This is a genomic window from Stenotrophomonas maltophilia group sp. msm1, from assembly GCF_032025805.1.
Classification (GTDB): domain Bacteria; phylum Pseudomonadota; class Gammaproteobacteria; order Xanthomonadales; family Xanthomonadaceae; genus Stenotrophomonas; species Stenotrophomonas hibiscicola.
This window is the reverse complement of the sequence record NZ_JAVSKH010000006.1, coordinates 173,015-227,334: the sequence shown is the minus strand read 5'-3', so window position 1 is coordinate 227,334 and position 54,320 is coordinate 173,015. Positions and strand designations below refer to the sequence as shown.

Sequence of the window (54,320 nt, the reverse complement as noted above, 5' to 3'; positions counted from 1 at the left end):
CGAGCAGGGCGCGCTGCTGTAGTGAATTGCGCTCGGCCGTGGACAGTGTCGGTGCCGAGAACACCTCGCTGGCCAGTACCAGATCGCGCAGCGTCGACAGGCCGAGGCGGGTCACGGCGGTGCGCAGGTCGGCGATGGTGCGGCCCTGGCTGAAGAACGCCGAGTTCGACAGCTGCAGCACCTTGGCCGCGATCGCCGGATCAGCGGCCACCAGCTTGGCGACGTCGGCGCTGTCGGCGTCGTCGTCATGTTCCAGTGCCTGGGTCAGGCTCAGGTACAGGTGCGGCGGCGAGGGCAGCTTCTCGATACGGCCGATGGCGTCGCGCAGGCGCGGGCTGTCCAGCACTTCACGCAGCTCTTCCAGGCTGGTCAGCGCTTCCAGCAACACTTCCGGTGCCAGCGGCAACGGCAGGAAGCGGTGGGCCACGCCGATCAGGCGTGCCGGCGGCGGCCGGTTGCCGTGCTGGGCGTCCACCAGCGCAATGCGGATGGTTTCCGGGCGCAAGGTCCGGATCTGGCCCAGCAGCGTGGTGGCATTGAGATCCGGCAGCTGCGGGCAGACGATCACCGCATCCACGCCCTGCGTGGCCACCGCGGTCATCGCGGTGTGGCCATCGGTGGCGGTCAGCGGCTGCCAGTCTTCCCCAAGATCGGCAATGAACTCGGTCAGCTCAGCCGGCAGGCTGGCTGCATCCCCAACAAGCAGAATACGCACGACACATTCCCCTGGCTGTCTCGACGATGGATGTCGACGACGTGTGAAGTGACGCAATTTACCTAATACGGCGGCAAGAGTGATGTGCCGTCGTCATGAAACGTGACCCGCATCGCTCCGGCGGGGTGCCGCCGGAGCGATGCGGTTCAGGCTCAGGCCTTGCTGTCGAGATGGCGCTGGTGCGCCTCGATCAGGATCTGCTTGGCCTCAGCGGCGCCGCCCCAACCGTCGAGCTTGACCCACTTGCCCTTCTCCAGGTCCTTGTAGTGCTCGAAGAAGTGGCCGATGCGCTCCAGCCAGTGGCTGGACACCTGGGCGATGTCTTCCACGTGGGCGTAGCCACTGAAGATCTTCGACACCGGCACGGCCAGGATCTTCTCGTCGCTGCCCGCCTCATCGCTCATCTTCAGCACGCCGACCGGACGGCAGCGCACGACCGAACCCGGCACCAGCGGCAGCGGCAGCACCACCAGCACGTCGGCCGGATCGCCGTCGCCGCACAGGGTGCTCGGCACGTAGCCGTAGTTGCAGGGGTAGCGCATCGGGGTGGACAGGATGCGGTCGACGAAGATCGCGCCGGTTTCCTTGTCCACTTCGTACTTCACCGGCTCCGAGTCCTTCGGGATCTCGATGATGACGTTGATTTCTTCCGGCGGGTTCTTGCCGGGCGAGACGAGTTCCAGACCCATGGTCGTGCTCCAGGTGGGGGATATAGACGGATAGCCCCCCATTTTATGCCTTTGCCGGGCGCTGTGCAGGGGGAGGGGGCTGACGGCAGGGCGAGGAAGGCGCCGACCCGGCGGGCCGGGGTTGACCGATGGGTCCGGGTGGCGTGGGCGCGCAGGCTGGATGTACCTACCCGAGGAGTTCCCGCATGAAACCATCCGCCCTGTCACTCGGCCTGTTCTGCGCGCTGCTGATCGCGCCCGCCGCCCAGGCCTTTCCCTACGTGGACCTGATCGACTATCCGCACCAGGAAGCCAACTGGGACCGCTTCTTTGCCCTGGAAGGGCGTCTGCAGCACGGGTTCGACGCGATCTGCGGCGACACCTTCTGCGAGGGTGAGTACAGCGACATCCGGGCGCTGCGCCTGCGCTGTTCGGTGGACGCGGTGCGCGGCACGGTGCATGAGTGCCTGTGGGCATTTGCCGCCAGTGACCTGGCCGTGTCGCGGAACGACGGTGCGATCGTGGCCCGGCAACCGACCTGGCTATGCCGGCTGCCGCTGGTGCCTGGCACCCCGGTTGAGGACTTCCATGCGGCGCTGGCGGCCCGTAATCCGCTGCATGATCCGTTGCCCGGCACGTCGGAGAGCGTCTATGACGGGCTGACCGGCTGCATCCACTGATGCGAACGTGACTGATTCTCATTAACGGAGTAGCATGCGCGGCGCCTTCCGTCTGTCGTCCCGGTTCCGCGCATGTCCTCCAATGCCGCCTCCCTTACCGAACTGCTGATCCGTGAGCGGCCGGCACTGCTGCGTCGGGTGCAGCGCATCCTTGGCGGCGACAATGGCGCCGAGGATGTGATCCAGGCGGTGTGGTTCAAGGCCCGTGGGGTCGACGACAGCCAGGCCATCGACAACCCGCGGGCCTATCTGTACCGGCTGGCCGCCAACCTGGCCACCGACCACGGCCGCGAATCGACCCGGCGCAACCGCCTGCTGGCCGAGTACTACCTGTGGGGGCCGGACGAGGTCATCTCGACCGAGGAACAGGCCATGGCACAGGACGAACTGCAGCGGGTGCTCGATGCGGCGGGGCACCTGCCGGAGCCGACCCGCACCATCTTCCGGCTCAACCGCCTGCAGGGCCTGACCCAGGCCGGGATCGCCCGCCGCCTCGGGGTGTCGGTGACGACCGTCGAGAACCATGTGCGCACCGCCCTGCAGCGCCTGGCCTGGGCACGCAGCGGCCGATGATGGCCCCGGCTTGGGGCTGGCCCTCGCTGAAACGTCTTGATCACTGGACCGTGGATGCGGTCTAGTTCCTCCGCCCGCGCTTGAATGCGCCTGTCCGCCAGCCGATGAGCCCGCCGAACACGCTGCCCGCCGCCAATGACGATGCCCTGGCCGAACAGGCCCGGGGCTGGATCGCGTGGCTGGCCTCGGGTGACATCGGCGAAGGGCGCATGCACGAGTTCGAGCGCTGGCTGGCACAACCGGGGCACCGACGCGCCTTCGAACACGAGCGCGCGCTGTGGCGCAGTGTCGGGCCACGCCCGCAGGTCCGGCCCGCCGAACGCCCGCGGCCGCATCGAATGCGCTGGGCAATGGCCGCTGCAGCCGCGCTGGCGATGCTGGTGGCATGGCCGGAGGCCTGGTTGCGGCTGCAGGCCGACCATCGCAGCACGCACGTCGTGCAGAACGTGCAATTGCCCGATGGCAGCCGCGCAGTGCTGGATGCGGACAGTGCGATTGCCGTGCGCTTCAATGCACATGCACGCGAGATCGAGCTGCTGCGTGGGCGTGCCTGGTTCGAGGTCAGCCCGGATGCGCAGCGACGTTTCAGCGTGCGTGCGGGCAACGGCGTGATCGAGGACATCTCGACCGCGTTCACCGTCGCGCGCGGCGATGACCAGGTTGAAACCCAGGTCGGGCAGGGCAGGGTGCGCGTGGCCAGCCCGGCCGACGGTGGCTGGACTTATCTGCAGGTGGGCCAGCGTGCGGTCTATGGCGAGCACAGCGGCGTGACGCGCCTGCGGGATGTGGCTGCCGACAGCGTCGGCGCGTGGCGGCAGGGCGAGCTGCTGCTGGAGCAGGCCAGCGTCGCCGACGCCGTGCAATGGGTGGGGCGTTATCGCGCCGGCCCGACCTTCGTGCGCGGCGATCTGTCGCGACTACCCGCAGTGAGTGCCGCATTGCGCATCGATCGCCCGGAGCAGGCGCTGGATGCACTGGCCGCAACAGCAGGTCTGCAGGTCACCCGCCTGCCGCTCGGCGTCGCCATCGTTCACCAGTAGATCCACGCCATGCGTGGATGAAGGTCCCAGTGTGCCGACCAACGGTCGGCACCCACCACGATCACCGGCCGGTCGGCACCTGCCGCGACCGCAAATCGCTCTTGGGGTTGCCGCGCGCCCAACCGTCTTACCCCGCGAACGTACCCGCCGCCGCCACGTACGTCGCCGTGTCCGCCCGTGTTGCGGATGACGCCGCGTTCGCGGCACCGATTACCTGACAGGTTCCCCATGTTCTACTCCCACCGCCCGGGCCACGCGCTGCGCCCGTCCCGCCTGTGCATCGCCCTGCTGGCCGCCGGCCTGGCCAGCGCCGCACCGTCCGTGCTGGCACAGAGCGCCACCGGCAACCACGCTGCCGTGCAGCGCTTCGACATTCCAGCGCAGCCGCTGGATGAAGCGCTGCGCAGCTATATGCGCCAGTCCGGCGTGCAGGTCGTGTATCCGGCCACCCTGGCCCAGGGCGTAACCTCGCGTGCGGTCAATGGCAGCCTGCCGGCCAGCGAGGCGCTGCAGCAGCTGCTGCAGGGCAGTGGCCTGGCAGTGCGCCGGGTCGGTTCCGATGCAGTGACCCTGGAAGCGGCGATGCCGGTGCAGGCCGACAGCGGCGTGATCGTCACCGACACGCTCAGCGTGGCCGGCGACCGCGTCGACAGTGGCGCGGGCAGCGACGAGGCACGCCTGCTCGACAGCTATCGCGGCGTCGGTTCCATCACCACGCTCAACCGCACGCACTTGGAGCGCTTCCGTGGCACCTCCAACGGCGACATCGTCAAGGGCGTGGCCGGTGTCACCGCCGGCGATCCGCGCGTTGGCAACGGCTTCGACGTCAACATCCGCGGCATCCAGGGCCAGGGCCGCGCGCCGGTGATCATCGACGGCGGCCAGTCCAGCATGGATACCTACCGTGGCTATGCCGGCCAATCGCAGCGCACCTACCTCGACCCGGACCTGATTTCCAGCCTGACCATCACCAAGGGCCCGAGCCTGCAGGCCAATGCCTCCGGTGGCATCGGCGGCGTGGTAGAGATGGAGACGCTGAAAATCGATGACGTGCTGCGCGAGGGGCGCGACTTCGGCGTACGCGTGCGTGGCGGCCTGGCCAACGCCAGCGCCAACAACCTGCCGTCCTACAGCGCCGCGCCACGTTCCGACCGCAGCGCCACCGGCAGCCAGTTCTTCAACGTCGCTGCAGCCGGTCACTGGGACCGCTTCGATCTGGTGGCCGCCTATGCGTACCGCGACAACGGCAACTATTTCTCCGGCAAGCACGGCTACGACGATTTCCCGCAGACCCGTCGCACGCTGGCGCCGCTGAATCCGGCGCGTACCGAAGTGTTCAACACCTCGGCGCGCTCGAAGTCGGCGCTGCTCAAGGGCACCTGGCGCATCGACGATGCGCAGACGCTGGAAGCGGGCTACCGCCGCTACGAAGGCACCGCCGGCGAGATCATGGCCTCGCAGATCATCCGTGTGGATCGTGACCGCATTCCGCAGTGGGATCCGGGCCATGTCGACATGGACAGCTACAGCCTGCGCTACCGCTTCAATCCGGACAGCGAGCTGATCGATCTACGCGTCAATGCCGCATACACCGACACCGACAGCGTGATGTACAACAGCCTGACCGGCATCACCCCCTGGTACTTCGATCGCCGCACCGAGTGGTACGACGCGCCCAGCTTCAGCGGCGACCCCGGCTACAAGGATGCCTACCGCAATCCGCTGCGGCAGAAGCGCTTCGGACTGGATGCCAGCAACACCTCGATGTTCGATACCCGCGCCGGTGCGTTCACCCTCGACTACGGCCTGTCCTACAGTGACGAAGACATCGCACCGGGCAGCTCGGGCCCGGTCATGCACGATGACCTGGTCAACAACCGTTTCCTGCGCAATGCCGAGCGCAAGGAATACAGTGCCGTGGCCTCGCTGAAGTGGCAGCCCGATGAGCACTGGGAACTGCTGGCCGGCGGCCGCTGGAACCGCGTGGACGTGCACGACCGCAACCGCCTGGCCACGCCCGATGCCTATGAGGTGCAGGGCCAGTACCGCTACACCGAACTGCTCAATGGCAACCCGGCGCTGCCGTCGTGGCGGGCCAAGCGCATCGCGCTGCTGAACTGGTATCCGGATGCCAACGGCAACTTCACCCAGGAATCGCTGCTGGCCTCACCGTACAAGAAGGGCACGGTGGCCGACATCGGTGGCTGGAACTTCTACGACGCCGGCAAGGCGCAGGACCTGGAAGTGCCGGTCAGCTGGACGTGGTCGCAGCCGATCCGCCGCCGTGACACCGCGTTCTCGCCGACCGCCAGCGTGGCCTACCGCTTCAGCGAAGACACCATGGTCTACGTGAAGTACGCCGAAGGCACCAAGCTGCCGAGCCTGTTCGAGACCACGCTGGGCCTGTTCACCGCCGCCAAGCCAGTGGGCGAGTTGAAGCCGGAGCGCGCGCGCAGCTGGGAAATCGGCGCCAGCACCATCCGCTACGACCTGTTCGCCGCCGGCGACCGCCTGGCGCTGAAGCTGGCGTACTTCGATACCCGCATCGACGACCTGATCACCCGTGACTACCGCACGCTGTCGGCGGGCCTGATCCGAAACGTCGACCAGTTCAAGGTCTCGGGCATGGAGTTCCAGTCCAGCTATGACAGCGGCAAGGTATTTGCCGATCTGTCCGCGCACTACTACTTCAAGGCCAAGACCTGCGCGCCGGACATCGCCGCCGAGCGCCGTGCCTACGGGGCGCAACGCAGGAACGGCGAGCTGGCCAACACGCCCGACTACGTGGACGGCGGCTTCGAGGGCTCGTACACCAATACCCAGAACCCGCCGCGCTACATGGTCAACCTGACCCTGGGCTCGCGCCTGTTCGAGGAGCGCCTGACCTTCGGCACCCGCGTGGTCCACAACGCCGGCCCGATCAGCACGCTGGACAAGGACTGGAACGTAGGGCTGTCGGCGATCCAGCAGCTGTACCGGCCAACCACGCTGGTGGACCTGTTCGCCAGCTGGAGCTTCAACGACCAGCTGTCGGTCGACGCCGGCGTGGACAACCTGACCGACCGCTACTACCTGGATCCGCTGGCGTTGGGCGTGATGCCGGCCCCGGGCCGCACTGCGCGGCTGGCGCTGACCTGGAAGTACTGATCGGTCGCGTATGAGCGGTGGGGTCGGACCGCCCTCGGTGGGTGCGGACCTTGGTCCGCACCGCTTCCGCCGTGCAATCGCCAGCGCCCCGCCGCGCCCGGCGTCTACTTACAGCCCGGTCGCGGCCTTCACCGCATCTTCGTGCAGCGACTCGTTCAGCTCGTCCACCACGGTGGTCCATGCCGCATCGGCCTGCAGCGACTCGGACAGGAACTGGCGCTGCGCATCGTTCCAGTACGGCGCCTCGACCACTTCCACATCGGTGGCCAGCTGATGCTCGCGGATGAAGCGGGCGATGCCCTCGGCGCTGGCGTCCAGGCCCAGCTGCAGGAACAGGTTGGTCATGCGCGGTTCGGTGGTGATCATCGTCGGTTCCTGCGGTAAGAAGGGATGCGCCATTATCGGCGCACATAGCCTTGGGGAAAGCCCCGTGGCAAACGTCTACAGCAGGACGACCCCCTTGGCATCCCCCATGAACGCACACATCGCCCCTGAAGAAAGCCGCAGCCTGCGGCTCACGGCCGCCACCCGCGACAGCCACGGTGCCCTGGACAAGCGCATCATGGCCGGCGACATCTTCGCCGACCGCAGCAATTTCGCCCGTTTCCTGCGCGTGCAGTATCGCTTCCACCGCAGCATCGATGCGCTGTATGCCAACCCTGCGCTGGACGCACTGCTGCCGGACCTGGGCGAGCGCCGCCGCCTGACCCAGGTCGCGCGCGACCTGCAGGACCTGGAGCAGACCCTGCCGGGGGCTGACATCGCGGCGTTGCCGTCCGATCTGGAACTGCCCGCCGCGTTGGGGTGGCTGTACGTGGCTGAAGGCTCCAACCTGGGCGGCACCATTCTGTACAAGATGGCCGCCAGGCTCGGCCTGGACCGTGATTTTGGCGCCCGCCACCTGGCCGCGCATCCGGATGGCGCGGCGCGCCACTGGCGTGAGTTCACCGCTGCGCTGGACGCGGTACCGCTGAGTGTCGAGCAGGAGCAGCAGGTGATCGATGCCGCCGACGCCGCGTTCCGCAGCGTGCACGGCCACGTCGAAGTGGAATTCGCCTGATGCGCGGCGCGCGCCCACAGGTGCAGCGCTGATGCGCTGGCTCTGGTTCGCGCTGGGCTGGCTGATGGTCGGGCTCGGGGTGATCGGCGCGTTGCTGCCGGTGATGCCGACCACCATCTTCCTGATCCTGGCCGTGGGCTGCTTCGCGCGCAGCTCGCCGAAGTTCGAGCAGCGCCTGTTGGCGCATCCGCGCTACGGCCCGTCGCTGCGGTTGTGGCGCGAGCAGGGCGCGGTATCGCGCAAGGGCAAGGCGTTTGCCAGTGCCGGCATGGCGCTGGGCTTTGCCCTGTTCTGCTGGGGCGCGCATCCGTCCTGGCGCCTGCTGTTGGGCGTGGGCCTGTTCTTCGCGGTCAGCGCCGGCTACGTGCTGAGCCGACCGGCCCCCCGGCTGGAGCCCCATCCGGTCGTGGAAGTGGACGACGCCAATGATCCGCGCGCGGCCCGTAGTCGCGCAGCGACCCCTGATGCTGATGGAAGCCGAGATGATGCTGCCTGCTGACCTGGCCCCCGTGGCCGCCCCCGCATTGACCCCGTGGGGCATGTACCTGGCCGCCGACGTGGTGGTGAAGGCCGTGATGATCGCGCTGGCACTGGCGTCGCTGTCCACTTGGACCGTGCTGTTGGCCAAGGGCTGGGAGCTGACCCGCCAGGCCCGGCAGCTGCGCGCGGCGCGCGCGCTGTTGCTGCAGTCCGCACAGCTGCCGCCGCAGAGTGGAGAGGCAAGTCTGCAGCAGGGCACCGCACTCGCCATGCTGGACGCCGCCCGCACCGAACTGCGCCTGTCGCAGGATCTGGATAGTCGCGACGGCATCAAGGAACGCATCCCCTCGCGCCTGGACCGCATCGAACTGGAGACCGCGCGCGTGCAGCGGCGCGGCATCGGTGTGCTCGCCAGCATCGGCGCGGTGGCGCCCTTCGTCGGCCTGTTCGGCACGGTGTGGGGCATCATGAACAGTTTCATCGGCATCGCACACAGCAACACCACCAACCTGGCGGTGGTTGCGCCCGGCATCGCCGAGGCCTTGCTGGCGACCGCACTCGGCCTGGTCGCGGCGATTCCCGCGGTACTGGTCTACAACCATTTCAGCCGCGTGTTGGCCGGCCTGCGGGGCCTGCTCGGCGATCTGTCGGCGGCCGTGCAGCAGCTGGTTTCGCGCGATCTTGATCGTGCCGTGCCGCGTGCCGCAGCGGCACCGCTGCGCGCGGTGCACTGAGGCGCGACGATGGCGATCAGGACCGGGTCCGACCGCGACGACGCACCGGAAGAAGCACACGAGATCAACGTCACGCCCTTCATCGACGTAATGCTGGTGCTGCTGATCATCTTCATGGTAGCCGCACCGCTGGCCACCGTATCAGTGCCGGTGCAGCTGCCGGCCAGCAGCGCCAGTGCCACGCCGCCCGAACAGGCGCCGGTGTATGTGACCGTGCAGGCCGATCTGTCGCTGCGCGTGGGCGAGCAGGCGGTGGCGCGTGACGGGCTGGCCGCTGCATTGCAGGTAGCCACCCACGGTGACACCTCGCAACGCCTGTTCCTGCGTGCCGATACCCGCGTGCCTTACGGTGAACTGATGGCAACGCTGGATGCGCTGCGTGCGGCGGGCTACCTGAAGGTGGCACTGGTTGGACTGGAGCAGGGCGCGCGATGAGCGGACTGCGGCGCTGGGCGACCAGCCTGGCGATCGTGCTGCTGGTGCATGCGTTGCTGGTCAGCGTGGCCTGCTGGTGGGCGGCGCGCGCACCGGCGGTGGCCGCCGCAGCGCCGCCCGCTGCATTGATGCTGGAGCTGGCGCCGATGGCACAGGCGCCTCCGGTGCCGCCGCGCGAGGTGGCAACTGGGCCGCTGCAACAGCAACAGCAGCGACAGGCGCCGAAACCGGCCCTGCGTGAGCAACCCAAGGCACCGGTGCAGCCGCAGGGTGACCTGCCACCGCCGCGTACGCCGGAGCCGACGCCCTCGCCGGACACCGCCGAGGCCAATGTCGCGCAGACCAGCGCACCGCCGCAGGTGGCGGCCGACGCGGCCGCACGGTACACCGCACCGCAGACCACCGCCGGCGAGCGCAGTCGCGCCGAGGCCACCTGGGAGGGGCGACTGCTCGGGCATCTGCAGAAGCATCGGCGCTATCCACGCCAGGCCGAGCGGCTGCGCCAGCAGGGCGTGGTCTACGTGCGTTTTGCCGTGGCCCGGGATGGCGCGGTCTCGGGGCTGACACTGGGCCGCGGCAGTGGCTTCGCGTTGCTCGACCAGGAGACGCTGGACACCGTGCGACGTGCCAGCCCGGTACCGGCGCCGCCGGCCGAGGTAGCCGGCGACCCGGTGGACGTGATGGTGCCGGTGTCCTTCTTCCTGCGCGGGCGGTGATTGACGATGGGGTCGGCTCCCTTTCCGCAGGAAAGGGCGCTGACCCCATTCGGCGCCGCCATCCACGCATGGCGTGGATCTACAACAGCGGTACCAGCAGCAGCGCGACGATGTTGATGATCTTGATCAGCGGGTTGATTGCCGGGCCGGCGGTGTCCTTGTACGGGTCACCGACGGTATCACCGGTCACCGCGGCCTTGTGCGCTTCGCTGCCCTTGCCACCGAAGTGGCCGTCCTCGATGTACTTCTTGGCGTTGTCCCAGGCGCCGCCGCCGGTGGTCATCGAGATGGCCACGAACAGGCCGGTCACGATCGTGCCGATGAGTAGACCGCCGAGTGCGCGCGGCCCCAGCAGCAGGCCGACCACCACCGGCACCACCACCGGCAGCAGCGAGGGCACGATCATTTCGCGGATCGCCGAGCGGGTCAGCATGTCCACCGCCTTGTCGTACTGCGGCTTGCCGGTGCCCTGCATGATGCCGGGGATCTCGCGGAACTGGCGCCGCACCTCTTCCACCACTGCCCCCGCCGCACGACCGACCGCTTCCATCGCCATCGCACCGAACAGGTAGGGAATCAGGCCGCCGATCAGCAGGCCGATGATCACCGTGTGGTCGCTGAGGTCGAAGCGGAATTCCTGGCCGGGGTTGGCGGCCTGCAGGTTGTGGGTGTAGTCGGCGAACAGCACCAGTGCGGCCAGTGCAGCCGAGCCGATCGCATAGCCCTTGGTCACTGCCTTGGTGGTATTGCCCACCGCATCCAGCGGATCGGTGATGTCGCGGATCTCCGAGGGCAGCTCGGCCATTTCGGCGATGCCGCCGGCGTTGTCGGTGATCGGTCCGTAGGCATCGAGCGCGACGATCATGCCAGCCATCGACAGCATCGCGGTGGCGGCGATGGCGATGCCATACAGGCCACCCAGCGCGAACGCACCCCAGATCGCAGCACACACCGCCACCACCGGCAGTGCAGTGGACTTCATCGAGATGCCGAGGCCGGCGATGATGTTGGTGCCGTGCCCGGTGGTCGAGGCCTGCGCCACGTGTTGCACCGGCTTGTACTGGGTGCCGGTGTAGTACTCGGTGATCCACACGATCAGCCCGGTCAGGACCAGGCCGATCAACGCGCAGCCGTACAGTGGCATCGGTCCATGTACGTTGTCACTCATCAGCCCGGTGGTGATCGGGTAGAACGCGATCGCGGCCAGCACGCCGGAGACGATCACGCCCTTGTACAGCGCGCCCATGATCGAGCCGCCAGGCTTCACCTTGACGAACAGCGCACCGATGATCGAGGCGATGATCGACACACCGCCCAGCACCAGCGGATACAGCACGGCATTGGCGCCCGCCTCGGCCAGCATCAGGCTGCCCAGCAGCATCGTTGCGATGACGGTGACTGCATAGGTCTCGAACAGGTCGGCGGCCATGCCGGCGCAGTCGCCGACGTTGTCACCGACGTTGTCGGCGATCACCGCCGGGTTGCGCGGGTCATCCTCGGGAATGCCGGCTTCCACCTTGCCGACCAGATCGGCGCCGACGTCGGCGCCCTTGGTGAAGATGCCGCCGCCCAGACGCGCGAAGATCGAGATCAGCGACGAACCGAACGCCAGACCGACCAGCGCGTGCAGCGCCTGTTCCATCGGCAGGCCCATCCGCAGCAGCAGTGCGTAATAGCCGGCCACACCCAGCAGGCCCAGGCCGACCACCAGCATGCCGGTGATCGCACCGCCGCGGAAGGCGACGTCCATCGCCGCACTGATGCCATGGCGTGCGGCCTCGGCGGTGCGCACGTTGGCGCGCACCGACACGTTCATGCCGATGTAGCCGGCGGCGCCGGACAGCACCGCGCCGACCGCGAATCCAATCGCGGTATACCAGCTGAGGAACACCCCGACCAGCACGAACAGCACCACGCCGGCGATGCCGATGGTCAGGTACTGGCGGTTGAGGTAGGCACGCGCACCTTCCTGGATCGCGGTGGCGATCGCGACCATGCGCTCATTGCCGGTGGGTTGGCGCAGGATCCAGCGCGCCGAGACGATTCCGAACAGGATCGCGAGAATGGCGCAGCCCAGCGCCAATGAAAGCCCGTGACGTTCCAGCATTAGACCCCTCCGCAGAATGGATGTAGGCATCCAGTGGCGATGAACGGCACCACGAGGGGGACGACGGGCTGCAGCCTGGAACCAACCCGTACCGACCTTGGCGGTCGTCCGACGTATGGCGGTGTTCAGCATTCCCTGGTGCCCGCAGTATGCGTGCCGCCACTTGTAGAGTCGAGCCATGCTCGACTGGCCTCTACGAGCCGCACCTCGTGATCCTGTGGGCGCCCTCAAGACGGAACGCATCGCCATGCGCGCGGGCCCTGCCGCCGGGCCATGGACACCATTCGAGAGCCATCAGGCCTTTGCGCCCCGTTAAGCCAGTCTCTGCAAGCCTGCGCACAGTCCCGTAGGAGATCCCACATGCGCCTGTCCCTGTTGATGCTTGCCGCCCTGGTCCCGGCCGTGCCGGCATTCGCCGCGGAAACCCCGGAACTGCAGCGTGCCGTGGGCGTGCCCCAGGCGGTGGGTGCGGTGCATACGTTGCGCCAGATCCCCGAGGCCTGTGCGCGGCTGGAAGGTGCGTTCACCGGCGACGCCGCCGCGCCCTACCGCTTCTCGGCCGTGCGTACCAGCGAGCAGTGCCAGCCACGCGCGCGCTTCGTCGATTACACCAAGGCACAGCCGAGTGCCGACAAGGGCTGGAAGCTCAACGATGTGATCCGCGTGCCGAGCGCGGCGTGCCCGGCCCAACAGGCAGTGGTGCGGGTGTGGCGCCTGCCGTCGAGCAACAAGGTCGAGCTGGATGGGCAGGGCCAGTCGCGCATCTATCTGGAAGAGGCGAAGAAGCAGGCGGCTGCCGGCCAGATTCCGCAGGTGACGATGTTTGCCGCGCAGCTGCAGATGGAAGGCAAGGCCTGTAATTGATACAGGTGGGTGCCGACCGTTGGTCGGCACCGATGCCGCATCCACGCATGGCGTGGATCTACTGCGGCGCGCCATCATTCTCCGGCCAGCGTCGCCCCGCGCGCCACCAGCAGCTCGCGAAGCGCCTTGCGGTGGCAGTGCGCCTCATCCTCGCAGTAGCACCCCACGCTGAGGTCGCTGTGCTGCGACATCGCAGCCAGCAGGTCCAGCGCGTGGGCCGCATCCGGGGACTTCATCTCAGCCTTGTAGTGGCGGAAGAACGCGTTCCAGTCGGCGGCCGTTTTCGCCTCGTGCGCCTGCTTCACCAGTGCCGCGCTGGGTGACAGGGTCGGGAACCAGACGTCGTACCAGTCCTGCCGGGCGAACTCGCTGCGCGGCACGCCGCGCGGCGGGCGCCGCACGGTACCGATACGCAGCCCCTCGCCGGGTTGGCGTGGCGTTCCCAGTCGAACAACGCGCAAGGCCATGATGATCTCCAGGCGGGGCGTCCATCATCCTGCGATGCTCGTGCGCCAGGCGTGAACCGCTGTGGAAAGGAAAATGCCCGGGCGCCTGCGCACCCGGGCATTTTCCCCATGCCTGCAGCAATCAGTTGCCGCGGCAGTCCTTCAGCCACAACACACGTCCCACCTGGTCATAGCTGTCGACCACGCCGGTCAGCGTCACTTTCTCGCGCGGGCGCAGGGCCAGCGCATACGCGGCCTGGTTGGCTGCGAACGAGCAGGAAATGGCCACGCGCTCAAAGTCGATGCTGCCATCGCTGGGCAGGTCGAAGCTGGTGTTGTAGGTGCCGCCACTGCGCAGCACGGTGGTGATGCGACCGGTGATGGCGTAGGTCTTGCCCTTGTAGCGCGGCTCGATCGCGGCCGGGTTGTCCTTGTTCTGGTTGCGCAGCTGGAAGCCAAAGCGGTCGGCGGCGATCGTTACCACCGACGCCTGCGGAGTGGCCTTGGCCGCCTGTTCGCCAGCCTTGCCCGGCTTGACCTGGTTGAGCAGCTTGCACATTTCTTCGCGCACGCCATCGGCCGAGGCAATGGCGCCCTTGTTGACCTTCACCACCATGCCGACGGTACCCTGGCCGCCTTCGGAGGTGGCACTGATGATCATCGGGATCGGCTTGTGGGCCAACGATTCCGGCTCTTCGATCAGCATCGAGCCGCCTTCCACGTCCTCGCTGAGGACGTCCATGTTGGCGTTCTTGGCGATCACCCGCATCTGGCCGATGGCACTGGCCACGGTCAGGTCCGGATGGGTGACCGATGAAGTGAAGGTCGTGCCGACGAAGGGGTTGCCCTTCTTCTGGAAGTTGCTTTCGCAGGTCGCAGCGAAGGCGGGTGCGGCGGCACCGCACAGCAGCGCGGCGATCAGGATCGGGTGCTTCATGGTTACAGTCCTTGTGAAATGGCAGCACAGGCCCGGGCCACGTGGCCGGGCAGCGTCGAATCTGGCTTGCGGCGGCCCCTTTGCCCCGGGCCGGAGCCCGATTGTGGGGCGCTTCGGTGGTCTCCGCAATGCGCCCTGTGCTCCGCACAGGGCGCAGGTGCACCTCAGCCTTCGAAGGCCGGCAGCTTCTGCTTCACCGCCACGTTCTTCAGGGTGACGTACTTCGGCAGGCCATCGGTGCCATACGGAAGCGGCGCTTCGCCCTTGATCAGCGGTGACAGGTAGGCGCGCGCCTTGGCGGTGATGCCGAAGCCGTCGCGGCGGATGAAGCCGGCGGGCATCTTCTTTTCATGGTTGGCAATCTTCGACAGCGGCGCCGCTTCGATCTTCCAGCGGTAGGGCGCGTCGCCGCTGCGCACGATCACCGGCATCACGCCGTTCTGGCCCTTGAGCGCCAGCTGCACCGCAGCCCTGCCGACCGCCTGCGCCTGCTCCCAGTCGGTCCTGCTGGCCAGATGGCGGGCCGAGCGCTGCAGGTAATCGGGCAGGGCCCAATGCACCTTCATGCCCAGCTGGTCCTTGACCCGGCCGGCCAGGTGCGCGGCCACGCCGCCCAGCTGCGCGTGCCCGAATGAATCCTTGCCGCCGCCGGCGTCGGCAACGAAGCGGCCATCGGCGGTGGCGATGCCTTCCGATGCCACCACCACGCAGTAGCCGACGCGCTCGACCACGGCCTTGACCTTGGCCAGGAACGCCGCCTCGTCATAGGCGCGTTCGGGCAGCAGGATGATGTGCGGCGCCTCGTCATCGCCGTTGCCGGCCAAGCCTGCGGCCGCGGCCAGCCAGCCGGCGTGGCGGCCCATGGCCTCGTAGATGAAAACGCGGGTGGAGGTCTCGGCCATCGCCGCCACGTCCAGCGCCGCTTCGCGCACCGAGACGGCGGTGTACTTGGCCGCCGAGCCGAAACCGGGGCAGGTGTCGGTCACTGCCAGGTCGTTGTCGATGGTCTTGGGCACGCCGATGCAGGTCAGGTCGTAGCCGGAGGCCTTGGCCAGCTGCGAAACCTTCAGCGCGGTGTCGGCCGAGTCGTTGCCACCGTTGTAGAGGAACCAGCGCACGTCATGCGCGCGCAGCACCTCCAGCAGCCGGTCGTAGCGGGCGCGGTCGGCGTCCAGCGATTTCAGCTTGACCCGGCACGAGCCGAAGGCGCCGCCCGGGGTATGGGCCAGCGAGCGGATCGCGGCCGCGCTCTCCCTGCTGGTGTCGATCAGTTCCTCGCGCAGGGCACCGAGGATGCCGTTGCGGGCGGCCAGGACCTTGATGCCCTTGGCCCGGGCCTGCTCGATCACCGCCGCCGCCGTGGCGTTGATGACCGCAGTAACACCGCCGGACTGGGCGTAGAGGAGGGTACCGTTGCGCATGCGTCTACCTGCTCGGGGGAAAGGACATTGCAGGGACATTACCCGGATGCGGTAAAGTGGCGCTATTGCGGTGCAGCGATACCGGCCCGTCCGGGACGCGAACCTTCTTTGTTTTCAACACGTTGGAGTCAGGTCAATGCGATTGGTTCTGTTGGGACCGCCCGGTTCGGGCAAGGGGACACAGGCGACGCGCCTGAAGGAAAAGCTGGGGATCGCCCACATTTCGACCGGTGACATGCTGCGCGCGGAAATCGCCGCGGGCACGGAACTGGGCAAGCAGGCCAAGACGGTGATGGATGCCGGCAACCTGGTGTCGGACGACATCCTGCTGGGCATGCTGGAGTCGCGCCTGACCCAGGCCGATGTCGCCAAGGGCTTCATCCTCGATGGCTACCCGCGCAATGTGGCCCAGGCCAATGCGATGGACGGCCTGCTGGCCAAGATCGGCCAGCCGCTGGACGCGGTGGTGCAGCTGGACGTGCCCACCGAACTGCTGGTGGACCGCATCGCCGGCCGCGCCAAGGAGCAGGGCCGCGCCGATGACAACCCGGAAGCGGTGCGCCAGCGCCTGCAGGTCTACAACGAGCAGACCGCCCCGGTGGTGGACTTCTACGCTGGCCGTGGCACCCTGGCCCGGGTTGACGGCGTCGGTGAGCTGGACGAGATCGAAGCCCGCATCCTGGCGGCGATCAACGCCTGACCCGGCGGGGCCGGCGTGCTGCCGGCCGCACGGGCGCAGAAAAAACACAGGCCTGGTCCGTGAGGATCAGGCCTGTGTCGTTTGATAGGCGCCAGCAGAGGGCTTGCTCAGGGCCCCGCAGCATGAGCTCCCTTGGGGATGGCCTCTTGGGGAGTAGGACCGGTTCGGGTACTGCGGCTGGCAGTTCGAATTGTGTCCGGGTTCACAGAACATCGCTATCGGGATTTCCCTGGCAGATGATTGGAGTTTCCTCACATCCTGTGTAGGACTTGTCTTACCCAAGAGCGGACATTGGCCCTATACAGCCGTCATCGGTCACAATCCTCGGTCATGAGCAGCGTACATATCCTTGCAATTGCCGGCACCTTCATGGGCGGCGTGGCCGCCCTGGCGCGGGAACTGGGCCATACGGTCAGCGGCAGTGACCAGGCCATCTATCCGCCGATGTCCACCCAGCTCGAGCAGCTGGGTATCACCCTGGACCAGGGCTACCGCGCCGACAGCGTGCCACCGGGCACCGACGACGTGGTGATCGGCAACGCACTCTCGCGCGGCAATGCCGCGGTTGAGGCCGTGCTCGACGCCGGCCAGCGCTATATCTCCGGTGCGCAGTGGCTGTCCGAGCAGGTGCTGCCGGGCCGCGACACGCTGGCCGTGGCCGGTACCCATGGCAAGACCACCACCACCACCATCCTCACCTGGCTGCTGGAAAGCGCCGGTCGTTCTCCCGGTTTCCTGATCGGCGGCGTCGCCGAGGATTTCGGCGTCTCCGCCCGCCTGGGCCAGGGCCGCGAGTTCGTGGTCGAGGCCGACGAGTACGACACCGCCTTCTTCGACAAGCGCAGCAAGTTCGTGCACTACCGGCCGCTGGTGGCCATCCTCAACAACCTTGAATACGACCACGCCGACATCTTCCCGGACGTGGCCGCGATCCAGCGCCAGTTCCATCACCTGGTGCGCACGGTGCCGGCGCGTGGCCGACTGATCGTCAATGGCGAGGACCCGCATCTGGCCGAAGTGCTGGCGATGGGCTGCTGGACCCCGGTTGAGCGCTTCGGCTTCGATCCATCGCTGGAGTGGCATGCGGAACTGCTGGCTGCCGATGGCAGCGCGTTCCGCGTGCATCACCGAGGGCAGGCACTGGGTGATGTGCAGTGGTCGTTGCTGGGCCGCCACAACGTGCTCAACGGCCTGGCGGCGCTGGCAGCCGCACATGCGGTGGGTGTTGCGCCGGCCGAGGTGATCCCGGCGCTGGCGCGCTTCCGCAGCGTCAAGCGCCGCATGGAAGTGATCGGCAGCCATGAGGGCATCACCGTCTACGACGATTTCGCCCACCACCCGACTGCAATCGCCACCACGCTGGAAGGGCTGCGCGCCAAGGTGGGCGATGCGCGCATCGTGGTCGCGATGGAGCCGCGCAGCAATTCGATGCGGCTGGGCGCACACGCGCAGGCGCTGGCACCCTCGCTGGCGCTGGCCGATGAAGTGGTGTTCCTGCATCGCCCGGAACTGGCCTGGGATGCCGCTGCGGTGATCGCCGCAGTGCGCGGCCAAGCGCACGCGGTGCCCGATACCGACGCGCTGCTGGCGCAATTGCAGGCCAGCGCGCGCAGGGGTGACCACGTGGTGTTCATGTCCAACGGTGGCTTCGACGGCGCACCGCGCCGCTTCCTTGCCGCGCTGCAGGCCCGATGAGCGTCGACGGTTCACTGCCGCTGTTTCCGCTGCACACCACGCTGGTACCGGGTGCAGCGGTGGGCCTGCGCGTGTTCGAACGGCGCTACCTGGATCTGGTGCGCGACAGCGGCCGCAGTGGTGAGGGCTTTGGTGTCTGCCTGATCCTGGACGGCCAGGAAGTGGGAGCCCCGGCAACGCCGGCCGCGTATGGCGTGCAGGTACGCATCGAAGACTTCGATGTCGGCGCCGACGGCGTGCTGCAGTTGCGTCTGCGCGGCACTCGCCGCTTCCATGTCGAGCGCACCCGTGTGCGCGACAACGGGCTGGTGGTGGCCGACGTGCGCTGGTGCGATGAAGACCCAGACGACGAACTGCGGCCGCAGCATGCCCTGCTGGCCACGGTGCTGGGGCACATCATCGAACAGGCCGGCGAGGCCTATGCGCCGGCCAACCCAGCGCTGCTGGACCAGGCCAGCTGGGTCGGCTGGCGGCTGGCCGAGCTGCTGCCGCTGAGCGAGCAGCAGCGGTTGCAGCTGCTGCAGTTGGACGACCCGCACCAGCGTTTGCAGCAGTTGCTCGGCTGGATGCCGTAACAGCCTGCCCCGGGTGGTGTGCGCCCTGGTGCACACGCTGGGGTATGCGGGGAATGCCATCCACGCATGGCGTGGATCTACTGTAGAGCCGAGCCTATGCTCGGCTTGATGGTTCCCGCGAAGGCAGCCGAGCATGGGCTCGGCTCTACAGTGGGTGGCTGCGTGCCGGTGCCGGTCAGGGCGTGGTGGTCTTCAGCCGCAGCACCGGCAACCCGGTTTCGCTGTGCACATCCTCGCGCTGCGGCAGGTCCTGCACGGCGTCCTTCACCGCGTTCAATGCCGGGTCGACGCCGCGCAGTGGATGCCACATGCCGATCCATTCGAAATGGCGCTGGTAGCGCAGGGTCTGCGCACTGCCCAGCCACAGTGGCGTATTGCCCGGCTGCAACTGTGCAGGGGCTGGCCACAGGCGCAGTACGTAGCGCTCATCGCGATGTGCACCCTGGCGCACCATCAACAGCGCTTCCACGCGGGTGTCCAGCGTCGCCGGCAGCACCGGCAGGTCATCGGCGCCGGTGTTCTTGTCCAGCATCAGCAGCGCCTGCTGCCAGCCGGCCTGCTCCTGTCGCTTCCAGCCGCGCGCTTCCAGTTGCGCCTGCAGCGGTGCCAACGGACCGGCCACCTGCACGTCCAGCGGCCAGCGCTGGTCGTCGTCGAACTCGTTGCGGCGCGCCGGCAGCGTGGCCCAGTCGTGCTGCCACCAGGCCTGCGTGTCCATTGCCTGCGGGGCCGGCAGGGTCGGCTCGAAGCGTTCCAGCTTCACCGGGATGTTGCGCGGTGCGTACCACATCGCGGCGACGGCGAAGACGCCATAGAACAGCCAGGCCACCGGTTTCACCCAGAACGAGCGGTTGAAGCGGCGGCGGTAGGCGATGCCCAGCACCAGCAGCCAGAACGTGCCGAACAGCATGCCGCCGATCACGTCGCTCAGCCAATGCGCACCCAGGTACAGGCGCGAGAAGCCGATCAGGCTGACCACGATGCCCGACACCAGGTACGGCCAGACGCGGGTGCGGCCGGGCATCTCGCGCGCGATCAACACTGCGAAGAAGCCGAAGGTGATGGTGGCCATGGTCACCGACACCGAAGGGAAGCCGAAGCCGCTGCTGGCGTCGACCGGGCGCACCACATCCACGGTGGCACCCAGCAGCATGGTCAGCGCCAGGCCGAAGGCGAGGGCGGCCAGCCAATGTGCGGCCGCCATCCAGCGCCGGCGCCAGATCAGGTAGCCCATCGCTGCAGCGGTGGCCGGCAGTAGTACCTGCCAGGCGCCCAGCGACGCCAGCGCGGCCATCGGGTAATCGGCCAGCGGGTTACGCAGCGCCAGCATGGCCTGGTGCACCAGCAGGTCGATCGCCAGCGGCTCGCCGTGCGCGACCACCACGGTCAACAATGCGAACCAGCCCCAGCCCAGTACCAGCAGCATCAACGCCAACATCGCCAGCGGCACCGATTCACGGCGCTTGGGATCAAGCACGCCGACGGTATAGCGGCCCAGCGTCGGGTGGCGGTTGGACCAGTCCAGCAGGCGTGCCAACCAGTTGTCCATGCGCGCGGCCGACCAGCGGTAGCCGTACAGCACGATGGCCCAGACCAGGCCGAGGATCACCGCCAGCAGGCCGACCACCACCACCAGCCGACCGGCCACCGCGGCCACCGCGTCATAGGCCTCGCCAAGAATCCAGCCGGGGGCCAGGAACAGGACCGCCCATGAAATGCTGGCGATACCACTGGCCTGTACATAGCGGCTGGCCGGCATCTTCATCATGCCCGCGATGGCGGGCACGAATGGCCGGATCGCGCCGACGTAGCGTGCCACCAGGATGCTCTTGAAGGCATTGCGGCGGAACAGGTTTTCGCCGCGGTCGAGCAGCTGCGGGTAACGGCTGAACGGCCACACGCCGCGCAGGCGGTCGCCCCAGCGGCGGCCGATCCAGTAACTGATGCCATCGCCGGCAAACGCACCCAATGCCGCAGCCGCCACCGCGTACGGCCCGGAGATCTGGCCCAGGCCGATGAACACGCCCACCGCGAACAGCAGTGGCAGCGCCGGCACGATGGCGCCAAGAATGATGACCGCATCGCAGAAGGCGATGAGGAAGATAACGGCGCCCGCCAGCACGGGGTGAGCGGCAATCCACGCGAGCGTGGCGTCGATCCATGAAGAGTCCATTGCCCGATTATAGGGGCGTGAAGGTGACTGGTTCCCAGCCGCTTGGTGACCGTTTGCAACCAGTGCCATCGCCTAGAATGGGCCCATGCCGCATACGCCCGACGCTCAACCGCATGCTTTGAAGGCCGACAGCTTCGGCCGGATCCTCCTTGTGAAAGGGCCCGATGGTCCCTTTGTGCGCCGTGATCTTGGTGCCACGCCGCTGTGGTTGCGGCTGCCTGCATGGTGGCTGGCCCGCCGCGAGGCCAGCGCGCTGCAGCACATTCACGGCATGGCCGATGTGCCGCAGCTGCTGGCCTGGAATGGCCATCACCTGGATCGCAGCTTCATGGCCGGCGACGCCATGTACCAGCGCCCACCGCGCGGCGACCTGGCCTGGTTCCGTTCCGCGCGCCGGCTGCTGCAGCAGCTGCATCGCAACGGCGTGGCCCACAACGATCTGGCCAAGGAGGCCAACTGGCTGGTCACTGAAGATGGACGGCCGGCGCTGATCGACTTCCAGCTGGCGGTGATCGGCAACCCGCGCTCGCGCTGGATGCGGCTGCTGGCGCGCGAGGACCTGCGCCACCTGCTCAAGCACAAGCGCATGTACTGCCGTGAATCGCTTACGCCGGTGGAGAAGCGGTTGCTCAAGCGCACCTCGTGGGTGCGCGAACTGTGGTTTGCTACCGGCAAGCCGGTCTACCGCTTCGTCACCCGCCGCATCCTGCATTGGGAAGACAACGAAGGGCAGGGGCCAAAGCCGTGAGCTGTGTGCAGGTGTTGACCAGCCCGCCGAGTGTGGGCAGCGTCTTGCACCCACAGCTGGCTGGCGCCGACTTCGTGCACGCCTGCCAGGCGACGACCCGTCGCGATGGGCGCTCGGCCCTGCAGGCCTACCGCGACATGGCCGCGACCATTCCCGGCTGGTTCGATGGGCTGATGGCGCTGCGCAACCACGGCATGCGCCTGCTGGGCATGAAGCATCTGGGTTCGTTGCGTGCAGTGCAGGTTGTTGAAGATCCTCAACCCGGCCAGCGGCTCGGCATCTTCACCCTGCAGTCGATGGATGACGATGCCATCGTGCTGGAAGACGACGACCGCCATCTTCGCGTGCAGCTGGCGCTGCAGTGGCAGGGCGACGTGCTGGAAGTGGCGACCGTGGTGCATACGCATCACGCCTTCGGGCGCGCGTACATGCTGCCGGTTGCGCCGGTGCACCGGTTGATCGTGCCGCATCTGCTGGAGAAGCAGGTGCAGGCATACCGGTGATTCGACACTGCGCTCGCCGGGCCATGTCCGGCGACACGCGGCGTTTCCGGGTTACGGCGTCGCCGGTACCACCTGCTGGCCGATGAAGTTGCGCTTGGCGTCGAAGTCATAGGCGATCTGCAACTGTCCCACATCCGGGCAGGCGTGGCAGTCGCGCAGCGGTGTGCGGTACAGCAGGCGGATGCCACCATTCTCCAACGGCGAGGCGCCGGCCGACTGCGCCGGTGCGAACGGCGTGGCTTGCGGGTTGGCCTTCAGCAGTTCCTGCACAGTGGGGTCGGCACGCAAGGTGTCGTCCAACTGCACGGCATCCACATCGATGCGCTTGCCGCTGGCATCGACCAGGCGGGTACCTTCATTGGTGTTGGCGCGGAACGGATACTCGACCGTGGCAATGCCCAGTCCTTCGTTCTCGTGCCACGCGGTCACATAGGCCAACTCACCGCCGGTGGACAACTGCTCGGCGGCGGTGATGGCCTCGGCACTGGCGCCACCGGCGCGCATCGCGTCGCGAAGGCAATCCCGGGTGGCCGCGTTCTCGCCCTGGCGGCAGGCGTTGAGGTCGCCATCCCAGACCACCGCCTCGCTCCAGCGCATCTTGCCGTCGGCGGCGGCCTTCTCCGCGCTGGGCGTGTCACCGGCGGGTGGCTCCTTGCCGGGTTCCGGCGAACGGCCCTGGCAGGCAGTCAGCAGGGCAAGCCCCAAGGCAGGCAGCAACAGGCGGGAACGGCGCATGGCGTGGACCTCGTGCGTTGTCTGGAGGCCCGAGTATCGTCAAGGGCGGGTGAACTCCGCGTCGGCGCGGCATACTAGCGGCTCATTGCATACGCTGGAGTGCGGAACGTGGGCAGTCTGCAGGGCAAAACGCTTTTCATCACCGGTGCCTCGCGTGGCATCGGCCTGGCCATCGCACTGCGCGCCGCGCGCGACGGGGCCAACGTGGCGATCGCGGCCAAGTCGTCGGTGCCGAATCCGAAGCTGCCGGGCACCATCCACACCGCCGCCGAAGCGGTGACGGCTGCAGGCGGGCAGGGCCTGGCGCTGAAGTGCGACATCCGGGAGGAAGAGCAGGTGCAGGCGGCGGTGGCGGCCACGGTCGACACCTTCGGTGGCATCGACATCCTGATCAACAACGCCAGCGCGATCTGGTTGCGCGGCACGCTGGATACGCCGATGAAGCGTTTCGACCTGATGCAGCAGGTCAATTCGCGCGGCAGCTTCCTGTGCGCGCAGGCCTGCCTGCCGTACCTGCTGCAGGCGCCGAACCCGCACATCCTGACCCTGGCGCCGCCGCCGAGCCTGGAGCCGAAGTGGTGGGGCGCACATACCGGCTACACGCTGGCGAAGATGGGCATGAGCTTCGTCACCCTGGGCCTGGCCGCGGAATTCGGCCCGCAGGGCGTGGCGGTGAATGCGCTGTGGCCGCGCACCGTCATCGCCACCGATGCGATCAACATGATTCCGGGCGTGGATGCGGCTGGCTGCCGCACGCCGCAGATCATGGCCGATGCTGCGCACGCGGTGCTGGTGCGCGAGGCGGCGGGTTTCCACGGCCAGTTCCTGATCGACGATGACGTGCTGGCGCAGGCGGGTATCACCGATCTGTCCGGCTATGCGGTGGATCCGTCGCGCGCGCTGTTGCCGGATCTGTTCCTGGATTGAGCTGGTTCCTGAAACGGGGAAGCCCTCGTCAGGATAACGCTGGTGCCGTACTGTCCCTCCCCTGTACAACATGGATGTCCCGTATGAGTCATTCCGCCGCTTGTCGCCGTCTGCTGGTGTTTCCCGTCCTTTGTCTGCTGCTGTCGGCCTGCAGCGATGCGGGAGTCGGGTCTGGGTCTGGCTCTGGCTTGCGCGAACGCAAAGCCAGCGCCTATGCAAAGTGCCGAAATGCGATGGAACTGAGCGTTCGGGGGGGATTTGAACGATATACAAGCTGGATGAAGGACGCTGACGCGGGTCCGACGGGAACGGAGACAGCCCCGCGGGGACCGGGCTGGAGTGCCAATGACGTCGAGTACGACTGTGGCAACGCGGTGACGGAGGCATTGGAGCGGCAGCCCCCCGTCACCTTCGACGCGGCAGCCCGGCAGTACCATCAGGCGCTGCTGGCCTTGCAGGCCGTCGCTGAGCCTGTTGATCGTTATTATCGTCGTGAAGAATTCCGTCGTGACGGCGGCGCGGGCATGCGCCGCCAGCACGCTGCCCTGATGCAGGCTTACGCGAGGTACTTTGCAGCGAACGAAGTGCTGGATGCTGCCCTGCATCAGCACGACCTTGCCTACCGCGCTGAGTTGCTGGCGAGGATGGAGGGATATCAGGGAAGGTCCACGGACTATTACGCACTACGTTTCGTGGGTGAAGGCCGTGATCTGGTGCGCTCGCTGCGGGGGCCGACGCCAGACCTGGCAGCTGCACGCAACCAACTGCAGCAGTATCAGACCATGCTCCAGCAAGCGCAGAGCAGTGGCATCGGCAAAGATGTGGCGGCGTGGCGCCTGCTCGAGCTTTCCGCCGATACCTTGGTCAGTGAAGCCTGGCATCGTGTCGAGCGATTGGAAAAGGGCCAGCCGATTGTCGAGCAGGATCCGGCGGTGCTGTTGCCTGGTATGCGGCCCAGGGTGTATGCGTCCCCTGGCGCACTGTCGCGACTGAACGATGCCTATGATGACCTGGCTGCGGCAAGCGGTCGCCTTCCCTGATCCCATTCCCGGGACCATGGTCCACGCACCTGGGCATGCTGGCCTCAGCTGTTGAACGTTTCGGGAAGGATCCCACCGCACTTGCGGCAGTGCCGCGCATCCGGTTCATGCCCCTCCAGCCCGCAATGCGGGCAGCCGCGGGCATCACGGCGCGCGGCCAGTTCGGCCTCGCGCATGGTGCTGGCCAGTTCGGCGGTGTAGATGCCGGTGGGCACGGCGATGATGCTGTAGCCGATCAGGATCAGCACTGAGGTGACGAAGCGGCCGAGCACGGTCTGCGGCACGATGTCACCGAAGCCGACCGTGGCCATGGTCACCACCGCCCAGTACATGCTGGCCGGGATGTTGGTGAAGCCGTGTTCGGGGCCCTCGATCACGTACATCAGCGCACCGGCGATGATGGTGATGGTGATCACCGTGAACAGGAACACCAGCACCTTGCGCCGGCTGCGCCACAGTGACGTCATCAGGACGCCGCTTTCCTCGATGTAGCGGGTCAGCTTGAGGATGCGGAACACCCGCAGGATGCGCAGCGCGCGCACCACCAGCAGGCTCTGCGCACCCGGGATGAACATCGACAGGTAGGCGGGCAGGATCGACAGCAGGTCGATGATGCCCCAGATGCTCACCGCGTAACGCAGCGGGCGCCTGACAACCGCCAGGCGCAGCAGGTACTCGGCGGTGAAGATGATCGTGAAGCCCCATTCCAGGATGTACAGGCCGGTGGACCATTGGGCATGCAGGTGCTGCACGCTGTCGATCATCACCACCAGGATGCTGGCGACGATCGCCACCACCAGGATCAGGTCGAAATTGCGCGAAGGGCGGGTGTCATGGCGGTAGATGATGTCGAACCACCGACGGCGCCAGCCGGTCTCGGTGGCGGGGTTGAGCTGGGGGGCGGAAAACGGTCGCATGGGCGCATTGTGCCGCAGGGGTTCCGGCGCGAGAATGGGCATTCCTGAACCCTGCCGACTGCCATGACCGCCGCGACCGATCCGCTGATTTCCCTTTCACACTACTACCTGCCGGTCTACAAGCCCCGCCAGGTGGTACTGGAGCGCGGCCAGGGCGCCCGCGTGTGGGACAGCCAGGGCCGTGAGTTCATCGATCTGGCCGCCGGCATCGCCGTGTGTGGCCTCGGCCACAACGATCCGGACCTGGTGGCCGCGCTGGTCGAGCAGGCCGGCAAGCTCTGGCACACCAGCAACGTGTTCTACAGCGCGCCGCCGCTGCACCTGGCCGAGGAGCTGGTCAAGGCCAGCCGCTTCGCCGAGCGCGTGTTCCTGTGCAATTCCGGCGCCGAAGCCAACGAAGTGGCGATCAAGATGGTCCGCAAGTGGGCCTCCAGCCAGGGGCGCCCGGCCGACAAGCGGGTGATCATCACCTTCCGCGGCAGCTTCCACGGTCGCACCCTTGGCGCGGTGACCGCTACTGCCCAGCCGAAGTACCAGGAAGGCTACGAGCCGCTGCCCGGTGGCTTCCGCTACATCGATTTCAACGATGAGGTGCAGCTGGAAACCGCGATGGCCGCCGGTGACGTGGCGGCGGTGATGCTGGAGCCGATCCAGGGCGAGGGCGGTGTGATGCCGGCCAAGTCCGGCTTCCTCAAGCGCGTGCGCGAACTGTGCGACCAGCACAACGCACTGCTGGTGCTGGACGAGATCCAGGCCGGCATGGGCCGCACCGGCACGCTGTTCGCGCACTGGCAGGACGAGGTGGTGCCGGACATGGTCACCCTGGCCAAGGCACTCGGTGGCGGCTTCCCGATCGGTGCGATGCTGGCCGGCCCGAAGGTGGCCGAGACCATGCAGTTCGGTGCGCACGGCACCACCTTCGGTGGCAACCCTCTGGCCGCTGCGGTCGCACGCGTTGCGCTGCGCAAGCTGGCCTCGGCGGAGATCGCCGCCAATGTCAGCCGCCAGTCGAAGGCGCTGCGCGATGGCTTTGCGCGCATCAACGAAGAATTCGGCGTGTTCAGCGACGTGCGTGGCCGCGGCCTGATGCTGGGCGCGGTGCTGGGCGAGGACTTCGCCGGCCAGGCCGGGGCGATCCTCGACCATGCCGCCGAGCAGGGACTGCTGACCCTGCAGGCCGGCCCGGACGTGCTGCGCTTCGTGCCGTCGTTGAACATCACCGACGAAGAAGTGGCCGAAGGCCTGAAGCGCCTGCGCGCGGCGATTGCCGCGTTCATCGCCGCGCGCTGAGGCCGGCAGTAATAGCTGTAGAGCCGAGCCCATGCTCGGCTGCTGTTGCTGCGATGAGCCTAGCATGGGCTAGGCTCATCAGTGGTTCACGCAATCCGATAGCGCTTCAACACCTTGCCCAATCCCCGGCCATCGCGCACGGTTTCCGCGTGCAGGCCGGCAGCGCGCGCGCCACGCACATTGGCGAACAGGTCATCGACGAACAGCGCGCGCGAAGGCGCCACGCCCAGCGCTTCCAGCGTGCGCAGGAACACCGCGGGCGCCGGTTTGCGCAGACCGAACTCCGCGCTGCAGAACACGCGGCCCTGCAGCGCAGGGAACAGTTCCGGTAGCAGGGTGGGCAATGCCTGCTGCATCAGCGCGCCGTTGTTGGTCAGCACCGCGATTGGCAGTTGCAGGGCCTGCAATCGTTGCAACACGGCCGCCTGAGGATGGCTGGCGGCCCGTCGCGCCGCGGTCCATGCAGCCACTTCGACAGTCGTGCCCAGAAGTTCTCCCAGCTGCGCCAGATAGGCCGGGCCATCCAGCGTGCCATTGTCATGTGCCGCTTCCAGGCCGCTGTCATACAACGCGGCCTGCACGGCCTGCGTCGGAACCTGCAGTGCTTGGGCCAGGTGCAGCACGCGCTGCGCGCGCTGGTACTGCACCAGCACGCCATCCACATCCAGCAGCAACAGATCGATCCGCATCGGCCGAGCATGCCATTGCGATGCGTGCGCGGGAAACCCTGGAGCTGCCATGCGACAGACGGTCGCAGCCGGGCGGGCATAGGCCTGCCTAGAATGGCGCTCGAATCCGCAGGAGATGCAACGATGAAGGCTAGGGTGGTGGCAGTGGGACTGGGCGCGCTGATGCTGGCGCCGTCGGCGATGGCGCGGGTGTGTGCGGTGAGCATCGACAGCACCGACCAGATGAGCTTCAGCAGCCGCGAGATCAAGGTCGCCGCCGACTGCACCGCCGTAGACCTGACCCTGCGCCACACCGGCAAGCTGGCCGCTACCGCGATGGGCCACAACTGGGTGCTGACCCGCACTGCCGATTACCAGCCGGTGGCGATGGCGGGCATGCGCATGACGCTGGCTGACAGCTACCTGCCGAAGGCCGACAAGCGCGTGCTGGCGCACACCAAGGTGATCGGCGGTGGTGAGACCACGCGTGTGCGTTTCTCTACCCAGGGCCTGCAGAAGGGCGGTGACTACACCTTCTTCTGCTCGTTCCCCGGCCACTTCGCGATGATGAAGGGCAAATTCGTCTTCGGTTGAAAAAAGGGGACGGAGGGGATTAAGTCGTTTGTGCACAAACGACTTAATCCCCTCCGTCCCCTTTTTTGCGATCAGCCCTTGGCGGCCTTGAACGCCACGCGTGCTGCGGCCAGCGTCGCCTCGATCACGGCATCGTCGTGGGCGCTGGACAGGAAGCCGGCCTCGTACGCCGACGGGGCCAGGAACACGCCCTGCTCCAGCATCGCGTGGAAGAAGCGGTTGAACGCCGGGATGTCACAGGCGGTGGCCTGCGCATAGGTCTCCACCTTCTCGCTGGTGAAGAACAGCCCGAACATCGCACCCACGCAGGTGGTGGTCACGGCCACATCGGCGTCGGCGGCGGCCGCTTCCAGACCCGCACACAGGCGTGCGGTGCGCTCGGCCAGGTCGGCGTGGAAACCCGGCTGCTGGATCAGCTCCAGCATCGCCAGGCCAGCGGCCATTGCCACCGGATTGCCGCTCAGCGTACCGGCCTGGTAGATCGGGCCGGCCGGGGCGATCTGCTGCATCAGCTCGCGACGACCGCCGTAGGCGCCCACCGGCATGCCGCCGCCGATGATCTTGCCGAAGGTGGTCAGGTCCGGGGTGATGCCGTAGTGCGCCTGCGCACCGCCGAGGGCGACGCGGAAGCCCGTCATCACTTCGTCGAAGATCAGCAGCGCGCCATGCTTCGTGCACAGCGCACGCAGGTGTTGCAGGTAGCCCTCGCGCGGCGGGATGCAGTTGGCGTTGCCGACCACCGGTTCGATGATCAGGCCGGCGATGTCGCCACCCTGCTGTTCGAACAGGGCGGTGGCCGCTTCGAAGTCGTTGTAGGGCAGGGTCAGGGTCAGTTCGCTCAGCCCGGCCGGGACGCCCGGCGAGGTCGGCACGCCCAAGGTCAGCATGCCGCTGCCGGCCTTGACCAGGAACGAGTCGCCGTGGCCGTGGTAGCAGCCTTCGAACTTGACGATGCGGTTGCGGCCGGTGGCGCCACGCGCCAGGCGGATCGCCGACAGCGTGGCCTCGGTGCCGGAGTTGACCATGCGCACCATCTCGCACGATGGCACCAGGCGGGTGATGGTTTCGGCCATGGTGACTTCGGCCGCGCACGGCGCACCGAAGGACAGGCCATTGTCGATCGCCTTCTTCACCGCCTGGCGCACGGCCGGGTGGTTGTGGCCGACGATCATCGGGCCCCAGGAACCGACGTAGTCGATGTAGCGGTTGCCGTCGACGTCGTACAGGTAGGCGCCATCGGCGCGTTCGACGAAGAACGGCTCGCCGCCGACCGACTTGAACGCGCGCACCGGCGAATTGACGCCGCCCGGCAGCAGCTGCTGGGCGCGGGAGAACAGGGCGTGGGACTGGTCGTGGTTCATGGGGCTTTCCTGGGCGTTACGCGAACTGGGCGAGGAAGGCGCGCTGGGTCGCGACCGGGTCCTGCGCGGCGTAAATGCCGCTGACCACGGCCACCAGGTCGGCGCCGGCGTCGATGATGGGACCGACATTGTCCGGCGTCAGCCCGCCGATCGCCACCCGTGGCACGCCCAGTGCGGCGCTCTGCCGCAGCAGGTCGGTATCCGCGCGGCTGGTGGTGACCTTGGTAGTGGTAGGGAAGAACGCGCCGAAGGCCACGTAGCTGGCACCGGCGGCCACGGCCTTCTCGGCATTGGCCAGCTGGTCGTAGCAGGAAGCGCCGATGATGGCCTCGGCGCCGAGCAGCGCACGCGCGCTTGGGATGTCACCGTCGGTGCCGCCCAGGTGCACGCCAGCCGCGCCCACCGCCTTCGCCAGCGCCGGGTCGTCGTTGATGATCAGCGGTACGCCGTAGTGTGCGCACAGCGCCTGCAGCGCGATTGCCTGCTCCTGCCGGAGTGCGTCGCTGGCGGTCTTGTTGCGGTACTGCAGCCAGGTGGCGCCAGCGGCCAGCAGCGGCGCGGTACGGGCCAGCAGGCGCGCGGTATCGGGCTCGTCCGGGGTGATCAGGTAGACGCCGCGGGGCGCCGGGGAAGCAGAAGTCATCGATGGCTACCGGTGAGTGGACCGCGATGGGACAATGGCGGCCCGTGAATCCAGCCGTGATTATCCGATGAGCGATGCCACCCCCACCACCTTGCGCACCTGGATGTGCGTGGTTTGCGGCTTCCTGTACAGCGAAGCGGAGGGTCTGCCGGAAGAGGGCATCGCGCCGGGCACGCGCTGGGAGGACATTCCCGAGACCTGGACCTGCCCCGATTGCGGGGTGACCAAGGCCGATTTCGAGATGGTCGAAGTCGATTGACTGGAGGGCCACCCGGCCCATCCGGTGGGTGTGGACCGTTGGTCCACACACCGACGCCCTCAATGCAGCCGCGGCATCGGCCCGCCGAGGTCGATCAGCTTCTCGCGCAGCCACTGTGCATCGCTGGCCTCGGGATTGCGCTTCAGGTACTGCCCCAGGTCATGACGGGCACCGGCCAGATATTCCAGCTGCAGATAGGCCAGGCCGCGGTCACGCAGCGCATCGTCCTGCTCCGGGGCGAGCTTCAGCAGGCGGTCGGCACTGCGCGCGGCGCGATCCCATTCGCCGGCCTCGGCATACACGCCGTGCAGGTTGCGCAGCATGCGCATCAGGATCGCGCGCGCCGGCGCCGGGTCGAGAATCTGCGCCAGCACCTGGTCGTCGGGCATCTGCCCGCCCAGGTGTGACTTGGCGCGTTCGCGCAGTTCGTCCACGTCCAGCGGGCGACCACCATTGAACGGGTCCATCACCAGCACGCCGTCGTCCACCGGCAGGCGCACCAGGAAGTGGCCGGGGAAGGACACGCCGTCGAGCGGGATCCCCAGCCGTCGCGACACTTCCATCTGCACCAGCGCCAGCGAGATCGGGTTGCCCAGGCGCCGCTCGAACACCTGGTTGAGATAGCTGTTGCGCGGATCGTAGTACTTGTCGTGGTCGCCGCTGTAGCCCAGCTCGTCGAACAGGTGGCGGTTGATCGCCGCCATCTTCAATGGACTGTTGTCGATGCTCTCCACTTCCGAGCGGAGGTGGTCGACGTGGCTCTGGATCAACGCGTCGTAGGTCGACGGCTGCAGATCGGGGTATTCATCGCGCGCGATCAGCAGCGCGGTCGGCAACAGTGGCAGCGCCTCGTCTTCGAGGTCGGCCAGTGCATCCCAGTCGGGGAGTGTGATCCGGTCCTGCATGGCCACAGACTGGCGTCATTCGCAGGCGGTTTCAAGCGGTGTCGCGTGAAAAATCCGGGGTCAGATCCCTTTCGCGAGCGAATGGGATCTGGCCCCTGCAGGGTTGCCGGCCAGCGGCCGGCACTACTGCGCGTGCCGGGCGCAGCCCGGCCGCACCTTACTTTTCGATGCCCGGGCCGAATTTCAGCTCCATACCGTCCTTCAACTGCAGCTTCTCGGCCTGGCCGGCGTTGAGCTCCAGCACGTAACGTGCCGGGCCACCGCTGGGGTAGGGCGGGCACATGTCGCCGGCCGAGCACGGCGGCACATCACGCTGCTGGCTGACCAGCCTGCGCTGGCTGTCGAAGTACAGGATGTCCAGCGCGATCCTGGTGTTCTTCATCCAGTACGCCTGCATTTCCTCGCGGTCGTGGATGAACAGCATGCCGTGGTCGGCCGCCATCTGGTCGCGGAACATCAACCCGCGCGCGCGGGTTTCATCGTTGGTGGCCAGCTCGACCTGGTAGCGGGCGCCATCCAGTTCGACCCAGTGGCGGGCCGCGTCGGTGGCGCAGCCAGCCAGGGCCAGCAGCGGGAGCATCAGCAGCGAACGCAACAGCGACATCGTCAGGATCCTTCGAAAGGGTCAGAGCACGACCGGCGGCTCGCCGCCGACGATCACCACATCGGCGCGGCGGCGCGCGAACAGGCCCACGCAGACCACGCCCGGCAGTTGGTTGAGCTCGCGCTCCAGCTTTTCCGGATCGGTGATCTGCAGGTTGTGGATGTCCAGGATCTGGTTGCCATTGTCGGTCACCACGCCTTCGCGCCAGGTCGGCTGGCCGCCGGTCATGTCGCGGATCTGGCGGGCGACCAGGCTGCGCGCCATCGGGATCACTTCCACCGGCAGCGGGAATTTGCCGAGCACCGGCACCTGCTTGCTCGGGTCGACGATGCAGATGAAGCGCTCGCTGGCCTCGGCGATGATCTTCTCGCGGGTCAGTGCGGCGCCGCCGCCCTTGATCAGGCACTTGTTCGGATCGCACTCATCGGCGCCGTCCACGTACAGCGACAGGTTGCCGCTGTGGTTCAGCTCGATCACTTCGATGCCGTGCTGCTTCAGGCGCGCGGTGCTCTGCTCGGAGCTGGACACGGCGCCCTTGATGCGGTGCTGGATGCGGGCCAGGGCATCGATGAAATAGGCCACGGTGGAACCGGTGCCGACACCGACGATCATGCCGTCTTCAACGTACTCGATGGCTTTCTCGGCGGCCAGGCGCTTGGCTTCGGACATGGGAGAACTCTCAGGCAGGGAATCAGGATTTCTTTTCCAGCGACAGCAGCAGCTTCCACTGCGCGGCGGTCACCGGGAACACCGACAGGCGGTTGCCCTTGGCAACCAGCGGGAAGCCTTCACCGAGCTCTTCGGCGTGCAGCTTGATCTCGTCCAGCGCGATCACCTGCTTGAGCTTGCGGTCGAAGGCCACGTCCACCAGCATCCAGCGCGGGTTCTCGCGCGTGCTCTTGGGGTCGTGGTAGTCGGATTTCGGATCGAACTGGGTGTCGTCCGGATAGGCCGTGCTGGCCACCGTGGCCAGGCCGACGATGCCCGGCACCTTGGTATTGGAGTGGTAGAACAGGATGCCGTCGCCCACCTGCATGCCATCGCGCATGAAGTTGCGCGCCTGGTAATTGCGCACCCCGTTCCAGGGTTCGACCTTGACCTTGGCCAGGTCATCGATGGAGAAGGCGTCCGGTTCGGACTTCATCAGCCAGTAGCGCTTGCGGGCGGTCATGCGTTCACGGGGGCAGCGGAGGGGAACAGGGTGCCGTCTTCGGTGCAGATCGCATCCACGGGCACGTCCCACGACGCCACCGGCAAGGACTCGACCTGCTGCACCGCGAACGCAGCACCGACCAGCCAGGGCGGCGCCGGCCGGTCGTGGCGGAAGGCGAAGCTGCGATCATACCAGCCGCCCCCCATGCCCAGCCGCCGGCACTGCGTGTCGAAACCCACCAGCGGGGCCACCACCAGCGCCATCTGTGCTGGTTCCAGGGTGTCTTCCAGCGCCACGTCCGGCTCGGGAATGCCGTAACGGTTGCTGGTCAGCGGCTGCCCCGGCCGCCACGGCGCGAAGCGCAGCACGTCACCGGCCAGCACCGGCAGGCAATAGGTCAGTCCTTCGGGCAACTGCAACTGCCAGCGGTGCAGGGCGATTTCGCCATCCAGCGCCCAGTAGCCGGCCACGGCGCCTTCGCGCGGGGCAAACGGCAGGGCGAGCAGGGCATCGGCCAGCGATTCGGCGGCGGCGATGCGCGCAGCTGCGGAGAGTTCACGGCGGCGTTGCCGCAGGTCGTGGCGCAGGGCCTGGCGCGGGTCGGTCATGGCAGCGTGCGGCAAGGATCAGCCGTCATTGTGCCGGAAAGAACAAGGGCGACGCCCGAAGACGCCGCCCTTGCTGGAATATTGCATTCTCCGCAATGTCGATGCATGCGAAACGACCTTGAACCCGGGGGCTCAAGTGGGAACGCTGGAGAACCATCGGGCTTCCCGCTACAAGGCGGACCTGCACTCCCGGCGCTGTCGCGCTCCCGGTGTCGTTCTTAAGGGACAAGGCGAATGTTTGCACATGCCGTCGAGTACCGCAGAGAACGCGTGGCCATTATAGCCAGCGCGCCGGATCTGGATAGGCCGTTCGTCGGCAACAGTACGTGCCAATTCAGATATGAGAAGACGCGTTGTGCACGGTCTTCAGGTGCCGCCGTCGATGGCGCGGTCCAGCCGCCGGTTCAGGTCGGCCAGCGTCTGCTGCAGGGCCACGGCCTGGCGGGCGTTCTCGTCGCGCAGCAGCTGCAGTTCGTGGGCCAGGTTCAGTGCGGCCAGCACGGCGACACGGTCCACGGCGGCCATGCGGTTGCTCCCGCGGATCTCGCGCATGCGCGCATCGAGCAGGCGCGCGGCGGCCATCAGGCTGTCGCGTTCGTCGGCGCCGACGCCCACGGTGTATTCACGATCGAGGATGCGGACGCTGACCGGTTCGGCGCTCATGTGTGCTGCTCCAGGGATTTGAGCCGGCTGATCATCGCTTCCACCCGCGAGCGCGCCTGCTCGTTCTTGGCCAGCAGCGTCGAGCGCTCGGCCACCAGCTGTTCCTGCTGGTGGCGCAGGCTGCGGTTCTCCTCGGCCAGGCGCTGGTTGCGTTCAAGCAACGCTTCCACGCGGGCGGCGAAGTCCTGCAGCTGGGCAAGGGGGTCGGCGGGTTCCATGCAGGCACGATAGGCAAGCCGGGCAAGGGCGGTCAAGCGCTGTCGCAGCAAGGCCGGAGGGCTACCGGGAGGATGCCGCCGGGTTGCTACACTACGGGGTCTCACGGGCGCGCGCGTGCGCGCTCCGGGTTTCCTTTCCGAACGAGCCGCACGATGACCGAACTTCCCTCCGTCGACGACGTTACCCGCGCCAGCCAGGAGCTGGGCCTGGGCGCCACCGCTGCCGAGCTGCATGGTGCGCTGTGTGGCTGGCTGGCCGCCGGCGGTGCCCCCGGCAACGACTGGCCGGCGCGCGTGCTGGCCGACGACAATCTGCCGCCGGTGGCCGCCGACAGCGTGCTGGGGCAGCTGCTGCAGGCCACCATCAAGCAGCTGGAAGACCGTGACTTCGCCTTCGAACTGTTGCTGGCTGACACCGACGAGGTGTCCGCACAGGCCGATGCCATGTTCAGCTGGACCCGTTCCTTCCTGGGTGGTTTCGGCCTGGGCAGCGGCGGCCGTCGCCCGGCCCTGTCCAAAGAGGGTGAAGAAGCGCTGACCGACATGGCCAGCCTGGCACGCGCCTCCAGCGAGGATTTCGAGGCCGGCGGCGATGATGACGACGAAGCGCTGTCGGAGATCGAGGAATTCATCCGCGTGGCGGTGCTGCTGCTGCACGGCGACGTGGTGCTGGCCTCGCGCCACCGCCAGCGCCTGAACTGATGGACATCAAGCAGCGCACCGGCATTGCGGCCGGCGAATACAAGCGTCGTCGCCGCCAGCTGATGGACATGGCCGGCGAGGACGCGATCCTGGTGCTGCCAGCCGCAGCCGAAAAGGTGCGCAGCCTCGATACCCATTACCCGTTCCGGCAGGATTCGGATTTCCAGTACCTGAGCGGCTTCCCGGAGCCGGAAGCGGTGCTGGTGCTGATTCCGGGCCGACGCCACGGCGAGGCCATCCTGTTCTGCCGCGAGCGCGATGCCGAGCGCGAAGCCTGGGATGGCAGCCGCGCCGGCCAGGAAGGCGCGGTGGCCCAGTACGGCATGGACGATGCCTACCCGATCGACGATCTGGACGACATCCTGCCGGGCCTGCTGGAAGGGCGCTCGCGCGTGTATTACCACTTCGGCCGCGACGCCGACTTCGACCTGAAGCTGATCGGCTGGGTCAACCGCGTGCGTTCGCAGGTACGCCACGGTGCGCAGCCGCCACATGAGTTCCTGGAGCTGGGCCACCTGCTGCACGAGCAGCGTCTGTTCAAGTCCGGCGCCGAAGTGGCACTGATGCACCACGCCGCACAGATCAGCGTGCGTGCGCATCTGGCGGCGATGAAGGCCGCCAGGGCCGGCATCCACGAGTACGAACTGCAGGCCGAGCTGGAACGCGTGTTCCGCGCCAACGATGCGGTGCCCGCGTACTGCAGCATCGTCGGCGCCGGCCGCAATGCTTGCATCCTGCATTACCGCGACAACAACGCGCGGTCGCGCGATGGCGAGTTGGTACTGATCGATGCCGGTGCCGAGTACCGCGGCTACGCCAGCGACATCACCCGCACCTTCCCGGTGAACGGCCGCTTCAGTGCCGAGCAGCGCGCGCTGCACGACCTGGTCGGCGAGGCGCAGGCGGCGGCGCTGGCCCAGGCCAGGCCAGGCGTGCCCTACGAGGCCGGCCATCTGGCCGCAGTGCAGACCTTGACCGAGGGCCTGCTGCGGCTGGGCCTGCTGAAGGGCACGCTGGAAAAGAACCTGTCCGAGGGCCTGTACCAGCGCTTCTACCGGCACAAGACCGGGCACTGGATCGGCATGGACGTGCACGACGTGGGCGACTACCGCTTGGCCGGTGACTCGCGTCTGCTGGAGCCGGGCATGGCGTTCACCATCGAGCCTGGGTTGTACATCGGCGTGGATGACACGACGGTGGAGCCGCGCTGGCGCGGTATCGGTATCCGCACCGAGGATGACGTGCTGATCACCGACGATGGCCATCGCGTGTTGACCGAAGGCCTGGCGCGCAGCGCCGACGAGATCGAAGCGGTGATGGCGGGGTAAGGGGTGTCCTGCAGGGCTTGCAGCCCTGCACCCGCGGTAGTGCCGGCCGCTGGCCGGCAACCTCAACAGCAACAGCAACAGCGGGCATTCCGTGGGATGGCGGGGCACTGTGGGTTTGCGGGGACGCCGTGAATCCATCCCTGGAGGCTTGGTCGCCGCATCCATGCGGCTCACACCCCGCAAACCCACAGTGCCCCGCCTTCGATAGGTTCACGCGGCTGTTGGTGGGTGCCGACCGTTGGTCGGCACATCTGTCAGATATCGAATGAATCATCCACGCATGGCGTGGATCTACTGGCAATTGCGGCTGTTGGGTAGGTGTCGACCGTGGTTGACACAGAGCGAGCGCAGCGAGCGACCCGCTTCTGCTTTTCTTTTTCTTTTCCGTGGTTGGACGCGCGCAGGAAACTGTCAAAGGCCGGGCGGCGTGGGTTTGCAGGACCGTTGGCGCCATGGATGGCGCCATCGAGCCCCCATGGATGGGTTTACGGCGTGTCCTGCAAACCCACCCCGCCCGGCAAAGCGCGGCTTTTGCTCCAAGCGACCAACCACGAGGGGCTCAGCCGTTGGCCGCCGCAAACGCCGGCCGCGTCAGGTTGTCCGCCTCGCCCTCAGTGCACAGCACTTCGTCTTCGATGCGGATGCCGCCATACGGACGGAAGAAGTCCACACGGTCCCAGTTGATCGCATCACCATGGCCGGCGTCCTTCACTTCGTTCAACAGCATGTCGATGAAGTACAGGCCCGGTTCGATGGTCACCACCATGCCCGGTTCCAGCACGCGGGTCAGGCGCAGGTACGGGTGGCCGGCCGGGCGTTCGATGCGGCCGCCTTCGTCGCTGGCCGCGAAGCCGGCCACGTCGTGCACCTGCAGGCCGATCAGGTGGCCGATGCCGTGCGGGAAGAACGCGGCGCTGACGCCGGTCTCCAGCGCGGTCTGCGGCGAGACCTTGATCACGCCGAAGTCCTTCAGCACGCCCATCAGCGAAAGATGCGCGTCCACGTGCAGCTGCTTGTAGTCGAAGCCCGGGCGCACCGCCGCGCACATCTGCTGCTGGGCGGCGTCGACGGCGGCGATCATCGCGGCGAATTCGTCGTGGCCCTGGGCGGCGTAGGTGCGGGTGATGTCACTGGCGTAGCCGTGCGCGCTGGCACCGGCATCGATCAGGAAGCTGCGCAGCGGTTGCGGTGCCTTGCGACCCAGCTCGGTGTAGTGCAGCACGGCGGCGTGTTCGTTCAACGCCACGATGTTGCCGTACGGCAGCTCGTTGGCATCCTGGCCCACCGCCTGGCAGTACGCCATGTGGATGCTGAATTCGTCGGCACCGTTGCGGAACGCGGCCTCGGCGGCGCGGTGGCCGCGCACGCCCAGCACCTGGGCCTGGCGCATCAGTGCGATTTCATACGGCGTCTTGCTGCCGCGGTGCCATTCCAGGTAGTTCACCACCGGCGCCGGGTTGTTCGGCACGTAGTTGCCCAGCGCGCTCTGCGGCTCGCCGAGGATGGCGCAGCGTGACGGGTCGGCCGGCAGCAGGGCCAGTGCTTCGTCCGGCTTGCGGATGATGTGGATGTCGAAGTGCTCCACCCACCAGCCGCTGGGGGCGTCCGGCACCACGTGCCAGTAGTCGAAGGGCTGGTGGAAGATCACGGCCGGGCGCTTGCCCGGAGTAAACACGATCCAGCTGTTGGGCACGCGGGTCAGCGGCAACCAGGCCTTGAACTGAGGATTGACCGCATACGGGTAATCGCGGTCGTCGAACACCTGGTAGTGCAGGGTGCCGCTGGGCACCACCAGATGGTCGAAGCCGCCGCGGGCCAGCGCCTGTTCGGCACGTCGGCACAGCACGGCCAGGTGGTCGGAATACAGGGCGCCGGGGTCTTGCTGGATCATTGCGGTGGCTCGACACGGAAAACGGTCCTAGATTCTGCCGCATACCGCGAAAAACCGCTGTGCCGGAACCGGCACTCAGGCCGTCGAAACCGGTCCCTCGTCGCCGTCCTCGCCCACCCACTGCCGCAGCAGCTGCCGATGCTCGCGTGACAGGGTGAGGAAGCGGAAGCCGGTCCAGCTCTGCCCTGGTACGTGCGCGGGCTCGCTCCATAGCAGATGCACGCCCACGTCGATGGCCTGCTGGCGGCCATCACCCAGTGGCAACGGGAAGCGCAGCTGGTACAGCGCATCCTCGCGCAGCGGCACGCTGGCCAGCATCAGCATGCCGGTTTCGGAGACATTGCCGAGGCGCCCGACCACGCACTCGCGCATCTGGTCGGTGACCGGCACCAGGTCCGAGACCTGGCGGCGCGGCGCGCGGCGGGTGTCCTGCGGCGGTACGGCCTTCATGCGGGGGTCTCCTGTGCGCGGCCCGTGGCCAGTGCGCGCAGCGTGCCGAGGCTGGCTTCCCAGGCACGGTCGACCAGCCGGCCCTTGTCTTCGGTGACCAGCTGCGCGCGGCCGGCACTGATCTGCCGGGCCAGCGTATCAAGGTCGGTATCGGCGATCTTCTGCCCGCGCGGATTGACGAACAGGGCGTGGCCGGTCAGCAGGCTGTACCAGGACAGGCGCTGGCGTCGCAGCGTGCCATCACCGGTATCGATGTCGAACCAGCTGCCGAACGGGAGCGTGGACAGTTGCTGGTAGGCGGCTTCTTCGGCACTGCTGCGGGGCGTTGCAGGCGAGGTGCCGGTGGGTGTACCAGCGTGCTCGCCCAGGCGCGCACGTGCCTTCAGGCGTGCGCTGAGCTCGGTACGCGAGGTGCTTTCATCCTCGCCACCGGGCGTGGCCAGCCTGCGCGCGACGGCGGCGGCTTCCTCGGCGTGGTAGCCGACCTGCAGCAGGGCCGCCTCCACGTCCGCTGCCAGCGCGGTATCGGTGCCGCCGGGGGCATCGATGGCCTGGGCGGTAATGGCAGCGATGCGCTCGGTCTGTTGCAGTCGTTCCTGCCACTGCGGTGAATCGTCGCCATGGCGCAGGCGGGTGAGGGTCAGTGCATCGGCCCAGGCCTGGCGCAGCAGGGTCTGCACGAAGCGCGGCGGCGACTGCGCGTCGCAGCACTGGTCGATCTGCGCGGTGGCCTGGCGGCGGGCAATTTCCAGCCGCTCCTTGCCGCGGGCGGCTTCCACATGGCGGCGCTCGGCCAGCTCGGCGCGATGCGCTGCGGCGCGCTGATGCTGCTGCACTTCCTCGTTCGCGCTGGCGAAGGCCTCCGGCGCCCGCGCATCCTGGCCCAGCAGGCCCTGCACGCTCTGCGCCATGCGCTGCAGCAACTGCGGGTCGACATCCTCGTCGCCCAGCCAGTGGGCGCCGACTTCGGCAATCTGGTTGAGCAGTTCGCGCGCGGGGTGTTCGTCGCGCACGAAGAAGCCCGGATCGGCCATGGCGGCGCGTGCCAGGGGTACCTGCAGGCGCGCCAGCAGCGCGGCCGGCACTGGATCGGGACGCTGCTGCTGTTGCACCTGCTGCATCAGCATGCGCAGCAGGTCGAGGCTGTCGCGGTCGTGGCTGCCCAGCTGGGCCTGCGTGCCATGCTCGCTGCGCAGTTGCGCCACCACGGCCGCCTGCAGGTCGGCTACGCCGGTGGCGGCGCTGGACTGCGCCTGCAGGCGTGCGAGAACCGCATCCACGGCCGCGCTCGGCACTGCATCGCGATCCGCAGGTGCTGCGCTGGCATGGCGTGCCTGCTGCAGCAGCGCATGCAGCGCGCGGCCCGTGGAGGTGGTCAGGCCCGGCGAGGCCGCGCCGGCTGTGCTGTCATCCTGGAAAGCGTCCTGCACCAGGCTCGACCAGGAGCCGGCCGGTGCCGATCCGTTCCAGCCGGTCAGTGGCGCGGCGGCACGCTTTGCCGGCTGCGTGGCGCGACCACCGCCCACCGACTGGGTGATGATCCGCCGGGTGCTCGATGAACGCGCCAGATAGGGGGTGTAGACCAGGCCGGGCAGCACGCCGTGCTGGGCCAACAGGGCATTGGCACGGTCGAGGATGTCGCCCAGGCGTTCCAGCACCTGGCGTTCGAAGCTGCGGTACAGCGCCAGCTGAACGTCGACGGTGAGCGAATCCTGTTCGGCAATCCGGCGCAGCATGGCGCACAGTGCCTGCGGTGCCAGCGGCAGGGTGTCGGCCTCGAAGGCCGGTGCTGCCGCCAGTACGCCCAGGCGTTGGCCCAGCAAGTTGAGCGTGTTGGTCGAACGCAGCGTCTCCCGCCGCACCATCTCGGTCAGCAGCAGGTCGCGGTCCACTTCATGTTCATCGACCAGCGACAGCCCGAGCATGCCGGGCAGCGGCGGTGGCGTGGAACCGGGGCTGAAGTGGGCCGTGGGTTCGCGCAGCCGTATCAGCGCATCGGCCACGGCATCAAGCATGCGGTCAGCGAAATGACCGGAAAAGGCGTGCAACTGATCACGCTGGGCCATCAGCTCGGCCTGCTGCTGCGGATTGCGTGCGCGATCGGCATCGTGCAGCAGGGTCTGCTCCAACGCTTCGACGGTCAGGATCAGCGGCGCGGCCAGCGTCTGTCGGCAGAGGCGGATCAACGCACCCAACAACTCGCGCACCCGCGGTGGCAGGTTGCTGGCGGCGAGCCGGGCTTCGTCGGCGGAGGTGAGGGAAAAGACAGCTGACATCGGCAGGCGGTATCCGGATTCCCGCGGATCGATCTTGTGAATCTACCGTGTCGGCCGCAGTCGGCGCTACTTTAGGCTGAACGGGAATCGCATCCGCCCGGTATGGCCCTGATGTGCGGTACTGCCGGCCGCTGGCCGGCAGCGCTGTCTTTACCGGAGTGCCAGTGGCCGGCACTACCCTCTGCCAAGCGAAGATCACTCCTCCAGGAACAGGCTCACCACATCGTTGGTGAATCGGCGGCCCAGCTCGGTCGGCTGCACATGGCCATCGGTCATGTCCAGCCAGCCGCGCTGCACGGCCTCGGCCAGGGGAGCGTCCAGCACGCTGCGCGACAGCCCCGTGCGCGACTCGAAATCGCGCAGGCCAAAACCTTCGTGCAGGCGCAGCAGGTTGAGCATGTATTCGAACGGCAGGCGCTCCGGCGCGATCACGTCGTCGCCGCCGAACGAGGCGGGCGTTCCGGCGCTGTCCAGGTAGGCCTGCGGGTGCTTCAGCTTCCAACGCCGCAGCACATGCTCCTCGGCGCCGGAACTGATCTTGCCGTGCGCGCCGGCACCGATGCCCAGGTAGTCGCCGAAGCGCCAGTAGTTCAGGTTGTGCGCGCTCTGCCGGCCGGGGCGCGCATAGGCGCTGACCTCGTACTGGCCGAAACCGGCCTGTGCCAGCAATGCCTGGCAGTGTTCCTGCATGTCCCAGGCGTTGTCTTCGTCGGGAATGCCCTGCGGCGGCCGCGCGAAGAACACCGTGTTCGGTTCCAGGGTCAGCTGGTAGTGGGAGATGTGTGCCGGCTGCAGCGCGAACGCGCGTTCCAGGTCGGCCTCGGCACCGGCCAGGGTCTGTTCCGGCAGCGCATACATCAGGTCGATGTTGAAGTTGTCGTAGCCCGCGTCCTGCGCCATCTTTACCGCGCGCTCGGCTTCGCCACTGTCGTGGATGCGGCCCAGGCGCTTGAGCATCGCATCGTCGAAACTCTGGATGCCGAAGCTGAGGCGGTTGACGCCGGCCGCGCGGTAGCGGTCGAAGCGGCCATGCTCGGCGGTGCCCGGGTTGGTTTCCAGGGTGATTTCGGCGTTGGGGGCAAAGCGCAGGCGCGCGCTGGCCTGCTGCAGGAAGCGGTCGATCGCCTCCGGCGGAAACAGGCTGGGCGTGCCGCCACCGAAGAACACGCTGTGCACCACCCGGCCCCAGACCAGCGGCAGGTCCTGGTCGAGGTCGCGCAGCAGCGCATCGATATAAGCGTCGAACGGCAGCTCGCCCTTGGCCTGGTGCGAATTGAAATCGCAGTACGGGCATTTGCGCACGCACCACGGCAGGTGCACGTACAACGACAGCGGTGGCGGCACCAGCCGCGGCGGGTTGTCGTGGTCGGCGGAGCAGGCTTCGCCGGGCAGGTGGTTGCAGTGGTCGTGGGCGTGCGGCATGGGCTTCTTCGGTAGTGCCGGCCGCTGGCCGGCTTCCCAGGGTCGATCGGGTGGCGTCAGTACAGCGTCGCCAGTTGCTGCTTGAGCTGCTGCAGGGCAATGGCGCGGTGGCTGATGGCGTTCTTCAGTGCCGGCTCCATTTCCGCGGCGGTCAGGCCGTGGGTTGTGTCCAGGAATACCGGGTTGTAGCCGAAACCATTGGTGCCGCGCAGTTCGCGGATGATCTGGCCTTCCCAGCGGCCTTCGCAGATCAGCGGCTGCGGGTCGGTGGCGTGGCGCAGCAGCACGATCACCGCATAGAAGCGGGCGCTGCGCTGGCCATCGGGAATGTCGGCCATCGCGTCCAGCAGCTTGGCATTGTTGGCCGCAGCATTGGTCGGGTGGCCGGCATAGCGTGCGCTGTACAGGCCCGGCGCACCGCCGAGGGCATCGACGATCAGGCCCGAATCATCGGCCAGCGCCGGCAGGCCGGTCGCTTCGCAGGCCGCGCGTGCCTTCAGCAGCGCGTTCTCGACGAAGGTCAGGCCGGTCTCTTCCACATCGCCCAGGCCCAGTTCGGCGGCCGAGGTGATCTGCAGCGGCAGATCGGCAAGGATCTCCTGCATCTCCACCAGCTTGCCGGCGTTGTGGCTGGCCAGTACCAGTTTCTTCATTGACGGGGCTCCAGCAGGTCCCAGGTGTTGCCATACAGATCGCGGAATACCGCAACCGTTGCATAGGGTTCTTCGCGCGGCGCTTCCAGGAACTCGACGCCGGCGGCGACCATCGCCGCGTGGTCGCGGCGGAAGTCGTCGGTGTTGAGGAAGAAGCCGACGCGGCCGCCGGTCTGGTTGCCGATGCGGCTGCGCTGTTCCTCGTCGCTGGCGCGGGCCAGCAGCAGGGCGGCGGCGCTGCCGTCTGTCGGGCCGACCACCACCCAGCGCTTGTGGCCCTGGTCGATGTCCTCCAACAGTGCGAAGCCGAGCTTGCCGGTGTACCAGGCAATGGCTTCGTCATAGTCGGCCACCACCAGGGTGGTCAGGGCGATGCGGCGGTTCATGCCGACAGCGCCGCCTGCTGCGCGGCCAGCAGCTCGGCCACGCCCTTCTCGGCCAAGCCCAGCAGCGCGTCCAGTTCATCGCGACGGAAGGCGTGGCCTTCGGCGGTGCCCTGCAGCTCGATGAAGCCGCCACCGTCGTTCATCACCACGTTCATGTCGGTGTCGCAGTCGCTGTCTTCGGCGTAGTCCAGGTCCAGCACCGGGGTGCCGCGGTACACGCCTACCGACACGGCAGCCACTGCGCCCAGGACCGGGTTGCGCTTGATGTCGCCACGCTTCATCAGCACGTTCACCGCATCGACCAGCGCCACATAGGCGCCGGTGATGGCGGCGGTGCGGGTGCCACCGTCGGCCTGCAGCACGTCGCAGTCGAGGGTGATGGTGCGTTCGCCCAGCGCATTGCGGTCCACGCAGGCACGCAGGCTGCGGCCGATCAGGCGCTGGATCTCCAGCGTGCGGCCGCCCTGCTTGCCACGGGCCGCTTCGCGGTCGCTGCGGGTATGGGTGGCGCGCGGCAGCATGCCGTACTCGGCGGTGACCCAGCCTTCGCCCTTGCCGCGCAGGAAGCCCGGCACGCGGTTCTCGACGCTGGCGGTGCACAGCACGCGGGTTTCGCCGAAGCACACCAGCACCGAACCTTCGGCGTGGCGGGTGAAGCCGCGTTGGATGACGACCGGGCGGAGCTGGTCGGGCTGGCGGCCGCTGGGGCGGGAATTGGACATGGTGCGGGTTCCGTAATGGCGAGGGAGTACGCCGCCACGCCCGCGGCCTTCACGGGGCGGGCAAGGGGGCTCTGGTGAGGGCGCTAGGGTACCATTCCCCCTTTGGACGCACCGGACACAATCCATGATTCGAAGCATGACCGCCTATGCCGGCGGCGAGCGGGTCACCCCGTGGGGCACGCTGGGCTGCGAGCTGCGCTCGGTCAACCACCGCTTCCTGGAGGTCGGCACCCGCCTGCCCGAGGAGCTGCGGGCGCTGGAACCGCAGCTGCGCGAGCGCATCGCCGCGCGCCTGAGCCGTGGCAAGCTGGATCTGGTGATGCGCCTGCGCGCGCCGGAAGCGGCGGCCAACCTGCAGGTGGACGAGGCGCTGCTGGGCCAGCTGGGTCGCCTTGCGCACCGGCTGACCTCCGATTTCCCCAACCTCCAGGTCAGCTTCACCGACCTGCTGCAACTGCCGGGTGTGACCCGTGGCGAGGCCACCGATGCCGCCGCCCTGCAGGTCGAGGCGCTGGCGCTGCTGGACCAGGTGCTGGATGGCTTCGTCGAGGCCCGTGAGCGCGAAGGCGGCAAGTTGTCTGCGGCCATCAGCGAGCGTGTGGACGGCATCGAGCGCATCGCCACCGAAGTGCGCACGCTGATTCCGGCCATTCGCGACGGCCAGCGCGCCAAGCTGGCCGCACGCCTGGCCGACCTGCCGCACCCGGTCGACCCGGGTCGTGCCGAACAGGAGCTGGTGCTGTGGCTGCAGAAGCTGGACGTGGATGAAGAGCTGGACCGCCTCGGCAGCCACATCGTCGAGATCCGCCGCGTGCTCAAGCAGCGCGAGCCGGTCGGCCGCCGCCTGGACTTCCTGCTGCAGGAGTTCAACCGCGAAGCCAACACGCTGGGCTCGAAGTCGGTGGACAGCCGCACGTCCAATGCCGCGGTGGAGCTGAAGGTGCTGATCGACCAGATCCGCGAGCAGGTGCAGAACATCGAATGATGTTGCATCCAGCGATACAGCAGGGGCGCCTTCGGGCGCCCTTGTCGTTCCAGCGCATCAGCGCACGCTGACGCCCGGCGCTCCTTCGGCCAGCCGCCCCACCACGGCCGCCTGGACGAGCCCTGCGTCGTGGAAACAGGCCAGCACCGCGTCCACCGCTTCCGGGGCACAGGACACCAGCAGGCCGCCGCTGGTCTGCGGGTCGGTCAGCAGCGGCTGCCAGTGTGCCGGCAACCCATCGGCGAAACGCACCTCGGCACCATACGAGGCCCAGTTGCGGTTGGATGCGCCGGTCACGCAGCCACGCTGCAGCAGCTCCAGCGCCTGCGGCAGCAGCGGCACCTGTGCACTGTCCACCTCGGCAGCGACACCACTGGCGCGGCACACTTCCAGCAGGTGGCCGAGCAGGCCGAAGCCGGTGACGTCGGTCATGGCATGCACGCCGTCCAGCGCAGCCAGGGGCACGCCCACGGTGTTCAGGCGGGTGGTCGACGCGATCATCTGCCGGTAGCCGTCGGCATCCAGCACTTCTTTCTTCAGTGCTGACGAATACACACCCACGCCCAGCGGCTTGCCCAGCACCAGCACATCGCCGGCACGGGCATCGGCATTGCGCTTGAGGCGTTGCGGATCGAGCACGCCGATCGCGGCAAGGCCATAGATCGGTTCCACCGAATCGATGCTGTGACCACCGGCCACCACGATGCCGGCGTCGGCGCAGGCGCGTTCTCCGCCCTGCAGGATGCCGCGGATGGTGTCCTGCGGCAGCGTGTTGATTGGCATGCCGACGATGGCCAGTGCGAACAATGGCCGGGCGCCCATCGCGTACAGGTCCGACAACGCGTTGGTGGCGGCGATGCGGCCGAAATCGAACGGATCGTCGACGATCGGCATGAAGAAATCGGTGGTGGCGACAATCGCCTGGCGATCATCGAGGCGGTACACCGCGGCGTCGTCGCTGGTCTCGCGGCCAACCAGCAGTTCGGCCGGTGCCGGAAGTGCTGGAACGCCGCGCAGCAGTTCGCTCAGCACGCCCGGCGCGATCTTGCAGCCGCAGCCGCCGCCATGCGCGAGAGACGTCAGTCGTTGCGGGGCATCGGCCGTTGACGGGGCGGGGGACTGCACGTGCGTGGCCATGCCGACATCTCCAGCGGAAACACGAATGGCGGAAGACAGCAGGAGTCGAACCTACCAGGGAACGATCGACGCCCCCTACTGGGTTTGAAGCCCAGCCGCATGCCCGGATGCGCATGCCTTCCGAAAGTACGGCGGTAGCGGTGGGCTCAGTCGCGGGCTGCGTTCCACTGCAGGTCGCCACGCGGCCGATGCTGGTCACCGACGCGTCGAGTGTAGCCAACGCGATTGAAGAACTCCAAGATCTGGATGCTGCGCTTGCGGCCCAGGCCGATGGCATCGCGGAAGGTGGCCGCATCCACCGTGCCGCTGGCCCGTGACAGCTGCGCGACGATCGCGGCGAGTTCGGCAATGCGTGCGGGTGCATAGAACAGGTCCGGCACCACCTGGAACAGCTCGCCACGTGCGGTGGCGCGGCGCAGGACGGCGCGGATCTCGTCTTCGGCCATTCCGATCTCGGCAGCAAGGGTGCGCACCCACGGTGGATCGAAGCCCCCGGCGTGCAGTTGCGGCAGCACGCGTTCCAGCAGCAGACGCTCGCGTTCCGGTGGCGCATGGTCATGGCCGGGCAGGCGCCACCAGGCACCCACGCGTTGCACACTGCCGTCGTCCAGTAGCTCCTGCAGCAGGGCATTCCAGAGGCTCGCTGCAAGCGAGGGCAGGGTGCTGCGCTGCAGGCGGCCGCTGTCGACACCGGGTTCGTCGGGGCGTCGCTCATGCCAACTGCGCAGTGAGGTGACTACCTGCTCGCGCAGCAGCTGCCAGTGCGAGGCGAGGATGACCACCGTGTCTTCGCGGGTGATGACGCGCTGTGCGCCTGCGGGAAGAACGATCCGGTCGGCGGCGCGCCGGCAGTAGCGCTGCAGCGCGGCCATGGCAACACCGAAGGGCGCCTGCTGCAACAGTGGGCCGATTCCCGCACCCGCGGCCAGTTGCTCCAGTGCTCCCAGCCATGCGAGCCGTGCAGGACTGCGTCGGCGCCGCTGTGGCGGGTCCGGATCGAGCACGAGGCCGCCGCCCAGCGTGTGGGTGGCCGCTGAATCGCGGGCAATGAAGCGGTCGCCACACATCGCACAGACCGGAGCATCGAACACCAGCTGCACCAACTGCCCATCACCGTGGTCATGGTTCTCCAGCAGCACCACATGGGCCTGCCGGTGCATCGTGCCCCAGTGGATATGCAGCGGTGCCCAGTCGCGCAACGGTGCGGCCAACGCGGACAGCCGCAACCGCACATCAACGCGGGTGGTGGCCAGCAGTGCGCGTGCGTCGGCGATCCAGTCACCGCGGCGGATGTCATCACGGGCGATGGCCGCCAGGTTCAGCGCGCAGCGCTGCCCGGCCATCGCGTGGTCACTGGCCTGGTTCTGCGCGTGGATGCTGCGTATGCGCACTTCAGTGGCGGCCGGCATCAGCTGCAGATGCTCACCCACCGCGGCGATGCCGCCGTGCACTGCGCCGGTCACCAGCGTGCCGTGGCCGGCCAGCGAGAACACGCGGTCCACCGGCATGCGGAACAGCTCGCTGCGCAGTTCGGCCTGGCGCGTGCTGGCGTCGTCCGCCGCCCACGCGTGCAGCTGGGTACGCAGTGCACTGATGCCGGCATCATCGGCTGAGGTGCTGTTGCAGGCGAATACAGGGGAATCCTGTAGCGGCGTTCCGGCCAGCAGCGCAGCGATCTCGATCTCGACCCGGGCGATGCGCGCTACATCCACACGGTCGATCTTGGTCAGCGCCACCGCACCGCGGTCCACGCCCAGCAGTTGCAGGATGGCCAGATGCTCGCGGGTCTGTGGCATCACGCCGTCGTCGGCAGCGATCACCAGCAGGGCGACATCGATACCCGTGGCGCCGGCCACCATCGTCTGCACGAAGCGCTCATGGCCCGGAACGTCGACGAAGCCCAGCGTCGCGGCCGAGCCTTCGACGTCCCTGCTTTCCACCGGGACATAGGCGTAGCCCAGTTCGATCGAAATGCCGCGCGTACGCTCTTCCTGCAGGCGATCGGTTTCGATGCCGGTCAGTGCGCGTACCAGGCTTGTTTTGCCATGGTCGATATGCCCGGCGGTGCCGACGATCATGCCTGCAGCGCGCTCCATTGGGCGAGGAATGCCGCTTCGTCCCCGGGTTCCAGGCAGCGCAGGTCCAGCCACAACGCGTCATCGGCAATGCGGCCCAGCACCGGGCGCGGTAGCTGACGCAAGCGCTTGGCCAGGCGATCCAGTCCGCCCCGGCGTGCGCTGGCAATGCGCAGTCCGGCGCTGGCCAGCTGCGCCTGTGGCTGGGCGCCGCTGCCGATCTGGCTGTGCATTGAGGCCTCTTCAAGGGTGTAGTCGTCTGCCAGCATGGACTTCATCGGCTCCAGCAGGCGATGGGCCTGCGCAGCAACGTCATCCTGCGTGCGCGACAGGGTGCGCAGGGTGGGCAGCCGCTGTGCCAGCAGCTCCGGTTCGCGGTACAGGGTCAGCACCGCTTCCAGTGCGGCCAGGCCCATCTTGTCCATGCGCAGTGCCCGCTTCAGCGGGTTGCGGTTGATCCGTGCAATCAGGTCGGCGCGGCCGGCGATGATCCCGGCTTGGGGCCCGCCCAGCAGTTTGTCGCCACTGAACGAAACCAGATCGGCGCCGGCCGCCAGTGCTTCCTGCACGGTGGGCTCGTGCGGCAGGCCGAAGGCCGCCAGCTCGCACAGACTGCCACTGCCCAGGTCCACCACCAGCGGCAGGCCATGTTCGTGCGCGATCGCAGCCATTGCCGCAGTGTCGACCTTGGCAGTGAATCCGGTGATCGCGTAGTTGCTGGCATGCACCTCCATCAGCAGCGCTGTGCGCGCGCCGATGGCGTTGGTGAAGTCGGCCGGATGGGTACGGTTAGTGGTACCCACTTCCAGCAGCCGCGCGCCCGCGCTGCGCATCACATCGGGGATGCGGAAGGCACCGCCGATCTCCACCAGTTCGCCGCGCGACACCACCACCTCGCCGCGGTTGGCCAGGCTGTTGAGCAGCAGCAGGACCGCCGCCGCATTGTTGTTGACCACGGTGGCGGCTTCGGCGCCGGTCAGTTCGCAGATCAATGCCTGCACCCGTGCATCGCGGTCGCCGCGACGGCCACGGATGACGTCGAACTCAAGATCCACCGGCGCGGTCATCGCGCGGGTGACGGCCTGCACCGCAACCTCGGGCAGCAATGCGCGACCCAGGTTGGTATGCAGTACGGTGCCGGTCAGGTTGAACATCGGTTGCAGGTCCAGCCGTGCATCAGCTGCCAGTGCGGCCTCGACTGCCGTCGCCAGCGCCGGGCCGTCGACCGCTTCCTGCAGCTGCGCGGTCGACAACTGACCGGCGCTGATACGGTCGCGCAGCACCTGCAGGTGCGAACGCAGCAGCTGGATGATGCGGCTTCGACCGTGGCCTTCGATCAGTGGCGCCAGTGCAGGCAGGCGCAGCACCCGGTCCAGCGAGGGCAGGGCGGCGGCCGATGCCGGGGCGGGGGGCATGGCTGTCATCGCCTCAATCGCCGTCGGATTGCCATAGCAGCGGATTCTGGCTGGCACGCGCATAGCCTTCCTCGGCCAGCAGCAGATCCAGCGCCAGCGTGCCGAGGTCATCGGCCACCGGCTCCAGTGACGGGTCTTTCTCCAGATACAGGATCTTGCGATAGCTGTGGCAGTGGTCGCAGGTCTCGGCACGCACCGCGCTCTCGCGCACCGCCTCGCCGCTGTCGCCGTCCACATCGGCCAGGGCGCGATAGGCGATGTCCTTGCCTGCGGCACCACACTGGCTGCACTGCACGCGCACGTAGTGCCACTGGCAGGCGCACAGCGAGCACGACAGGTAACGGTAGGATGCATAGGGTGGGCGTGCCTGCACCACGCTGGTCACCGGCAACGTGCCGCACAGCGGGCACAGCCCTGGCGCATCAGCCAGCGGCTTCAGGTCGGTAGGGCGGAAGCTGGCTGCGAGCACCGCCCAGTAAACCTGCAGTGCGTTCATCACCAGCAGTGCAGCGACCGCATCCACCGATGGCGCGTCATCACGCTCCAGCACGGCATGGGCCTGCGCATCCAGCCAGGCATCGTCGGCCGCGGCGACGCGATGCAGCTCCTGGCGGGTTTCCACCGGAAGCCCGGCCTCGTCGGCACAGTGCTGGCACAGCGTGCGCAGCCAGTCGCGCCAGCATCCATCCAGCTGAAGCATGTTGGCCGGCCGCAATGGCATGCCGGGACCGGCCGCCGCACTCGACTGCTGCGCACGTGCCTGCCATTGCAGTGCCTCGCGCTGTTGCGGTGTCAGCCCGTCCAGCAGCGCCTGCTGTGCATCGGCCAACGCCGCCAGCAGCTGCAGGTAGCCGCCGATGGCACTGTGCGCGGCCAGGCTGCGCAGGCGCGTCGCGCGCTCAGCGAACAGTGATGTGACATCGGGCAGGATGATGCGCGGAACATCGCGCGAGGCGAGCGTCTCGATCTCACCGGGTTCAAGGATGCGTTGCGCCATGCAGGGCCAGCCAGAAGAACCAGGCTCCATCCTCGCCGTTGTCAGCGCTGGCGTCCAGCGTGTTGCCGGCCATTTGAAAGGTTGGGGTCAGATCCGTTTTCCACAGGAAAACGGATCTGACCCCATCGGTTGGTTGAAAGTGGATCCCGAGCGTTGGTCGGGATTCGATCAGTGCCGACCAACGGTCGGCACCCACCGACAGATCGCGGCCAACTGTCGAGGGCGGGGTGGGGCCGGTTGCGGGGGCGTGAGCCGCATGGATGCGGCGACCGAGCTTACATGGGTGAGGGCGCTTTGCTTGCGAAGCACTGCTTCGCAAGCGCCCGAACGCACAGCCGCCAGCGGCTGGGCCGGGCCCCGGAGGGGTACTTGCAGCGTCCCCCGCAACCGGATCCACCCCGCCATCCCACGAATAGCCGCTGTTGCTGTTGCCTTGGCTTGAAGCGGGTGCAGGGCCGCAGGCCCTGCCGCTACCCCTCTTCCCGACGTCCGCGCAGGATGTCCCGGAACCACTGCCGGTGGTGCTTGTACGCCCACCCATAGGTCACCTTGCCCTGGGTCATCGCCCGCACCGAGCCCTTGATCCAGATCGCCGCATAGATGTGCACCACGATCGCGCACACCAGCACCCAGCCGAACAGCGCATGGGCAAGCACCGAGAAGCGGATCACCCCGATCGGGAAGAAGTGGCTGAAGTACTGCCGCCAGATCACGAAGCCGGTCAGCAGCAGCGCCGACAGGCAGCCGATGATGGCCCAGAACAGCAGTTTCTGGCCCGCATTGAAACGGCCCACCGGCGGCAGCTTCTCATCCTCGTTGCGCAGTACATCGCGCATGCCGCGCATCCATGCGCGATCGTCGGCGGTCGGCAGATTGTCGCGCCACATGCGGAACGCCAGCAGCGCAAAGCCCACCACCATGGCCAGCCCGATGAACGGATGCAGGATGCGCGTCCAGGGGCCGCCACCGAACAGCTGGGTCAACGGGAACAGGGCAGGGTGGAACAGCGCCAGCCCGGACAGCGCGGTCAGCACGAAGCAGATCGCCACGATCCAGTGGTTGATGCGGGTCGGTGCGCGGTAGCGGATGATCTGGCGCGGGTGCGGGGCGTACTTCATGGCCGCTGCTCCTCTTCGATCTGCTTCGCCTCGTGCTCGGCTTCCTCTTCTTCCTCGTCATTGACCGTGTTGCGGCCGATGCCGATGTAATGCAGGAAGCCGGCGAAGGCGGTGGCGGCGATCGCCAGCACGCCCAGCGGCTTGGCCACGCCCTTCCAGACCTCCACCATCGGGCTGATGCGTGGGTCCTTGGGCAGATCGGCGTACAGCTCGGGTTTGTCCACATGCTGCAGCACGTACATCACGTGGGTGCCACCCACGCCCTGTGGGTCGTACAGGCCGGCGTTCTCGTAGCCGCGCGATTTCAGGTCTTCCACACGGCCGGCCGCATGTTCGGTCATCGCCTGCTTGCTGCCGAAGGTGATCGCGCCGGTCGGGCAGGTCTTCACGCAGGCCGGTTCCTGGCCCACCGCCACCCGGTCCGAGCAGAGCGTGCATTTGTAGGCCTTGTGATCCTTCCTGGAAATGCGCGGCACATCGAACGGGCAGCCAGTCACGCAATAGCCGCAGCCGATGCAGTTCTCTTCCTGGAAGTCGACGATGCCGTTGGCGTACTGGATGATCGCGCCCGGCGACGGGCAGGCCTTCAGGCAGCCCGGGTCGGCGCAGTGCATGCAGCCTTCCTTGCGGATCAACCACTCCAGCTTGCCCTTCTCGTCCTCGTACTCGCGGAACTTCATCACCGTCCACGACTGATCGCTCAGGTCCGGTGGATTGTCATAGCTGCCCACGCAGCTGCCAACCTCATCGCGCAGGTCGTTCCATTCCATGCAGGCGACCTGGCAGGCCTTGCAGCCGATGCATTTGCTCACGTCGATCAGCTTGGCGACCTGGCCGGTATGCGCACCGCGCGCTTCCGGCGAGGGCGTGGTGGTGGCCGAGCGGCGGATGATGTCCAGCGATTGCAGTGACATGGCGTGTCTCCTACACCTTCTCGACCTTGACCAGGATGCACTTCGATTCGGGCGTCTGCGAGTTGCCGTCACCGATGGCGTTGGTCAGCGTATTGGCGATGTAGCCGGGTTTGGCCGCACCGAGGAAGCCCCAGTGGATCGGCACGCCCACCTGGTGCACGGTCCGGCCATCGATCTGCAGGGCCTTGATGCGCTTGGTCACCATGGCGACCGCTTCGATGTGGCCGCGCTTGGAACTGACCCGCACGCGGCTGCCGTTGTTGATGCCCAGCTCGTCGGCCAACGCCGCGCCGATCTCGACGAACTGCTCGGGCTGGATGATGGCGTTCAACTTGCCGTGCTTGGTCCAGAAGTGGAAATGCTCGGTCAGGCGGTAGGTGGTGGCCACATGCGGGAACTCGTCCGGCGAACCGATCTGTGCGCGATCGCTGGCAAATACGCGGGCGGCCGGGTTGTTCAGCGTCAGTGCCTGGCCGGGGCTGAGCGGGTTGCTGCGCAGCGGTGTATCGAACGGTTCGTAGTGCTCCGGGAACGGGCCTTCGGCCATGCCGGCCTTGGCGAAGAAGCGCGCGATGCCCTCCGGGTTCATGATGAACGGGCCCATTCCGCCGGCGGGATCTTCGTCTGCCTTGAAGTCGGGCACGTCCACGCTGCCCCAGTTTTTCCCGTTCCACGCCAGCAGCGTGCGCCGCGGATCAAATGGCTTTCCGGCGACGTCGCACGAGGCGCGGTTGTACATCACGCGACGATTGGCCGGCCACGCCCAGGCCCAGCCCAGCGTGTTGCCGATGCCGGTGGGGTCGCTGTTGTCACGCCGCGCCATCATGTTGCCGGTCGGGCCCCAGGC

Annotated in this window: 57 protein-coding genes, 1 tRNA gene and 1 other RNA gene (2 of these 59 running past the window's edge); 23 read left to right on the top strand and 36 right to left on the bottom strand. The window is 67.5% G+C overall.

The genetic code is table 11. The annotated features are described in order from the left end of the window. A protein-coding gene (locus tag ROV95_RS21325; protein WP_312546321.1) for an HDOD domain-containing protein crosses the window boundary here: on the bottom strand, positions 1–715 show its 5' portion. It extends 407 nt beyond the left edge of the window; the window shows 715 of its 1,122 coding nt (coding positions 1–715); its start codon is at positions 713–715; its stop codon lies beyond the left edge, outside the window. Between the two features lie 152 nt (positions 716–867). After that, positions 868–1,404: an inorganic diphosphatase gene (gene ppa / locus ROV95_RS21320; protein ID WP_005410935.1), complete on the bottom strand. Its 537-nt coding sequence runs from the start codon at positions 1,402–1,404 to the stop codon at positions 868–870. Between the two features lie 185 nt (positions 1,405–1,589). Here ppa and ROV95_RS21315 point away from each other — a divergent pair, with 185 nt between their 5' ends. The 4 genes from ROV95_RS21315 to ROV95_RS21300 all read left to right on the top strand — a co-directional run bounded on the left by ROV95_RS21315 (position 1,590) and on the right by ROV95_RS21300 (position 6,823). Next, entirely contained in the window at positions 1,590–2,063 is a 474-nt protein-coding gene (locus ROV95_RS21315; RefSeq protein WP_312546319.1) for a hypothetical protein, read from the top strand. A gap of 72 nt (positions 2,064–2,135) precedes the next feature. Further along, positions 2,136–2,636: an RNA polymerase sigma factor gene (locus tag ROV95_RS21310; RefSeq protein ID WP_312546317.1), complete on the top strand. Its 501-nt coding sequence runs from the start codon at positions 2,136–2,138 to the stop codon at positions 2,634–2,636. Between the two features lie 104 nt (positions 2,637–2,740). Continuing rightward, the gene (locus ROV95_RS21305; protein ID WP_057502945.1) at positions 2,741–3,676 is read left to right on the top strand and encodes a FecR domain-containing protein; all 936 of its coding nucleotides are present in this window, start codon (positions 2,741–2,743) and stop codon (positions 3,674–3,676) included. 228 nt (positions 3,677–3,904) lie between these two features. Then, positions 3,905–6,823: a TonB-dependent receptor gene (locus ROV95_RS21300; RefSeq protein WP_312546315.1), complete on the top strand. Its 2,919-nt coding sequence runs from the start codon at positions 3,905–3,907 to the stop codon at positions 6,821–6,823. Positions 6,824–6,931: 108 nt separating this feature from the next. Here ROV95_RS21300 and ROV95_RS21295 read toward each other — a convergent pair whose 3' ends face one another. Next, positions 6,932–7,189, bottom strand: coding sequence for a DUF2789 domain-containing protein (locus ROV95_RS21295; protein WP_006390068.1), 258 nt, complete (start codon positions 7,187–7,189; stop codon positions 6,932–6,934). A gap of 106 nt (positions 7,190–7,295) precedes the next feature. On the opposite strand from ROV95_RS21295, the gene ROV95_RS21290 reads away from it, so the two are divergent. Genes ROV95_RS21290 through ROV95_RS21270 form a run of 5 tightly spaced genes read left to right on the top strand, consistent with a single transcriptional unit; the run spans position 7,296 to position 10,248 of the window. After that, positions 7,296–7,883 carry a biliverdin-producing heme oxygenase gene (locus ROV95_RS21290; RefSeq protein WP_312546313.1) on the top strand — a complete coding sequence of 196 codons (588 nt, stop codon included), beginning with the start codon at positions 7,296–7,298 and terminating at the stop codon, positions 7,881–7,883. Between the two features lie 31 nt (positions 7,884–7,914). Further along, positions 7,915–8,382, top strand: a complete 468-nt coding sequence (locus ROV95_RS21285) for a YbaN family protein (protein WP_021203620.1) — start codon at positions 7,915–7,917, stop codon at positions 8,380–8,382. Continuing rightward, the gene (exbB, locus tag ROV95_RS21280) at positions 8,369–9,097 is read left to right on the top strand and encodes a tonB-system energizer ExbB (RefSeq protein ID WP_312546330.1); all 729 of its coding nucleotides are present in this window, start codon (positions 8,369–8,371) and stop codon (positions 9,095–9,097) included. Before ROV95_RS21285 ends, exbB begins: the two co-directional genes overlap by 14 nt. A 9-nt stretch (positions 9,098–9,106) precedes the next feature. After that, positions 9,107–9,532: a TonB system transport protein ExbD gene (gene exbD / locus ROV95_RS21275; protein WP_019662024.1), complete on the top strand. Its 426-nt coding sequence runs from the start codon at positions 9,107–9,109 to the stop codon at positions 9,530–9,532. Then, on the top strand, positions 9,529–10,248 hold the full coding sequence (locus tag ROV95_RS21270; protein ID WP_312546311.1) for an energy transducer TonB: 720 nt from the start codon (positions 9,529–9,531) through the stop codon (positions 10,246–10,248). Before exbD ends, ROV95_RS21270 begins: the two co-directional genes overlap by 4 nt. 79 nt (positions 10,249–10,327) lie before the next feature. On the opposite strand, the gene ROV95_RS21265 is transcribed toward ROV95_RS21270, so the two are convergent. After that, positions 10,328–12,355, bottom strand: coding sequence for a sodium-translocating pyrophosphatase (locus ROV95_RS21265; protein WP_019662021.1), 2,028 nt, complete (start codon positions 12,353–12,355; stop codon positions 10,328–10,330). A gap of 360 nt (positions 12,356–12,715) precedes the next feature. Here ROV95_RS21265 and ROV95_RS21260 point away from each other — a divergent pair, with 360 nt between their 5' ends. Then, positions 12,716–13,219, top strand: a complete 504-nt coding sequence (locus tag ROV95_RS21260) for a hypothetical protein (protein WP_058983500.1) — start codon at positions 12,716–12,718, stop codon at positions 13,217–13,219. Positions 13,220–13,293: 74 nt separating this feature from the next. Here the strand turns inward: ROV95_RS21260 and ROV95_RS21255 are convergent, their stop codons facing one another. From ROV95_RS21255 to ROV95_RS21245, 3 genes are all read right to left on the bottom strand, one after another. Beyond that, complete coding sequence (locus ROV95_RS21255) at positions 13,294–13,686, bottom strand: DUF488 family protein (RefSeq protein WP_111098769.1); 393 nt, start codon at positions 13,684–13,686, stop codon at positions 13,294–13,296. A 121-nt stretch (positions 13,687–13,807) separates the two neighbouring features. Next, a complete protein-coding gene (locus ROV95_RS21250) occupies positions 13,808–14,602 on the bottom strand; it encodes a hypothetical protein (protein WP_019662018.1) in 795 nt (264 codons plus the stop codon). A 164-nt stretch (positions 14,603–14,766) separates the two neighbouring features. Next, complete coding sequence (locus ROV95_RS21245; protein WP_134731329.1) at positions 14,767–16,023, bottom strand: 6-phosphofructokinase; 1,257 nt, start codon at positions 16,021–16,023, stop codon at positions 14,767–14,769. 136 nt (positions 16,024–16,159) lie between these two features. On the opposite strand from ROV95_RS21245, the gene ROV95_RS21240 reads away from it, so the two are divergent. The 3 genes from ROV95_RS21240 (at position 16,160) to ROV95_RS21230 (ending at position 18,993) form a co-directional block, all read left to right on the top strand. After that, entirely contained in the window at positions 16,160–16,723 is a 564-nt protein-coding gene (locus ROV95_RS21240; protein ID WP_019662016.1) for an adenylate kinase, read from the top strand. A gap of 330 nt (positions 16,724–17,053) precedes the next feature. Next, positions 17,054–18,418: a UDP-N-acetylmuramate:L-alanyl-gamma-D-glutamyl-meso-diaminopimelate ligase gene (gene mpl / locus ROV95_RS21235; RefSeq protein ID WP_312546306.1), complete on the top strand. Its 1,365-nt coding sequence runs from the start codon at positions 17,054–17,056 to the stop codon at positions 18,416–18,418. Next, positions 18,415–18,993, top strand: coding sequence for an LON peptidase substrate-binding domain-containing protein (locus tag ROV95_RS21230; protein ID WP_021203629.1), 579 nt, complete (start codon positions 18,415–18,417; stop codon positions 18,991–18,993). Before mpl ends, ROV95_RS21230 begins: the two co-directional genes overlap by 4 nt. Positions 18,994–19,168: 175 nt before the next feature. On the opposite strand, the gene ROV95_RS21225 is transcribed toward ROV95_RS21230, so the two are convergent. Beyond that, complete coding sequence (locus ROV95_RS21225; protein ID WP_111098765.1) at positions 19,169–21,166, bottom strand: bifunctional DedA family/phosphatase PAP2 family protein; 1,998 nt, start codon at positions 21,164–21,166, stop codon at positions 19,169–19,171. Positions 21,167–21,251: 85 nt separating this feature from the next. Between ROV95_RS21225 and ROV95_RS21220 the strand changes: the two genes are divergently transcribed. Then, positions 21,252–21,914: a serine/threonine-protein kinase gene (locus ROV95_RS21220; RefSeq protein ID WP_312546304.1), complete on the top strand. Its 663-nt coding sequence runs from the start codon at positions 21,252–21,254 to the stop codon at positions 21,912–21,914. Next, on the top strand, positions 21,911–22,417 hold the full coding sequence (locus ROV95_RS21215) for a DUF2867 domain-containing protein (RefSeq protein ID WP_312546303.1): 507 nt from the start codon (positions 21,911–21,913) through the stop codon (positions 22,415–22,417). Before ROV95_RS21220 ends, ROV95_RS21215 begins: the two co-directional genes overlap by 4 nt. Before the next feature lie 51 nt (positions 22,418–22,468). On the opposite strand, the gene ROV95_RS21210 is transcribed toward ROV95_RS21215, so the two are convergent. Then, positions 22,469–23,152 carry a hypothetical protein gene (locus ROV95_RS21210; RefSeq protein ID WP_021203633.1) on the bottom strand — a complete coding sequence of 228 codons (684 nt, stop codon included), beginning with the start codon at positions 23,150–23,152 and terminating at the stop codon, positions 22,469–22,471. 108 nt (positions 23,153–23,260) lie between these two features. Here ROV95_RS21210 and ROV95_RS21205 point away from each other — a divergent pair, with 108 nt between their 5' ends. Next, the gene (locus ROV95_RS21205) at positions 23,261–24,079 is read left to right on the top strand and encodes an NAD(P)-dependent oxidoreductase (RefSeq protein ID WP_058983483.1); all 819 of its coding nucleotides are present in this window, start codon (positions 23,261–23,263) and stop codon (positions 24,077–24,079) included. Positions 24,080–24,162: 83 nt separating this feature from the next. Continuing rightward, complete coding sequence (locus ROV95_RS21200; RefSeq protein WP_312546300.1) at positions 24,163–25,119, top strand: DUF3829 domain-containing protein; 957 nt, start codon at positions 24,163–24,165, stop codon at positions 25,117–25,119. 44 nt (positions 25,120–25,163) lie between these two features. Here ROV95_RS21200 and ROV95_RS21195 read toward each other — a convergent pair whose 3' ends face one another. Then, entirely contained in the window at positions 25,164–26,036 is an 873-nt protein-coding gene (locus ROV95_RS21195; protein WP_312546298.1) for an ion transporter, read from the bottom strand. A 63-nt stretch (positions 26,037–26,099) separates the two neighbouring features. On the opposite strand from ROV95_RS21195, the gene ROV95_RS21190 reads away from it, so the two are divergent. After that, the gene (locus ROV95_RS21190) at positions 26,100–27,326 is read left to right on the top strand and encodes an acetylornithine transaminase (protein ID WP_019662006.1); all 1,227 of its coding nucleotides are present in this window, start codon (positions 26,100–26,102) and stop codon (positions 27,324–27,326) included. Positions 27,327–27,412: 86 nt separating this feature from the next. On the opposite strand, the gene ROV95_RS21185 is transcribed toward ROV95_RS21190, so the two are convergent. Continuing rightward, entirely contained in the window at positions 27,413–28,015 is a 603-nt protein-coding gene (locus tag ROV95_RS21185) for an HAD-IA family hydrolase (protein WP_111101884.1), read from the bottom strand. A gap of 123 nt (positions 28,016–28,138) precedes the next feature. On the opposite strand from ROV95_RS21185, the gene azu reads away from it, so the two are divergent. Then, complete coding sequence (azu, locus tag ROV95_RS21180) at positions 28,139–28,588, top strand: azurin (protein ID WP_312546295.1); 450 nt, start codon at positions 28,139–28,141, stop codon at positions 28,586–28,588. Between the two features lie 71 nt (positions 28,589–28,659). On the opposite strand, the gene hemL is transcribed toward azu, so the two are convergent. Further along, complete coding sequence (hemL, locus tag ROV95_RS21175) at positions 28,660–29,949, bottom strand: glutamate-1-semialdehyde 2,1-aminomutase (protein ID WP_312546293.1); 1,290 nt, start codon at positions 29,947–29,949, stop codon at positions 28,660–28,662. 16 nt (positions 29,950–29,965) lie between these two features. Beyond that, positions 29,966–30,592 carry a thiamine phosphate synthase gene (gene thiE, locus ROV95_RS21170; RefSeq protein WP_164144697.1) on the bottom strand — a complete coding sequence of 209 codons (627 nt, stop codon included), beginning with the start codon at positions 30,590–30,592 and terminating at the stop codon, positions 29,966–29,968. A 34-nt stretch (positions 30,593–30,626) separates the two neighbouring features. Here thiE and ROV95_RS21165 point away from each other — a divergent pair, with 34 nt between their 5' ends. Continuing rightward, entirely contained in the window at positions 30,627–30,851 is a 225-nt protein-coding gene (locus ROV95_RS21165; protein ID WP_021204573.1) for a rubredoxin, read from the top strand. A 59-nt stretch (positions 30,852–30,910) separates the two neighbouring features. Here the strand turns inward: ROV95_RS21165 and ROV95_RS21160 are convergent, their stop codons facing one another. The 8 genes from ROV95_RS21160 to ROV95_RS21125 form a co-directional block, all read right to left on the bottom strand. Further along, the gene (locus ROV95_RS21160) at positions 30,911–31,756 is read right to left on the bottom strand and encodes a SirB1 family protein (protein WP_019662001.1); all 846 of its coding nucleotides are present in this window, start codon (positions 31,754–31,756) and stop codon (positions 30,911–30,913) included. A 157-nt stretch (positions 31,757–31,913) separates the two neighbouring features. Further along, on the bottom strand, positions 31,914–32,360 hold the full coding sequence (locus ROV95_RS21155) for a DUF192 domain-containing protein (protein ID WP_312546291.1): 447 nt from the start codon (positions 32,358–32,360) through the stop codon (positions 31,914–31,916). A gap of 21 nt (positions 32,361–32,381) precedes the next feature. Then, positions 32,382–33,029, bottom strand: coding sequence for a ribose-5-phosphate isomerase RpiA (gene rpiA / locus ROV95_RS21150; RefSeq protein ID WP_005419003.1), 648 nt, complete (start codon positions 33,027–33,029; stop codon positions 32,382–32,384). A 22-nt stretch (positions 33,030–33,051) separates the two neighbouring features. Next, positions 33,052–33,531 (bottom strand): EVE domain-containing protein, encoded by a 480-nt coding sequence (locus ROV95_RS21145; protein ID WP_005410901.1) that lies wholly within the window; start codon positions 33,529–33,531, stop codon positions 33,052–33,054. Then, on the bottom strand, positions 33,528–34,121 hold the full coding sequence (locus ROV95_RS21140; RefSeq protein ID WP_021204571.1) for a 5-formyltetrahydrofolate cyclo-ligase: 594 nt from the start codon (positions 34,119–34,121) through the stop codon (positions 33,528–33,530). Before ROV95_RS21140 ends, ROV95_RS21145 begins: the two co-directional genes overlap by 4 nt. 83 nt (positions 34,122–34,204) lie before the next feature. Then, positions 34,205–34,390: non-coding RNA, 6S RNA (gene ssrS, locus ROV95_RS21135), on the bottom strand. A 97-nt stretch (positions 34,391–34,487) separates the two neighbouring features. Beyond that, positions 34,488–34,784: a cell division protein ZapA gene (locus ROV95_RS21130; protein ID WP_019661999.1), complete on the bottom strand. Its 297-nt coding sequence runs from the start codon at positions 34,782–34,784 to the stop codon at positions 34,488–34,490. Continuing rightward, entirely contained in the window at positions 34,781–35,002 is a 222-nt protein-coding gene (locus ROV95_RS21125) for a TIGR02449 family protein (protein ID WP_005410898.1), read from the bottom strand. The genes ROV95_RS21130 and ROV95_RS21125 overlap by 4 nt, the downstream gene beginning before the upstream one ends. A 153-nt stretch (positions 35,003–35,155) precedes the next feature. On the opposite strand from ROV95_RS21125, the gene ROV95_RS21120 reads away from it, so the two are divergent. After that, positions 35,156–35,704, top strand: coding sequence for a UPF0149 family protein (locus ROV95_RS21120; protein ID WP_312546287.1), 549 nt, complete (start codon positions 35,156–35,158; stop codon positions 35,702–35,704). Positions 35,705–35,709: 5 nt separating this feature from the next. Next, positions 35,710–37,032, top strand: coding sequence for an aminopeptidase P N-terminal domain-containing protein (locus ROV95_RS21115; RefSeq protein WP_111098876.1), 1,323 nt, complete (start codon positions 35,710–35,712; stop codon positions 37,030–37,032). Positions 37,033–37,591: 559 nt separating this feature from the next. Here the strand turns inward: ROV95_RS21115 and pepQ are convergent. The 7 genes from pepQ to rph form a co-directional block, all read right to left on the bottom strand. Beyond that, the gene (gene pepQ, locus ROV95_RS21110; RefSeq protein ID WP_207048903.1) at positions 37,592–38,923 is read right to left on the bottom strand and encodes a Xaa-Pro dipeptidase; all 1,332 of its coding nucleotides are present in this window, start codon (positions 38,921–38,923) and stop codon (positions 37,592–37,594) included. Between the two features lie 75 nt (positions 38,924–38,998). Next, on the bottom strand, positions 38,999–39,373 hold the full coding sequence (locus ROV95_RS21105; protein WP_021203954.1) for a PilZ domain-containing protein: 375 nt from the start codon (positions 39,371–39,373) through the stop codon (positions 38,999–39,001). Continuing rightward, a complete protein-coding gene (locus ROV95_RS21100; RefSeq protein WP_312546282.1) occupies positions 39,370–41,649 on the bottom strand; it encodes a DUF1631 family protein in 2,280 nt (759 codons plus the stop codon). The genes ROV95_RS21105 and ROV95_RS21100 overlap by 4 nt, the downstream gene beginning before the upstream one ends. Before the next feature lie 195 nt (positions 41,650–41,844). Continuing rightward, entirely contained in the window at positions 41,845–43,071 is a 1,227-nt protein-coding gene (hemW, locus tag ROV95_RS21095; protein WP_312546280.1) for a radical SAM family heme chaperone HemW, read from the bottom strand. 56 nt (positions 43,072–43,127) lie between these two features. After that, the gene (gene rdgB, locus ROV95_RS21090) at positions 43,128–43,724 is read right to left on the bottom strand and encodes an RdgB/HAM1 family non-canonical purine NTP pyrophosphatase (RefSeq protein WP_005410891.1); all 597 of its coding nucleotides are present in this window, start codon (positions 43,722–43,724) and stop codon (positions 43,128–43,130) included. Further along, positions 43,721–44,110 (bottom strand): VOC family protein, encoded by a 390-nt coding sequence (locus tag ROV95_RS21085; protein ID WP_005414366.1) that lies wholly within the window; start codon positions 44,108–44,110, stop codon positions 43,721–43,723. Before ROV95_RS21085 ends, rdgB begins: the two co-directional genes overlap by 4 nt. Further along, a complete protein-coding gene (gene rph / locus ROV95_RS21080; protein WP_312546279.1) occupies positions 44,107–44,832 on the bottom strand; it encodes a ribonuclease PH in 726 nt (241 codons plus the stop codon). Before rph ends, ROV95_RS21085 begins: the two co-directional genes overlap by 4 nt. 124 nt (positions 44,833–44,956) lie before the next feature. Between rph and ROV95_RS21075 the strand changes: the two genes are divergently transcribed. Next, positions 44,957–45,817: a YicC/YloC family endoribonuclease gene (locus tag ROV95_RS21075; protein ID WP_019661992.1), complete on the top strand. Its 861-nt coding sequence runs from the start codon at positions 44,957–44,959 to the stop codon at positions 45,815–45,817. Positions 45,818–45,874: 57 nt separating this feature from the next. On the opposite strand, the gene selD is transcribed toward ROV95_RS21075, so the two are convergent. The 8 genes from selD to fdnG all read right to left on the bottom strand — a co-directional run. Then, entirely contained in the window at positions 45,875–46,954 is a 1,080-nt protein-coding gene (selD, locus tag ROV95_RS21070) for a selenide, water dikinase SelD (RefSeq protein WP_312546278.1), read from the bottom strand. A gap of 26 nt (positions 46,955–46,980) precedes the next feature. Then, positions 46,981–47,076 (bottom strand) — tRNA-Sec (locus ROV95_RS21065). Positions 47,077–47,100: 24 nt separating this feature from the next. Continuing rightward, positions 47,101–49,032, bottom strand: coding sequence for a selenocysteine-specific translation elongation factor (gene selB, locus ROV95_RS21060; RefSeq protein WP_312546277.1), 1,932 nt, complete (start codon positions 49,030–49,032; stop codon positions 47,101–47,103). Next, on the bottom strand, positions 49,029–50,453 hold the full coding sequence (gene selA / locus ROV95_RS21055; RefSeq protein WP_312546276.1) for an L-seryl-tRNA(Sec) selenium transferase: 1,425 nt from the start codon (positions 50,451–50,453) through the stop codon (positions 49,029–49,031). The genes selB and selA overlap by 4 nt, the downstream gene beginning before the upstream one ends. 4 nt (positions 50,454–50,457) lie before the next feature. Beyond that, positions 50,458–51,441 (bottom strand): formate dehydrogenase accessory protein FdhE, encoded by a 984-nt coding sequence (gene fdhE / locus ROV95_RS21050; protein ID WP_312546275.1) that lies wholly within the window; start codon positions 51,439–51,441, stop codon positions 50,458–50,460. A gap of 470 nt (positions 51,442–51,911) precedes the next feature. Beyond that, entirely contained in the window at positions 51,912–52,559 is a 648-nt protein-coding gene (locus tag ROV95_RS21045; RefSeq protein WP_005410882.1) for a formate dehydrogenase subunit gamma, read from the bottom strand. Next, positions 52,556–53,473, bottom strand: a complete 918-nt coding sequence (fdxH, locus tag ROV95_RS21040; protein ID WP_312546273.1) for a formate dehydrogenase subunit beta — start codon at positions 53,471–53,473, stop codon at positions 52,556–52,558. Before fdxH ends, ROV95_RS21045 begins: the two co-directional genes overlap by 4 nt. Positions 53,474–53,483: 10 nt before the next feature. Then, on the bottom strand, positions 53,484–54,320 hold the 3' end of the coding sequence (gene fdnG, locus ROV95_RS21035) for a formate dehydrogenase-N subunit alpha (protein WP_312546271.1). The gene runs 2,232 nt beyond the window's last position; 837 of the gene's 3,069 nt are visible here — the last part of the coding sequence; its start codon lies beyond the right edge, outside the window; it ends in the stop codon at positions 53,484–53,486.

What these genes read in the sequence shown, in the direction of transcription:
- ppa (WP_005410935.1), bottom strand. Translation starts at nt 1,404, where the DNA reads ATGGGTCTGGAACTCGTCTCGCCCGGCAAGAACCCGCCGGAAGAAATC.
- ROV95_RS21315 (WP_312546319.1), top strand. Translation starts at nt 1,590, where the DNA reads ATGAAACCATCCGCCCTGTCACTCGGCCTGTTCTGCGCGCTGCTGATC.
- ROV95_RS21310 (WP_312546317.1), top strand. Translation starts at nt 2,136, where the DNA reads ATGTCCTCCAATGCCGCCTCCCTTACCGAACTGCTGATCCGTGAGCGG.
- ROV95_RS21305 (WP_057502945.1), top strand. Translation starts at nt 2,741, where the DNA reads ATGAGCCCGCCGAACACGCTGCCCGCCGCCAATGACGATGCCCTGGCC.
- ROV95_RS21300 (WP_312546315.1), top strand. Translation starts at nt 3,905, where the DNA reads ATGTTCTACTCCCACCGCCCGGGCCACGCGCTGCGCCCGTCCCGCCTG.
- ROV95_RS21295 (WP_006390068.1), bottom strand. Translation starts at nt 7,189, where the DNA reads ATGATCACCACCGAACCGCGCATGACCAACCTGTTCCTGCAGCTGGGC.
- ROV95_RS21290 (WP_312546313.1), top strand. Translation starts at nt 7,296, where the DNA reads ATGAACGCACACATCGCCCCTGAAGAAAGCCGCAGCCTGCGGCTCACG.
- ROV95_RS21285 (WP_021203620.1), top strand. Translation starts at nt 7,915, where the DNA reads ATGCGCTGGCTCTGGTTCGCGCTGGGCTGGCTGATGGTCGGGCTCGGG.
- exbB (WP_312546330.1), top strand. Translation starts at nt 8,369, where the DNA reads ATGCTGCCTGCTGACCTGGCCCCCGTGGCCGCCCCCGCATTGACCCCG.
- exbD (WP_019662024.1), top strand. Translation starts at nt 9,107, where the DNA reads ATGGCGATCAGGACCGGGTCCGACCGCGACGACGCACCGGAAGAAGCA.
- ROV95_RS21270 (WP_312546311.1), top strand. Translation starts at nt 9,529, where the DNA reads ATGAGCGGACTGCGGCGCTGGGCGACCAGCCTGGCGATCGTGCTGCTG.
- ROV95_RS21265 (WP_019662021.1), bottom strand. Translation starts at nt 12,355, where the DNA reads ATGCTGGAACGTCACGGGCTTTCATTGGCGCTGGGCTGCGCCATTCTC.
- ROV95_RS21260 (WP_058983500.1), top strand. Translation starts at nt 12,716, where the DNA reads ATGCGCCTGTCCCTGTTGATGCTTGCCGCCCTGGTCCCGGCCGTGCCG.
- ROV95_RS21255 (WP_111098769.1), bottom strand. Translation starts at nt 13,686, where the DNA reads ATGGCCTTGCGCGTTGTTCGACTGGGAACGCCACGCCAACCCGGCGAG.
- ROV95_RS21250 (WP_019662018.1), bottom strand. Translation starts at nt 14,602, where the DNA reads ATGAAGCACCCGATCCTGATCGCCGCGCTGCTGTGCGGTGCCGCCGCA.
- ROV95_RS21245 (WP_134731329.1), bottom strand. Translation starts at nt 16,023, where the DNA reads ATGCGCAACGGTACCCTCCTCTACGCCCAGTCCGGCGGTGTTACTGCG.
- ROV95_RS21240 (WP_019662016.1), top strand. Translation starts at nt 16,160, where the DNA reads ATGCGATTGGTTCTGTTGGGACCGCCCGGTTCGGGCAAGGGGACACAG.
- mpl (WP_312546306.1), top strand. Translation starts at nt 17,054, where the DNA reads ATGAGCAGCGTACATATCCTTGCAATTGCCGGCACCTTCATGGGCGGC.
- ROV95_RS21230 (WP_021203629.1), top strand. Translation starts at nt 18,415, where the DNA reads ATGAGCGTCGACGGTTCACTGCCGCTGTTTCCGCTGCACACCACGCTG.
- ROV95_RS21225 (WP_111098765.1), bottom strand. Translation starts at nt 21,166, where the DNA reads ATGGACTCTTCATGGATCGACGCCACGCTCGCGTGGATTGCCGCTCAC.
- ROV95_RS21220 (WP_312546304.1), top strand. Translation starts at nt 21,252, where the DNA reads ATGCCGCATACGCCCGACGCTCAACCGCATGCTTTGAAGGCCGACAGC.
- ROV95_RS21210 (WP_021203633.1), bottom strand. Translation starts at nt 23,152, where the DNA reads ATGCGCCGTTCCCGCCTGTTGCTGCCTGCCTTGGGGCTTGCCCTGCTG.
- ROV95_RS21200 (WP_312546300.1), top strand. Translation starts at nt 24,163, where the DNA reads ATGAGTCATTCCGCCGCTTGTCGCCGTCTGCTGGTGTTTCCCGTCCTT.
- ROV95_RS21195 (WP_312546298.1), bottom strand. Translation starts at nt 26,036, where the DNA reads ATGCGACCGTTTTCCGCCCCCCAGCTCAACCCCGCCACCGAGACCGGC.
- ROV95_RS21190 (WP_019662006.1), top strand. Translation starts at nt 26,100, where the DNA reads ATGACCGCCGCGACCGATCCGCTGATTTCCCTTTCACACTACTACCTG.
- ROV95_RS21185 (WP_111101884.1), bottom strand. Translation starts at nt 28,015, where the DNA reads ATGCGGATCGATCTGTTGCTGCTGGATGTGGATGGCGTGCTGGTGCAG.
- azu (WP_312546295.1), top strand. Translation starts at nt 28,139, where the DNA reads ATGAAGGCTAGGGTGGTGGCAGTGGGACTGGGCGCGCTGATGCTGGCG.
- hemL (WP_312546293.1), bottom strand. Translation starts at nt 29,949, where the DNA reads ATGAACCACGACCAGTCCCACGCCCTGTTCTCCCGCGCCCAGCAGCTG.
- thiE (WP_164144697.1), bottom strand. Translation starts at nt 30,592, where the DNA reads ATGACTTCTGCTTCCCCGGCGCCCCGCGGCGTCTACCTGATCACCCCG.
- ROV95_RS21165 (WP_021204573.1), top strand. Translation starts at nt 30,627, where the DNA reads ATGGCGGCCCGTGAATCCAGCCGTGATTATCCGATGAGCGATGCCACC.
- ROV95_RS21160 (WP_019662001.1), bottom strand. Translation starts at nt 31,756, where the DNA reads ATGCAGGACCGGATCACACTCCCCGACTGGGATGCACTGGCCGACCTC.
- ROV95_RS21155 (WP_312546291.1), bottom strand. Translation starts at nt 32,360, where the DNA reads ATGTCGCTGTTGCGTTCGCTGCTGATGCTCCCGCTGCTGGCCCTGGCT.
- rpiA (WP_005419003.1), bottom strand. Translation starts at nt 33,029, where the DNA reads ATGTCCGAAGCCAAGCGCCTGGCCGCCGAGAAAGCCATCGAGTACGTT.
- ROV95_RS21145 (WP_005410901.1), bottom strand. Translation starts at nt 33,531, where the DNA reads ATGACCGCCCGCAAGCGCTACTGGCTGATGAAGTCCGAACCGGACGCC.
- ROV95_RS21140 (WP_021204571.1), bottom strand. Translation starts at nt 34,121, where the DNA reads ATGACCGACCCGCGCCAGGCCCTGCGCCACGACCTGCGGCAACGCCGC.
- ROV95_RS21130 (WP_019661999.1), bottom strand. Translation starts at nt 34,784, where the DNA reads ATGAGCGCCGAACCGGTCAGCGTCCGCATCCTCGATCGTGAATACACC.
- ROV95_RS21125 (WP_005410898.1), bottom strand. Translation starts at nt 35,002, where the DNA reads ATGGAACCCGCCGACCCCCTTGCCCAGCTGCAGGACTTCGCCGCCCGC.
- ROV95_RS21120 (WP_312546287.1), top strand. Translation starts at nt 35,156, where the DNA reads ATGACCGAACTTCCCTCCGTCGACGACGTTACCCGCGCCAGCCAGGAG.
- pepQ (WP_207048903.1), bottom strand. Translation starts at nt 38,923, where the DNA reads ATGATCCAGCAAGACCCCGGCGCCCTGTATTCCGACCACCTGGCCGTG.
- ROV95_RS21105 (WP_021203954.1), bottom strand. Translation starts at nt 39,373, where the DNA reads ATGAAGGCCGTACCGCCGCAGGACACCCGCCGCGCGCCGCGCCGCCAG.
- ROV95_RS21100 (WP_312546282.1), bottom strand. Translation starts at nt 41,649, where the DNA reads ATGTCAGCTGTCTTTTCCCTCACCTCCGCCGACGAAGCCCGGCTCGCC.
- hemW (WP_312546280.1), bottom strand. Translation starts at nt 43,071, where the DNA reads ATGCCGCACGCCCACGACCACTGCAACCACCTGCCCGGCGAAGCCTGC.
- rdgB (WP_005410891.1), bottom strand. Translation starts at nt 43,724, where the DNA reads ATGAAGAAACTGGTACTGGCCAGCCACAACGCCGGCAAGCTGGTGGAG.
- ROV95_RS21085 (WP_005414366.1), bottom strand. Translation starts at nt 44,110, where the DNA reads ATGAACCGCCGCATCGCCCTGACCACCCTGGTGGTGGCCGACTATGAC.
- rph (WP_312546279.1), bottom strand. Translation starts at nt 44,832, where the DNA reads ATGTCCAATTCCCGCCCCAGCGGCCGCCAGCCCGACCAGCTCCGCCCG.
- ROV95_RS21075 (WP_019661992.1), top strand. Translation starts at nt 44,957, where the DNA reads ATGATTCGAAGCATGACCGCCTATGCCGGCGGCGAGCGGGTCACCCCG.
- selD (WP_312546278.1), bottom strand. Translation starts at nt 46,954, where the DNA reads ATGGCCACGCACGTGCAGTCCCCCGCCCCGTCAACGGCCGATGCCCCG.
- selB (WP_312546277.1), bottom strand. Translation starts at nt 49,032, where the DNA reads ATGATCGTCGGCACCGCCGGGCATATCGACCATGGCAAAACAAGCCTG.
- selA (WP_312546276.1), bottom strand. Translation starts at nt 50,453, where the DNA reads ATGACAGCCATGCCCCCCGCCCCGGCATCGGCCGCCGCCCTGCCCTCG.
- fdhE (WP_312546275.1), bottom strand. Translation starts at nt 51,441, where the DNA reads ATGGCGCAACGCATCCTTGAACCCGGTGAGATCGAGACGCTCGCCTCG.
- ROV95_RS21045 (WP_005410882.1), bottom strand. Translation starts at nt 52,559, where the DNA reads ATGAAGTACGCCCCGCACCCGCGCCAGATCATCCGCTACCGCGCACCG.
- fdxH (WP_312546273.1), bottom strand. Translation starts at nt 53,473, where the DNA reads ATGTCACTGCAATCGCTGGACATCATCCGCCGCTCGGCCACCACCACG.